Origin of the sequence: Jannaschia halovivens, from assembly GCF_046452375.1 — a bacterium.
Lineage (GTDB): Bacteria > Pseudomonadota > Alphaproteobacteria > Rhodobacterales > Rhodobacteraceae > Jannaschia > Jannaschia halovivens.
The window spans coordinates 1,720,750-1,773,799 of sequence record NZ_JBKFDJ010000001.1; the positions used below are offsets into that span (position 1 = coordinate 1,720,750).

The 53,050-nt window shown below is 69.7% G+C and carries 61 protein-coding genes (2 of these 61 running past the window's edge); 20 read left to right on the plus strand and 41 right to left on the minus strand.

The window, feature by feature from the left end; translation table 11 throughout:
• Both ACK8OR_RS08670 and thyX read right to left on the minus strand, forming a co-directional pair.
• Positions 1-384: the 5' portion of a DUF4145 domain-containing protein gene (locus ACK8OR_RS08670; RefSeq protein ID WP_410189007.1), read on the minus strand. The gene continues 99 nt to the left of window position 1, outside the view; the window shows 384 of its 483 coding nt (coding positions 1-384); the start codon lies at positions 382-384; its stop codon lies off the left edge, out of view.
• A gap of 233 nt (positions 385-617) precedes the next feature.
• Positions 618-1,523 (minus strand): FAD-dependent thymidylate synthase, encoded by a 906-nt coding sequence (thyX, locus tag ACK8OR_RS08675; RefSeq protein ID WP_410189008.1) that lies wholly within the window; start codon positions 1,521-1,523, stop codon positions 618-620.
• A 77-nt stretch (positions 1,524-1,600) separates the two neighbouring features.
• On the opposite strand from thyX, the gene ACK8OR_RS08680 reads away from it, so the two are divergent.
• The 4 genes from ACK8OR_RS08680 to ACK8OR_RS08695 all read left to right on the plus strand — a co-directional run bounded on the left by ACK8OR_RS08680 (position 1,601) and on the right by ACK8OR_RS08695 (position 4,134).
• Complete coding sequence (locus ACK8OR_RS08680; protein ID WP_410189009.1) at positions 1,601-2,500, plus strand: DUF817 domain-containing protein; 900 nt, start codon at positions 1,601-1,603, stop codon at positions 2,498-2,500.
• A gap of 13 nt (positions 2,501-2,513) precedes the next feature.
• On the plus strand, positions 2,514-2,948 hold the full coding sequence (locus ACK8OR_RS08685; protein WP_410189010.1) for a VOC family protein: 435 nt from the start codon (positions 2,514-2,516) through the stop codon (positions 2,946-2,948).
• A 94-nt stretch (positions 2,949-3,042) separates the two neighbouring features.
• Entirely contained in the window at positions 3,043-3,528 is a 486-nt protein-coding gene (locus ACK8OR_RS08690; protein ID WP_410189011.1) for a Flp family type IVb pilin, read from the plus strand.
• Between the two features lie 114 nt (positions 3,529-3,642).
• Entirely contained in the window at positions 3,643-4,134 is a 492-nt protein-coding gene (locus tag ACK8OR_RS08695; protein ID WP_410189012.1) for a hypothetical protein, read from the plus strand.
• A gap of 3 nt (positions 4,135-4,137) precedes the next feature.
• Here ACK8OR_RS08695 and ACK8OR_RS08700 read toward each other — a convergent pair whose 3' ends face one another.
• The 5 genes from ACK8OR_RS08700 to yajC form a co-directional block, all read right to left on the minus strand.
• On the minus strand, positions 4,138-4,494 hold the full coding sequence (locus ACK8OR_RS08700) for an Mth938-like domain-containing protein (protein ID WP_410189013.1): 357 nt from the start codon (positions 4,492-4,494) through the stop codon (positions 4,138-4,140).
• A 79-nt stretch (positions 4,495-4,573) separates the two neighbouring features.
• On the minus strand, positions 4,574-5,320 hold the full coding sequence (locus ACK8OR_RS08705) for a sulfite exporter TauE/SafE family protein (protein ID WP_410189014.1): 747 nt from the start codon (positions 5,318-5,320) through the stop codon (positions 4,574-4,576).
• A complete protein-coding gene (gene secF / locus ACK8OR_RS08710) occupies positions 5,313-6,278 on the minus strand; it encodes a protein translocase subunit SecF (protein WP_410189015.1) in 966 nt (321 codons plus the stop codon). Before secF ends, ACK8OR_RS08705 begins: the two co-directional genes overlap by 8 nt.
• 1 nt (position 6,279) lies before the next feature.
• Positions 6,280-7,944, minus strand: a complete 1,665-nt coding sequence (gene secD / locus ACK8OR_RS08715) for a protein translocase subunit SecD (RefSeq protein ID WP_410189016.1) — start codon at positions 7,942-7,944, stop codon at positions 6,280-6,282.
• Positions 7,945-7,947: 3 nt separating this feature from the next.
• Positions 7,948-8,265, minus strand: a complete 318-nt coding sequence (gene yajC / locus ACK8OR_RS08720) for a preprotein translocase subunit YajC (protein WP_410189017.1) — start codon at positions 8,263-8,265, stop codon at positions 7,948-7,950.
• A 162-nt stretch (positions 8,266-8,427) separates the two neighbouring features.
• On the opposite strand from yajC, the gene serS reads away from it, so the two are divergent.
• Positions 8,428-9,720 carry a serine--tRNA ligase gene (gene serS / locus ACK8OR_RS08725; protein WP_410189018.1) on the plus strand — a complete coding sequence of 431 codons (1,293 nt, stop codon included), beginning with the start codon at positions 8,428-8,430 and terminating at the stop codon, positions 9,718-9,720.
• Here serS and ACK8OR_RS08730 read toward each other — a convergent pair.
• The 8 genes from ACK8OR_RS08730 to clpS all read right to left on the minus strand — a co-directional run bounded on the left by ACK8OR_RS08730 (position 9,717) and on the right by clpS (position 15,905).
• The gene (locus ACK8OR_RS08730; protein ID WP_410189019.1) at positions 9,717-10,226 is read right to left on the minus strand and encodes a hypothetical protein; all 510 of its coding nucleotides are present in this window, start codon (positions 10,224-10,226) and stop codon (positions 9,717-9,719) included. The two genes, serS and ACK8OR_RS08730, sit on opposite strands and share 4 nt — an antisense overlap.
• A gap of 106 nt (positions 10,227-10,332) precedes the next feature.
• The gene (locus tag ACK8OR_RS08735; protein WP_410189020.1) at positions 10,333-10,779 is read right to left on the minus strand and encodes a hypothetical protein; all 447 of its coding nucleotides are present in this window, start codon (positions 10,777-10,779) and stop codon (positions 10,333-10,335) included.
• Between the two features lie 98 nt (positions 10,780-10,877).
• A complete protein-coding gene (locus ACK8OR_RS08740; protein WP_410189021.1) occupies positions 10,878-11,252 on the minus strand; it encodes a hypothetical protein in 375 nt (124 codons plus the stop codon).
• A 19-nt stretch (positions 11,253-11,271) separates the two neighbouring features.
• A complete protein-coding gene (locus ACK8OR_RS08745; protein WP_410189884.1) occupies positions 11,272-12,891 on the minus strand; it encodes a peptide chain release factor 3 in 1,620 nt (539 codons plus the stop codon).
• 201 nt (positions 12,892-13,092) lie between these two features.
• A complete protein-coding gene (locus tag ACK8OR_RS08750) occupies positions 13,093-13,695 on the minus strand; it encodes a pyridoxamine 5'-phosphate oxidase family protein (protein WP_410189022.1) in 603 nt (200 codons plus the stop codon).
• A gap of 54 nt (positions 13,696-13,749) precedes the next feature.
• Positions 13,750-14,562 (minus strand): SDR family NAD(P)-dependent oxidoreductase, encoded by an 813-nt coding sequence (locus tag ACK8OR_RS08755; RefSeq protein WP_410189023.1) that lies wholly within the window; start codon positions 14,560-14,562, stop codon positions 13,750-13,752.
• A complete protein-coding gene (locus ACK8OR_RS08760) occupies positions 14,559-15,545 on the minus strand; it encodes a class I SAM-dependent methyltransferase (protein ID WP_410189024.1) in 987 nt (328 codons plus the stop codon). Before ACK8OR_RS08760 ends, ACK8OR_RS08755 begins: the two co-directional genes overlap by 4 nt.
• An 18-nt stretch (positions 15,546-15,563) precedes the next feature.
• Positions 15,564-15,905 (minus strand): ATP-dependent Clp protease adapter ClpS, encoded by a 342-nt coding sequence (clpS, locus tag ACK8OR_RS08765; RefSeq protein WP_298435709.1) that lies wholly within the window; start codon positions 15,903-15,905, stop codon positions 15,564-15,566.
• A 75-nt stretch (positions 15,906-15,980) separates the two neighbouring features.
• On the opposite strand from clpS, the gene ACK8OR_RS08770 reads away from it, so the two are divergent.
• Complete coding sequence (locus tag ACK8OR_RS08770) at positions 15,981-16,673, plus strand: HAD family hydrolase (protein ID WP_410189025.1); 693 nt, start codon at positions 15,981-15,983, stop codon at positions 16,671-16,673.
• A gap of 27 nt (positions 16,674-16,700) precedes the next feature.
• On the opposite strand, the gene ACK8OR_RS08775 is transcribed toward ACK8OR_RS08770, so the two are convergent.
• Entirely contained in the window at positions 16,701-17,126 is a 426-nt protein-coding gene (locus tag ACK8OR_RS08775) for an OsmC family protein (protein ID WP_410189026.1), read from the minus strand.
• A 258-nt stretch (positions 17,127-17,384) separates the two neighbouring features.
• On the opposite strand from ACK8OR_RS08775, the gene ACK8OR_RS08780 reads away from it, so the two are divergent.
• Complete coding sequence (locus ACK8OR_RS08780; RefSeq protein WP_410189027.1) at positions 17,385-18,959, plus strand: DEAD/DEAH box helicase; 1,575 nt, start codon at positions 17,385-17,387, stop codon at positions 18,957-18,959.
• 351 nt (positions 18,960-19,310) lie between these two features.
• Here the strand turns inward: ACK8OR_RS08780 and ACK8OR_RS08785 are convergent, their stop codons facing one another.
• Positions 19,311-20,528 carry a mandelate racemase/muconate lactonizing enzyme family protein gene (locus tag ACK8OR_RS08785; protein ID WP_410189028.1) on the minus strand — a complete coding sequence of 406 codons (1,218 nt, stop codon included), beginning with the start codon at positions 20,526-20,528 and terminating at the stop codon, positions 19,311-19,313.
• Positions 20,525-21,595, minus strand: a complete 1,071-nt coding sequence (locus ACK8OR_RS08790; RefSeq protein ID WP_410189029.1) for an alcohol dehydrogenase catalytic domain-containing protein — start codon at positions 21,593-21,595, stop codon at positions 20,525-20,527. Before ACK8OR_RS08790 ends, ACK8OR_RS08785 begins: the two co-directional genes overlap by 4 nt.
• A gap of 97 nt (positions 21,596-21,692) precedes the next feature.
• On the opposite strand from ACK8OR_RS08790, the gene pobA reads away from it, so the two are divergent.
• From pobA to ACK8OR_RS08810, 4 genes are read left to right on the plus strand one after another with little or no spacing between them, the layout of a single operon-like run.
• Complete coding sequence (pobA, locus tag ACK8OR_RS08795; protein ID WP_410189030.1) at positions 21,693-22,856, plus strand: 4-hydroxybenzoate 3-monooxygenase; 1,164 nt, start codon at positions 21,693-21,695, stop codon at positions 22,854-22,856.
• Positions 22,853-23,626 carry a 3-oxoadipate enol-lactonase gene (gene pcaD / locus ACK8OR_RS08800; protein ID WP_410189031.1) on the plus strand — a complete coding sequence of 258 codons (774 nt, stop codon included), beginning with the start codon at positions 22,853-22,855 and terminating at the stop codon, positions 23,624-23,626. The genes pobA and pcaD overlap by 4 nt, the downstream gene beginning before the upstream one ends.
• Positions 23,623-24,909 carry a lyase family protein gene (locus ACK8OR_RS08805; protein ID WP_410189032.1) on the plus strand — a complete coding sequence of 429 codons (1,287 nt, stop codon included), beginning with the start codon at positions 23,623-23,625 and terminating at the stop codon, positions 24,907-24,909. The genes pcaD and ACK8OR_RS08805 overlap by 4 nt, the downstream gene beginning before the upstream one ends.
• Positions 24,910-24,956: 47 nt before the next feature.
• Positions 24,957-26,183, plus strand: coding sequence for a TCR/Tet family MFS transporter (locus ACK8OR_RS08810; protein WP_410189033.1), 1,227 nt, complete (start codon positions 24,957-24,959; stop codon positions 26,181-26,183).
• A 77-nt stretch (positions 26,184-26,260) separates the two neighbouring features.
• On the opposite strand, the gene ACK8OR_RS08815 is transcribed toward ACK8OR_RS08810, so the two are convergent.
• From ACK8OR_RS08815 to fabA, 7 genes are all read right to left on the minus strand, one after another.
• Complete coding sequence (locus tag ACK8OR_RS08815; RefSeq protein ID WP_410189034.1) at positions 26,261-27,208, minus strand: threonine ammonia-lyase; 948 nt, start codon at positions 27,206-27,208, stop codon at positions 26,261-26,263.
• Complete coding sequence (locus ACK8OR_RS08820; protein ID WP_410189035.1) at positions 27,190-28,020, minus strand: alpha/beta fold hydrolase; 831 nt, start codon at positions 28,018-28,020, stop codon at positions 27,190-27,192. The genes ACK8OR_RS08815 and ACK8OR_RS08820 overlap by 19 nt, the downstream gene beginning before the upstream one ends.
• A complete protein-coding gene (locus ACK8OR_RS08825) occupies positions 28,020-28,700 on the minus strand; it encodes a haloacid dehalogenase type II (protein WP_410189036.1) in 681 nt (226 codons plus the stop codon). The genes ACK8OR_RS08820 and ACK8OR_RS08825 overlap by 1 nt, the downstream gene beginning before the upstream one ends.
• Before the next feature lie 49 nt (positions 28,701-28,749).
• Positions 28,750-29,187, minus strand: coding sequence for a hypothetical protein (locus ACK8OR_RS08830; RefSeq protein ID WP_410189037.1), 438 nt, complete (start codon positions 29,185-29,187; stop codon positions 28,750-28,752).
• A gap of 170 nt (positions 29,188-29,357) precedes the next feature.
• Entirely contained in the window at positions 29,358-30,137 is a 780-nt protein-coding gene (locus ACK8OR_RS08835) for an enoyl-ACP reductase FabI (protein ID WP_410189038.1), read from the minus strand.
• Between the two features lie 4 nt (positions 30,138-30,141).
• On the minus strand, positions 30,142-31,371 hold the full coding sequence (fabB, locus tag ACK8OR_RS08840) for a beta-ketoacyl-ACP synthase I (RefSeq protein ID WP_410189885.1): 1,230 nt from the start codon (positions 31,369-31,371) through the stop codon (positions 30,142-30,144).
• A 28-nt stretch (positions 31,372-31,399) separates the two neighbouring features.
• Complete coding sequence (gene fabA / locus ACK8OR_RS08845; protein ID WP_410189039.1) at positions 31,400-31,909, minus strand: bifunctional 3-hydroxydecanoyl-ACP dehydratase/trans-2-decenoyl-ACP isomerase; 510 nt, start codon at positions 31,907-31,909, stop codon at positions 31,400-31,402.
• Positions 31,910-32,035: 126 nt separating this feature from the next.
• Here fabA and irrA point away from each other — a divergent pair, with 126 nt between their 5' ends.
• Both irrA and ACK8OR_RS08855 read left to right on the plus strand, forming a co-directional pair.
• Entirely contained in the window at positions 32,036-32,464 is a 429-nt protein-coding gene (gene irrA / locus ACK8OR_RS08850; RefSeq protein ID WP_410189040.1) for an iron response transcriptional regulator IrrA, read from the plus strand.
• Positions 32,465-32,531: 67 nt separating this feature from the next.
• Positions 32,532-33,413, plus strand: a complete 882-nt coding sequence (locus tag ACK8OR_RS08855) for an NAD(P)-dependent oxidoreductase (protein WP_410189041.1) — start codon at positions 32,532-32,534, stop codon at positions 33,411-33,413.
• On the opposite strand, the gene ACK8OR_RS08860 is transcribed toward ACK8OR_RS08855, so the two are convergent.
• The 4 genes from ACK8OR_RS08860 to ACK8OR_RS08875 are packed head-to-tail and all read right to left on the minus strand — an operon-like array spanning position 33,410 to position 37,351.
• Positions 33,410-35,461, minus strand: coding sequence for a molybdopterin-binding protein (locus ACK8OR_RS08860; RefSeq protein ID WP_410189042.1), 2,052 nt, complete (start codon positions 35,459-35,461; stop codon positions 33,410-33,412). The genes ACK8OR_RS08855 and ACK8OR_RS08860 overlap by 4 nt on opposite strands.
• Positions 35,458-35,934 carry a molybdopterin-guanine dinucleotide biosynthesis protein B gene (mobB, locus tag ACK8OR_RS08865; RefSeq protein WP_410189043.1) on the minus strand — a complete coding sequence of 159 codons (477 nt, stop codon included), beginning with the start codon at positions 35,932-35,934 and terminating at the stop codon, positions 35,458-35,460. The genes ACK8OR_RS08860 and mobB overlap by 4 nt, the downstream gene beginning before the upstream one ends.
• Complete coding sequence (gene mobA, locus ACK8OR_RS08870) at positions 35,925-36,539, minus strand: molybdenum cofactor guanylyltransferase MobA (RefSeq protein ID WP_410189044.1); 615 nt, start codon at positions 36,537-36,539, stop codon at positions 35,925-35,927. The genes mobB and mobA overlap by 10 nt, the downstream gene beginning before the upstream one ends.
• A complete protein-coding gene (locus ACK8OR_RS08875; RefSeq protein WP_410189045.1) occupies positions 36,527-37,351 on the minus strand; it encodes a formate dehydrogenase accessory sulfurtransferase FdhD in 825 nt (274 codons plus the stop codon). The genes mobA and ACK8OR_RS08875 overlap by 13 nt, the downstream gene beginning before the upstream one ends.
• A gap of 66 nt (positions 37,352-37,417) precedes the next feature.
• Here ACK8OR_RS08875 and ACK8OR_RS08880 point away from each other — a divergent pair, with 66 nt between their 5' ends.
• Both ACK8OR_RS08880 and ACK8OR_RS08885 read left to right on the plus strand, forming a co-directional pair.
• The gene (locus tag ACK8OR_RS08880) at positions 37,418-38,119 is read left to right on the plus strand and encodes an AzlC family ABC transporter permease (RefSeq protein ID WP_410189046.1); all 702 of its coding nucleotides are present in this window, start codon (positions 37,418-37,420) and stop codon (positions 38,117-38,119) included.
• On the plus strand, positions 38,116-38,439 hold the full coding sequence (locus ACK8OR_RS08885; protein ID WP_410189047.1) for an AzlD domain-containing protein: 324 nt from the start codon (positions 38,116-38,118) through the stop codon (positions 38,437-38,439). Before ACK8OR_RS08880 ends, ACK8OR_RS08885 begins: the two co-directional genes overlap by 4 nt.
• On the opposite strand, the gene ACK8OR_RS08890 is transcribed toward ACK8OR_RS08885, so the two are convergent.
• On the minus strand, positions 38,436-38,906 hold the full coding sequence (locus tag ACK8OR_RS08890) for an Lrp/AsnC family transcriptional regulator (RefSeq protein ID WP_410189048.1): 471 nt from the start codon (positions 38,904-38,906) through the stop codon (positions 38,436-38,438). The genes ACK8OR_RS08885 and ACK8OR_RS08890 overlap by 4 nt on opposite strands.
• Before the next feature lie 135 nt (positions 38,907-39,041).
• Between ACK8OR_RS08890 and ald the strand changes: the two genes are divergently transcribed.
• Complete coding sequence (gene ald, locus ACK8OR_RS08895) at positions 39,042-40,160, plus strand: alanine dehydrogenase (protein WP_410189049.1); 1,119 nt, start codon at positions 39,042-39,044, stop codon at positions 40,158-40,160.
• 68 nt (positions 40,161-40,228) lie between these two features.
• Here ald and mscL read toward each other — a convergent pair whose 3' ends face one another.
• Positions 40,229-40,669 (minus strand): large conductance mechanosensitive channel protein MscL, encoded by a 441-nt coding sequence (gene mscL, locus ACK8OR_RS08900; protein ID WP_410189050.1) that lies wholly within the window; start codon positions 40,667-40,669, stop codon positions 40,229-40,231.
• A gap of 220 nt (positions 40,670-40,889) precedes the next feature.
• On the opposite strand from mscL, the gene ACK8OR_RS08905 reads away from it, so the two are divergent.
• The gene (locus ACK8OR_RS08905) at positions 40,890-41,591 is read left to right on the plus strand and encodes a glutathione S-transferase family protein (protein ID WP_410189051.1); all 702 of its coding nucleotides are present in this window, start codon (positions 40,890-40,892) and stop codon (positions 41,589-41,591) included.
• A gap of 134 nt (positions 41,592-41,725) precedes the next feature.
• Here the strand turns inward: ACK8OR_RS08905 and ACK8OR_RS08910 are convergent, their stop codons facing one another.
• The 3 genes from ACK8OR_RS08910 to ACK8OR_RS08920 form a co-directional block, all read right to left on the minus strand.
• Positions 41,726-42,175, minus strand: coding sequence for a YtoQ family protein (locus tag ACK8OR_RS08910; RefSeq protein WP_410189052.1), 450 nt, complete (start codon positions 42,173-42,175; stop codon positions 41,726-41,728).
• 277 nt (positions 42,176-42,452) lie between these two features.
• Positions 42,453-44,585: a polyribonucleotide nucleotidyltransferase gene (gene pnp, locus ACK8OR_RS08915; protein WP_410189053.1), complete on the minus strand. Its 2,133-nt coding sequence runs from the start codon at positions 44,583-44,585 to the stop codon at positions 42,453-42,455.
• Between the two features lie 175 nt (positions 44,586-44,760).
• On the minus strand, positions 44,761-45,621 hold the full coding sequence (locus ACK8OR_RS08920) for a LysR family transcriptional regulator (RefSeq protein WP_410189054.1): 861 nt from the start codon (positions 45,619-45,621) through the stop codon (positions 44,761-44,763).
• A 90-nt stretch (positions 45,622-45,711) separates the two neighbouring features.
• Here ACK8OR_RS08920 and ACK8OR_RS08925 point away from each other — a divergent pair, with 90 nt between their 5' ends.
• On the plus strand, positions 45,712-46,764 hold the full coding sequence (locus ACK8OR_RS08925) for a sodium-dependent bicarbonate transport family permease (protein ID WP_410189055.1): 1,053 nt from the start codon (positions 45,712-45,714) through the stop codon (positions 46,762-46,764).
• A gap of 52 nt (positions 46,765-46,816) precedes the next feature.
• Here ACK8OR_RS08925 and rpsO read toward each other — a convergent pair whose 3' ends face one another.
• Positions 46,817-47,086 (minus strand): 30S ribosomal protein S15, encoded by a 270-nt coding sequence (rpsO, locus tag ACK8OR_RS08930; protein ID WP_410189056.1) that lies wholly within the window; start codon positions 47,084-47,086, stop codon positions 46,817-46,819.
• A gap of 196 nt (positions 47,087-47,282) precedes the next feature.
• Between rpsO and ACK8OR_RS08935 the strand changes: the two genes are divergently transcribed.
• Entirely contained in the window at positions 47,283-48,299 is a 1,017-nt protein-coding gene (locus tag ACK8OR_RS08935) for a calcium-binding protein (RefSeq protein ID WP_410189057.1), read from the plus strand.
• 3 nt (positions 48,300-48,302) lie between these two features.
• Here ACK8OR_RS08935 and ACK8OR_RS08940 read toward each other — a convergent pair whose 3' ends face one another.
• The 6 genes from ACK8OR_RS08940 to rbfA all read right to left on the minus strand — a co-directional run bounded on the left by ACK8OR_RS08940 (position 48,303) and on the right by rbfA (position 52,414).
• Complete coding sequence (locus ACK8OR_RS08940) at positions 48,303-49,175, minus strand: alpha/beta fold hydrolase (protein ID WP_410189058.1); 873 nt, start codon at positions 49,173-49,175, stop codon at positions 48,303-48,305.
• Positions 49,172-49,687, minus strand: coding sequence for a DUF1643 domain-containing protein (locus tag ACK8OR_RS08945; RefSeq protein ID WP_410189059.1), 516 nt, complete (start codon positions 49,685-49,687; stop codon positions 49,172-49,174). The genes ACK8OR_RS08940 and ACK8OR_RS08945 overlap by 4 nt, the downstream gene beginning before the upstream one ends.
• A 51-nt stretch (positions 49,688-49,738) precedes the next feature.
• Complete coding sequence (locus tag ACK8OR_RS08950; RefSeq protein WP_410189060.1) at positions 49,739-50,215, minus strand: hypothetical protein; 477 nt, start codon at positions 50,213-50,215, stop codon at positions 49,739-49,741.
• Positions 50,216-50,378: 163 nt separating this feature from the next.
• Entirely contained in the window at positions 50,379-51,281 is a 903-nt protein-coding gene (truB, locus tag ACK8OR_RS08955) for a tRNA pseudouridine(55) synthase TruB (protein WP_410189061.1), read from the minus strand.
• Positions 51,282-52,001, minus strand: coding sequence for a phosphodiester glycosidase family protein (locus ACK8OR_RS08960; protein ID WP_410189062.1), 720 nt, complete (start codon positions 51,999-52,001; stop codon positions 51,282-51,284). It abuts the gene before it with no gap.
• The gene (gene rbfA, locus ACK8OR_RS08965) at positions 51,998-52,414 is read right to left on the minus strand and encodes a 30S ribosome-binding factor RbfA (RefSeq protein ID WP_410189063.1); all 417 of its coding nucleotides are present in this window, start codon (positions 52,412-52,414) and stop codon (positions 51,998-52,000) included. The genes ACK8OR_RS08960 and rbfA overlap by 4 nt, the downstream gene beginning before the upstream one ends.
• Positions 52,415-52,562: 148 nt before the next feature.
• Here rbfA and dapB point away from each other — a divergent pair, with 148 nt between their 5' ends.
• Positions 52,563-53,050: the 5' portion of a 4-hydroxy-tetrahydrodipicolinate reductase gene (dapB, locus tag ACK8OR_RS08970; RefSeq protein ID WP_410189064.1), read on the plus strand. 319 nt of this gene lie beyond the right edge of the window; the window shows 488 of its 807 coding nt (coding positions 1-488); it begins with the start codon at positions 52,563-52,565; its stop codon lies beyond the right edge, outside the window.

Genomic DNA, 53,050 nt, shown 5'->3' on the forward strand with positions numbered 1-53,050 from the left:
CTCGGATAACCTTAGCGCAGAGCGGGCGCTCTCTTCATTTGGGTCAACAGCCTCATCAAAATGAGCGCCCAAATTACCCCCATCTTTAACGGCAACTGCAAGTTCTTTTAAGGGCTCCGACAAGTCAACCTTTTGTATTGCCAATTGAATTAACTGATGAAGTGTTCGTCTATCTCTACCAATTTCCGGATCATGTGGAACTAGAGTTTTAAAGATGCCTTCTACAGTCCGCCTCGCACCAGTTAATGCTCCCTCATAGTCTCCGCGAATGAGTGCCTCGCGAGAACGGGCCACGTTTGAAGCGAGGCGTTCAGGAAGAAGATGAGCTGAGGGATAATCCTCAATTCCATCCTGAGGAGCCGGATATACGTGAATAGCCAGCACGTGATCGCCGCGAAACTCGCTAGAAGTCTCCCCGAATATGACAATGGATGAAGCCTTTTCGCAGTTCGGGCATATTGATCGGGCCGTATAGCACTTTGCGCTTCCATTTATATGTCCATCCCGGAAGGAGTGGGCAGCCAGAACGCCGCAATGCCCGCAATGCAATCGTATTCCAGTCGGGGCTTGGCCACTCGAACCTTTGACGTTCCCTAGGAGACGGTCGGTCGGAATGCTCACCCCACCACCCCCATAAACTCCCGCCATTCCCCCTTGCTCATCCCGCTCGTCTCCTGCGTCACCTCCTCGCCGGCGAGCATGCGCCGCAAACACTCCACGCCCTTCCCCGAGAGTTGCGCGCCGCCCAGCCGGTAATCCTCGAACGCGCCGTAGGCGGCGGGGACCCAGTCGCGGACGATCCCACACAATGCCTCGGCATAGACGCGGATCTCCATCTGGGCGTGGGCGTCGGCGCGCAGGCGCAGGAAGTGGAAGAGGTTGTGGAGGTCCACCTTCCAGTACCATTGGGTGTAGATGTTCGCGGGCAGGTTCATGCGGGCGAGTTCGCGGGCGAGGCCCTGTTGGCCCTCCTGGGAGATCATCGCCTCGTAATGGTCGTAGGCGCGGGTCGAGTCGTCGCGGAGCCAGTCGAGGACGCGCTGCGCCTCTTCGCCCTGAAGTGCCTCGCCCCGGCCTTGGTTGTTGGTCTGCGACTGCGCGGCGAGGTCGTCCTCGGCGGGGATGTAGAACTCCCGGTCGAGGATGGAGTAGCGGGCGGAGTATTCGTTCACGTTGGCCGTCCGGTGGCGGATCCACTGGCGCGCGACGAAGACCGGCAGCTTCACGTGGAGCTTGATCTCGCACATCTCGAAGGGCGTCGAGTGCCAGTGCCGCATGAGGTAGCGGATCAGCCCCTCGTCGTTCGACACGGCCTTGGTGCCGCGCCCGTAGCTGACCCGCGCGGCCTGGGTGATGGCGCGGTCGTCGCCCATGTAGTCGATGACGCGGACGAAGCCGTGATCGAGCACGGGATGCGCGGTGTAGAGATGCTTCTCCATGCCGGGGGCGGTGGCGCGCAGGGTCTGATGGCTCTCGCCGCGCTGGGTGTCGATCTCGGCCTGTTGCTCGGGGGTCAGCGGCATGGGATGTCTCATCGGATTCGGGCGGTTGGCACAGGTTGGACCGCGGAGGCGCGGGGACGCAACATGTTGGGTGACGATTGAGCGCGGGCACGGATCGCGGGACACGGTTCCTCGAGCGGCGGCTGGGCGACTGGGCGCGCGCGCGGCTGCCCGGCGGCGTGGTCGAGGCGGTGATGTTCGTCCTCAAGCAAGGCTGGGCCGCGCTCTTCGGCGGGCTGTTCCTGATCGCCATCGTCGCGAGCCGCGCGGTCTGGTCCGAGGACTGGGCGCTGACGCGCTATGACGGGCTCTTCCTCTTCGCGGTGGCGACGCAGGCGGGGATGATCGCGCTCCGGCTGGAGAGCTGGGCCGAGGCGCGGGTGATCTTCCTCTTTCACCTGACGGGCACCGCGATGGAGGTGTTCAAGCTGGCACAGGGGTCGTGGGACTATCCCGACACCGGAATCTTCGAGATCGGGGGCGTGCCGCTCTTCTCGGGGTTCATGTACGCCGCCGTCGGCAGCTACATCGCGCGCGTCATCCGCGTCTTCGACATGCGGTTCGCCCCTGTCCCGCCCTGGTGGGTGCTGGGGGCGCTGGGGGCCGCGATCTACGGCAACTTCTTCTGGCACCATTGGGTCTGGGACGCGCGCTACCTGCTGATGGCCGCGACGGTGCTCCTCTTCGGCCGCACGCGCGTCTGGTTCCGGGTGTCCGAGCGGTTCTGGTGGATGCCGATGCCACTGGCGGCCCTTCTGGCGGCGGGCGCGATCTTCGTGGCCGAGAACGTCGGCACCTTCACCCAGACTTGGCTCTATGCGGGCCAGGGCGAGGGCCAGCCGGTGCCCTGGGGCAAGTTCGGGTCTTGGTACCTGCTGCTCTGGGTCAGCTTCGCGACTGTCACGCTGGTGATGCGCGACGCGCTGATGCGGGACCCGTGGCGGCCGGACGGGGTTGCCGCGGCGGACGCGGGGGCTAGGGTCGGGGCGTCCCCCTGACGGAGAGTCCGCGATGCCCATCACCTATCTGCACACCATGGTCCGGGTGAAGGACCTCGACGCCTCGATCGCCTTCTACAAACTCCTCGGCCTCGTCGAGCGTCGCCGCAGCGAGAGCGAGCAGGGCCGCTTCACGCTGGTCTTCATGTGCCCGCCCGATCAGGCCGACGGCCATGCGGATGTCGAGCTGACCTACAATTGGGACGGCGACGAGGGCCTGCCGTCCGACAGCCGCCATTTCGGGCATCTCGCCTATACGGTCGACGACATATACGCGACCTGCCGGCACCTGATGGAGAACGGCGTGACCATCAACCGCCCGCCCCGCGACGGGCACATGGCCTTCGTGCGCTCGCCCGACAACATCTCGGTCGAGCTTCTGCAGGCGGGCGACCGGAAGGCCCCCGAGGAGCCCTGGGCCAGCATGGACAACACCGGCCACTGGTAGGGGACGGGCGCCGCACCGGCGCCGCATTGCCTCCATCATCCGGGCAGGATCGACGTTTAACCCCAAGGGAACGTTAACCGGAGTCCGTCCTGCCATGCGCATTATCCAACGCTTCCTCACCGACGAGCGCGGTGCGCTCACCGTGGAATATGCCGTGCTCTGCGCGGTGACGGCGGGCCTCGGGGCTGCGACCGTCGCGGTCGTGCAGGCGGGGGCCGCCGATGCGGGCGCGGATCTCTCGGCCAATTCGGAATATTCGGCGCAGGTCGTCCAGCCGCGCGTGCGCGTGATCTACGACGAGGTGAAGATGTCCTCCATGTACAGCGCCATGGGCATCTACGAGGACAGCGAGCTGGGCACGCTGACGGCCTATGCCGACGAATGGGTCGATTTGGTCGAGACCTATTCCGACCAGGTGTCGCTCGACTTCAAGGAGCGGCTGACCGACTTCAACACCGCCATCGACCTCGTCTGGGCCGAGCGCGAACTGGCCCGCCCGATCGACGGGACCTGGGACGAGGCGGCGATCTCGGCCCTGCCGGGCGGCGCGGACGGCCTGGCGAACACATTCTATCAATAGAGACGCGCCAAGGCCGGGAATTGACCCCGGACCGAGCCCGCCCCCGCCCCACTTCCGCCACCCCGCCCCGCTACCCGTAGGTAAGTCACCAAGAACCCTTCGGAGTAGCCGAGTATGCGTATCAGTTTCATCGAGACCGAAGACGGGGCCGTCACCGTCGACTGGGTCGTCCTCACCGCCGCGCTCGTCGCGCTAGGGCTCGCCGTCATGATCTCGGTCAGCACCGGCGTCCAGTCGACCGTCGCCGCGATCGACGCCAACATGAACGCGCCCTCGGTCATCACCCGCATGAACCACGGCTTCGGCTATGCCGCCCATGACCAGGCGACCTTCAACCGCATGATCGTCGGCATGGCGGGAATGGACCCCGCCGATCTCGACCAGATCGCCGCCTTCTTCAACGAGGTGAACGAAAGCGATCTGAGCGGTCTCAGCGACGACGAACGGGGCCAGCTGGCCGATATCAACACCGCGATCGACATGGCCTATGTCGATGCGGGCGGCACGCGCATCACCGAGACCAGCTACGACGCGGTGACCGTGGCGGCGCTGGCCGAAGGGCTGGGCATCCCCAGCGCCGAGGCCGAGGTCGCGCCCGACGCCTGACGCTCAGCCGACGGGCAGGACCGCGGCGGCGACCCGCCGCCCCTCGCCGACCAGAACGTTGTAGGTCCGGCAGGCGGCGGGGGTGTTCATCACCTCGAGCCCCAGTCCCGCGCCCTCGACCGCCGCGCGCAGATCGCCCGGCACATGCGCGATCTCGGCCCCCGTCCCCACCAGGATCACGTCCACCTCACTCGTCAGCGCGGTCAGCGCGGCGGCGTCGTCGAAGCCGTCCCACGCCCGCCGCCCGCCGGCATGCAGAAGCGTCGCGCCCTCGACCACCTCGCCGCCGATGCGGAAGAAGCCGGGCCCATAGCCGTCGAAGGGCCGGGCATCGTCGAAGGTCACTTCGGTCAGGTTCATGGGGGCCTCCACGCGTCGAGCATCGGGGCGATCCCTATCGTCTTCCGACCCGGACCGGAAGGCGGCGCCCCCCCGCGCGTCAGACCGGTAGGCCCAGCACCACCGCACCCGCCACCACCGCATAGGCGATCCCGCGATAGAGACGTTCGGCGCCCGGCTGGAAGAGCCGCTGCCCGATCAGCGTCCCCGCCATATAGATCGGCAGAAGGATCAGCCCCGCCCAGAGCACGGGCGGCGGCAGCACGCCCTGCCACCAGAGCGCGGGCAGCAGCACCAATGTCACGGTCGTCAGGAAGGTGGCGAGGTTTGCGCGCATCCGCGCCGCCTGTCCCCCGCCCGCCAGCGTCACAAGGATCACAACCGGCCCCAGCAGACCGGTCGAGCCCCCCACCACGCCCGCCGCCGCCCCGATCCCGAGGCGCGGCCCCGCCGCATCCGACAGGCGCAGCTTCCAACCCGACACGACGGCCGCCAGCGTGATCGCCACGATGATGCAGATCGCCCAGCGGAGCGGAACCTCCGGCAGCCGCGTCAACAGCATCACGCCCAGCGGCATGGTGACCGCCGCGGCGGCGATCATCAGGCCGGTGGCGCGCTTGTCGCAGGCGGGCCAGGTCTTCGGCAGCATGGTGATCGCCGATCCCACGGCCGAGACCGAGAAGGCCGCGACCGCCACCTCGGGCGTCGCGACCCGCGCGGCCACCGGCATGAAGATCAGTGCCGCGCCGAAGCCCGCGAAGCCGTAGACGACGCCCGCCGCCAGCGCCGCCGCCACCAGCCAGCCGATCCCCGGCATGACCAGCGCGGCGACGAGGCCGTCAGGCATCCACGTCCGCGAATTGCGTCCCGGCGTCCGAGGGCTTCTTCGGATCCCGGTCGATGCCCAGCATCAGCACGACGTTCTTGGCCACGTAGACCGACGAATAGGTGCCGACGATGATGCCCCAGAAGATTGCGAAGACGAAGCCGCGGATCACGTCGCCGCCGAGGACCAGGAGCGCCAGCAGCGCCAAGAGCGTGGTCCCGGAGGTCATCAACGTCCGACTCAGCGTCTCGTTGGTCGAGAGGTTCATCACCTCCTGCAACGGGGTCTTCTTGTACTTGATGAGGTTCTCGCGCAGCCGGTCGAAGAGGACGACCGTGTCGTTGATCGAATAGCCGATGATCGTCAGGATCGCCGCGATCGTGGCGAGGTCGAAGCGGATCTGCAGCAGGCTGAAGATGCCGATGGTCAGCACCACATCGTGAACGAGGGCCGCGATGGCGCCCACCGAGAACTGCCATTCGAAGCGCAGCCAGATGTAGAACAGGATCGCCACCAGCGACGCGCCCACCGCCAGAAGGGCCGTCGTGATCAGCTCGCCCGAAACCTTCGGCCCGACGCTTTCGACGGACGGGAAGGTGATCGACGGATCGACGCCCTGCAACGCGGCCTCGACGGCGGCGATGGTGGCCGGGGTCACGGATTCCGCGCCGTCCTGCGCCTGGATGCGGACCTGCGCGACGTTGCGCCCGGCTTCGAATGTGGGGTCGAACACCTCGGTGATGGTGACGTCGCCCAGCCCCAGCGGCGTCAGCGCGTCCCGGTAGGCGCCGACATCGACCGATTGCGTGGACTCGGTGCGGATCGTCGTGCCGCCGAGGAAGTCGATCCCGAAGTTCAGACCGACGATCAGCCAGATCGCGATCGACGCGATCATGGCCACGATCGACGCGCCGAAGGTGACCTTCCGCCACTTGAAGAAATCGAAGCTGGTCTGCTGGGGGACGAGGCGAAGGCGCATGTCAGACCTCGATCTGCTTGGGACGGCGGCGTTCGAACCAGAGGATGATCAGAAGCCGTGTGACGAAGATCGCCGTGAAGACCGAGGTCAGGATGCCGATCCCCAGCGTCACCGCGAAGCCCCGCACCGGGCCGGAGCCGAGGGTGAAGAGGATCGTGGCGATGATGAAGGTCGTGATGTTGGCGTCGACGATGGCGGACAGCGCCCGCTCGTAGCCCAGCTCGATCGCCCGCGCCGGGCCTTTGGCGGTGCGCAATTCCTCGCGGATACGCTCGAAGACCAGCACATTGGCGTCGACCGCCATGCCGATGGTCAACACGATCCCCGCGATGCCCGGCAGGGTCAGCGTGCCGCCGATCAGGCTGAGGATGCCGAAGATCAGTGCCACATTGATGCCCAGCGCCACCGTCGCGAACACCCCGAAGAGGCCATAGGCCGCGACCATAAACACGACGACCGCGGCCATCGCCACCAGCGAGGCGACCTGCCCCGCGTCGATGCTGTCCTGGCCCAGCTCGGGTCCGATGGTCCGCTCCTCGAGGAAGGTCATCTCGGCCGGCAGCGCGCCCGCGCGCAGCAGGATCGACAGGCGGTTCGCCTCGGCCACGTCGAAATTGCCGGTGATCTGGCCCGACCCGCCCGTGATCGCCTGGCGGATAACGGGGGCGGTCACGACCTCCTCGTCCAGCACGATGGCGAAGGGCGCGCCGACATTGTTGGCGGTGAACTCCCCGAAGGCGCGCGCGCCCGACGGGTTGAAACGGAAGGTGACCGCGGGCAGGCCGTTCTGGTCGAAGGCCGGCTGGCTGTCCACGAGATCGTCGCCGGTCACGACGGGCGTGCGTTCGAGGATGTAATACGCCCCCGCCTCGTCCATCGACGGATGCAGAAGCTGGTCGGCGTCGACCGTGGTCTCAGCGCTGCCCGACCGGCTGACGACCGGGTGGAAGGTCAGCCGCGCGGTCGTCCCGATCAGCTCCTTCAATTCCTGCGCTGAGCCGATGCCCGGCACCTGGATCAGGATGCGGTCCGCGCCCTGACGCTGGATCGTCGGCTCGCGGGTGCCAGCCTCGTCGACGCGGCGACGGATGATCTCGAGCGATTGCTGCATCGTGCGGTCGTCGGTCGCGGTCCGCTCCGCATCCGATAGCGTGACCGTCAGGATATCGCCCGCGACCTCGACGTCGATATCGGACTGCCCGACCCCCGTCAGCGAGACGATCGGCTGCGCCAGCGCACGCACGGCATCGGCCGCGGCCTGCGCGCCCCCGGGCTCCGAGAAGCGGACACGAAGTTCGTCGGCCGGGCTGTCCTGACGGCGGATGGTGCCGATCTGGTCGCGCACCTCGCGGAGCGCGTCGCGCACCTCGGGCCAGTAGCCGTCGAGCCGCGCGGCGTAGACGTCGCCCAGCTGCACCTCAGCCAGGAGATGCGCCCCGCCCCGCAGGTCCAGTCCCAGATTGACGAGGCTCGACGGCAGGATCTCGGGCCATTGGGCCAGATCGGCCTCGATCTCCGGGGTCGCGATCGCGCCGCGCTCGATGGCCGTGACGGCGTCGTTATGCCGCTCGGCGCGGGTGTAGAAGACGTTGGGCAGCGCCAGCGCCAGCCCGGCGAGGCAGACGAGGATGATGCCCAGACGCTTCCAGAGCGCGATCTGAAGCATGGATCAGCCCGCCGGTTCGGTCTTCGACAGAACCTGCGCGATGGTGGCGCGGACGACGCGGACCTTTACGCCCTCGGCGATCTCGACCTCCAGCTCGCCGTCTTCCTTGACCTTGGACACCTTGCCGATCAGCCCGCCCTGCGTGACGACCTGGTCGCCCCGGCGCAGCGCCTCGACCATGGCCTTGTGTTCCTTCACCTTCTTCTGCTGCGGACGGATCAGCAGGAAGTACATGATCGCGAAGATCAGGATCAGGGGGATGAAGCTGCCGAAACCGGCGGCGACGTCGGCGCCCTGGGCGTAGGCGGGAGTGGCGAACATGAACGGGGTCCTATCGGTATCGGTCGGGTGCGCGGGCGCGCCCTGATGCGGTCGGGCGCGAACCTATTCGGGGCACATGGGGGGCGCAAGCCGTGCTGGCAACCGCTGGCGCGGCGCGCAGCCCTGTGGCATGTCGCGCCGGACACAGCGCCGGAGGCCCAGATGCACGATATCCGCACCATCCGCGACGATCCCGCCGCCTTCGACGCCGGGCTCGCGCGTCGGGGCCTCGCCCCGATGTCATCGGAGCTTCTGGCGCTCGACACCGCGCGGCGCGCGACGATCACCGCGTCCGAGGCCGCGCTGGCCGAGCGGAACGCGGCCTCGAAGCAGGTGGGCGCGGCCAAGGCGTCGGGCGACGAGGCGGAATTCGAGCGGCTGCGCGGCCTCGTGGCCGACAAGAAGGCCGAGATCGCGCGGCTCGAGGAAGAGGCGCGCACGACCGACGCGGCCTTGCGCACGGCGCTTCTCGAGATCCCGAACCTCCCCGATGCGGACGTGCCCGACGGCGCGGACGAGGACGACAACGTGGAGGTGAACCGCTGGGGCACGCCAGCCACGTTCGACATCACCCCCAAGGAGCATTTCGAGATCGCGGGCGTCGTGCCCGGCATGGATTTCGAGACCGCCGCCAAGCTCTCGGGCGCGCGCTTCGTCCTCCTACGGGGCGCCGTCGCGCGCATCCACCGCGCCCTCGCGCAATTCATGCTCGACACCCATACCGAGGAGAACGGCCTCGTCGAGCACATGACCCCGGTCCTCGTTCGCGACGACGCGATGCTCGGCACCGACAAGTTGCCCAAGTTCGGCGATGAGAGCTTCCTGACGCGCGAGGGCTACTGGCTCATCCCGACCTCCGAGGTGACGCTGACCTATTCGGTGGCGGGCGACGTGCTGGACGAGGCCGCCCTGCCGCGCCGGATGACGGCCCACACGCTCTGCTTCCGCTCCGAGGCGGGCAGCGCGGGTCGTGATACCGCCGGAATGCTGCGCCAGCACCAGTTCGAGAAGGTCGAGATGGTCTCGGTCACTCATCCGGACCGGAGCCGCGACGAGCTCGACCGCATGACGCGCTGCGCCGAGGGGCTGCTGGAAAAGCTCGGACTGCCCTACCGGACGGTCGTGCTCTGCACTGGCGACATGGGCTTCGGCGCGCGGCGGACCCATGACATCGAGGTCTGGCTTCCGGGTCAGAACACCTATCGGGAGATTTCCTCCTGTTCGACCACGGGCGATTTCCAGGCCCGCCGCATGAACGCGCGCTTCAAGCCCGCAAGCGGCGGCAAGCCGGAATTCGTGCATACACTCAACGGGTCGGGTCTCGCGGTCGGGCGCTGCCTCATCGCGGTGCTGGAGAACGGGCAGCGGGCCGACGGCTCGGTCATCCTGCCCGAGGTGCTGGGCCCGTGGCTCGGCGGCAAGCTGACGCTAACGCCCGAGGGCGATCTGGTCTAGCGACTGAGCGTGGGGTGCAGCGCGGGCGCATAACCCGCGGCCAGCACGGCGCGCGTCACCGGGTTCGTCAGGACGGTGACCGGCCCCTGCGGCCGGGTGCGTGCGGCCCCGTAGCCCTCCGGCGTGACGGCGTGACGCGCGTCCCCGAGGACCAGCCAGTCGCCGTCCCCGTCGCGAAAGATCGCGTGGTCCGGCAGGGTCCGCGCCTCCGCCCGGTCGTGGCGCATCCGTCGCGCCCCCCGCTCCGCCCGCGCCTCGTGCAGCGCGGCATCCACGGCCATGACCCCCGGCCAGTCACCGAAGGCCCGCGCCCACGCCGCCTTCCACCGCGCGAAGGCGACGCGCCGACAATAGCCGCAGGGCCGGTGCCCGGCCGCCAGCGCCACCGCCTCGTCCAGAAAGAAGAGTTCGGTCCACCGCCGCCCGGTCATCACCGCGCGCCGCCGCCCCTGCCAGTCGAGCGTGCAGCAGATCCACGCCCGATGCCGCCAGAGCGCATCGCCCATCACTCCATCGGCAACATGGAGGATGCCGCGGTTGCCTGTCAGCGTGCCGCGCGCGGGGTCGGGATGGATTGTGCCGTCGGGGCGGACCCGGTTGCGGCGTGGCAGGTCAACCGTCCAGCAGGGTCGCGCCCGTCATCACCACGGCCTGCATCGTGTCCGCGTCCTCGACGAGATGCAGCGCACCGCTCAGCTTGGCGTGGCGCGCGTCCTCGGTCACCGGGAGCGGATCGGCCAGTTGCACCTCGATCGCGGTACCGTGGTCGCCCGAGCCGCAGAACGGGCATTGGCCCAGATCGGACACCAGCATCCAGTCGCGCGTCTCGGCCTCCCAGCCGACGGGCACGAGGTAGCCGCTGATCTCGAAGCGGTCGACTCCGCCCGCGATCTCCGAAGGGTAGCGCTTGGTGACCGACCAGCTGTCGGCGGTCTCGTGCTCGGTGACCTCGATCTGGCCCAGCAGGTGCCACGCGGGATCGGCGGCATCGGCGAAGGCGACCGCGGGCAGAGCGGCGGCGATGGGGAAGGTGGTCGTCAGAAGGGTGGCGCGGCGCATGTCGTCTCCGAAATCTGGCTTCGGCCGTCATCCCCGACCGCTGCCCCGACGGCAACGCCCGATTCGCGACACGGACGTCATCGGCAAGGTGCCGCCGATCAGGCCGTCTGCGCCCGCGCCAGGAGGGCCGCGAAGCCGGGCGCGCCCTCGGCCGCCGCCTCGAGATCCAGGTCGGGTGCCGCCTCGCCCAGGTCGAGCAGCGGATCGACCAGCACGCCGTCCGGGTCGCGATCTGCCCCCGCGACCAGCACCGCGAGCGCATCGGCGGGAAAGAACGCCACGAGGTGGTCGAACACCGCCCCGGTCCACGCATCCGGCGTCTCGGTCGCGGCCTCGTCGGAGGCGAGATAGGCAATGTAGCGCAGCGCCAGCCGGTCCACCGGCAGATCGCCGGGCGGCAGCGTGTCGGTCGTCTCGGGCAGGCCCAGCGCCTCGGCCACGACGGCGCGGGGGATGGCATCGGTCAGGGTCATCGCGCGCCTTCGAATTCGGTCACGACATCATCTCCTTCGTCGCACTCAGCGTCACCTGCGGGTGGTCGCGCTCGATGCGGTCGATGTCCCATTGCAGGCGCGTCAGGAAGACGGGGTCGCCGTCGTTGTCATGGGCGATGTGCTGGGGATTCTTAGCAATCACGGCGTCGACCGCGTCCTTCGGGCCGGAGAGCCAGCGCGCGGACTGGAACTGCGATTGGTCGAAGCGGACCGGCAGGCCGTATTCGAGCTCGATCCGGCTGGCGAGCACCTCGAATTGCAGGGCACCGACCACGCCCACGATGAAGCCCGAGCCGATGGCGGGCTTGAAGACCTTGGCGGCGCCCTCCTCGGCGAATTGCATCAGCGCCTTCTCCAGGTGCTTGGCCTTCATCGGATCGCCCGCGCGCACGCCTTGCAGCAGTTCGGGCGCAAACGACGGGATGCCGGTGAAGCGCAGCGTTTCGCCCTCGGTCAGCGCGTCGCCGATCCGCAACTGCCCGTGGTTCGGGATGCCGATGATGTCGCCGGCCCAAGCCTCCTCGGCCAGCTCGCGGTCGGCGGCGAGGAACAGGACCGGGTTCGAGATCGCCATCGGCTTCTTCGACCGCACATGGGTCAGCTTCATGCCCCGCTCGAAATGCCCCGAGGCGAGGCGCACGAAGGCCACCCGGTCGCGGTGCTTGGGGTCCATGTTCGCCTGCACCTTGAAGACGAAGCCCGTCACGTTCGTCTCGTCGGCGGCGACCTGTCGCGGCTCGGCGCGCTGCGGCTGCGGCGCGGGTCCGTATTCGGCGATCCCGGTCATCAGCTCCTGCACCCCGAAGCTGTTGATCGCGCTGCCGAACCAGATGGGCGTCAGCGACCCTTCGAGAAACGCGTCCCGGTCGAAGGCGGGCAACAGCTCGCGCGCCATCTCGACCTCCTCGCGCAAGGTCGCGAGTTGGTCCGCGGGGATATGCTGAGCGAGCTTGGGATCGTCCAGCCCGCTGATCGACACGCTCTCGGCGACCTTGTTGCGGTCGGCGCGGTCCATCAGTTCCAGCCGGTCGTGCAACAGGTCGTAGCACCCGAGGAAGTCGCGCCCGACCCCGATGGGCCAGGAGGCCGGGGTAACATCGATGGCGAGGTTCTCCTGGATCTCGTCGATGATCTCGAACGTGTCCCGGCTTTCGCGGTCCATCTTGTTGCAGAAGGTCAGGATCGGCAGGTCCCGCAGGCGGCAGACCTCGAAGAGCTTCTGCGTCTGGCTCTCCACGCCCTTGGCCCCGTCGATCACCATCACGGCGGCGTCCACGGCGGTGATCGTGCGGTAGGTATCTTCGCTGAAATCGCTGTGGCCCGGCGTATCCACGAGGTTGAAGCGATATTCGTCCGACCCCTTGTGAAAGTCGAAGGACATGGCCGATGCGGAGACGGAGATACCGCGATCCTGCTCCATCTTCATGAAATCCGAACGGGTGCGTCGCGCCTCGCCCTTGGCACGGACCTGGCCGGCCATCTGGATCGCGCCGCCATAGAGCAGGAACTTCTCGGTCAGCGTCGTCTTGCCCGCATCCGGGTGACTGATGATCGCGAAGGTCCGGCGGCGGCCGATCTCGGGCGGGAGCGTGGGGGCGTTGTCGAGCATGTCGCGCATATAGGCAGGGCCGGGGGCGGCGTCCATCGCGCGGCCGTTCACCGGTTGGAAAGGACCCTCGTGCAAGCCTCGTCGGCGATTCGAGACAGGAGGGGCCAATGCATGCCTTTCGAAACCAGGCCGAACTGATCGAGGGTACGATCCGACTGACCGCCACCGCGCTGGTCAGGCTCCGACGCGCGATCCGCTAGGCTGCGGGCGTCACCACATCGTCCGCGCGGCGCGCAGGGGCCAGTCGGCATCGTAGGCCGAGCCATCGAAGCCCGCATCCTGCTCGGCCAGAAGGTCGCCGACGCTGGGCAGGTCGGGTGCGGGCATGTCGCCCCAGAGATCGGCGCGCATGATCGCGCGGGCGCATTGGCTGTAGACCTCGGCCACCGCGATCACCGCGACGCAGGCGGGCATGCGCCCGCGATCCTCGAAGCGCGCGAGGATCGCCGGATCGATCGTCAGACGCGCGGTGCCGTTCACCCGGACGACGTTGTCGGACCCCGGCACCATGAACATCAGCGATACGCGCCCGTCGCGGACGATGTTGCGCAGGGAATCGAGCCGCTGGTTGCCCCGCCAGTCCGGCAACAGCAGCGTGCGCGGATCGGCCAGGGTCACCACCGGGCCGTCATCGCCGCGCGGGCTGGCATCCGTGCCCTCGGGCCCGACGGTCGACAGGATGCAGAACCGCGCCGCCGCAATCCACCGCCCGTAGAGCGGCGTCACGTAATCCGCCACCTTGTCGAGCGAGGCGCGGCCGGGCGTGCCATAGAGCGCGTGAAGCGTGTCGAGATCGTCGATATCGTGGGTCATGGGCCTGCATGTAGCAGGAATTCCGCGGCGCCGAAGCCCCGACCCGCCGCGGCCTCAATAGGCGGGCTGGACGACCGGGTCGATCAGGGTACGGCCGCCATCGACCGTCAGGATCTGACCGGTCATGAACCCCGCCGCGTCCGAGGCCAGGAACTGCACCGCCTCGGCCAGCTCCGCCGGGGCGGCGATGCGACCCATGGGTGTCGCGTCGATGATATCCTGCCGCAGGCCCTCGACCTCTTTCAGGCGCGACTTGAGATTGGCCGACATGACCGAACCCACGGCCAACCCGTTGACCCGGATCCGCCGCGACGCGAGCGACACCGCCAGCGACCGTGTCGCCTGGTCGAGCGCCGCGGCGCTGACCGAATAGGCCAGCAGCTCGGGCTGGGTCCGGCGCCCCGCGATCGAGCCCACGTTGACGATCGCGCCGATCATGCCCTCGTCTTCGCTGTCGGCCTCGGCCTGCGCGATCATCCGCTTGGCAACCGCCTGGCTCAGCCGCAGCGGCGTCATCAGGTTCTGCTCCAGCAGCGCCGAGACCGAGCCGTCCTCGGGGTCGAGCGGGTCGGTCACCATGATCTGGCGCGACGCGTTCACGAGGACGTCCACCCGGTCGAACGCGTCGAGTGTCGCCGACAGCAGGTTCGCCACCGTCAGCCGTTCGCGCAGGTCGCCCGCGAAGTAGCGCGCCGTGGCGCCGTCCTCGGTCTGGGCCGCGCCGACTTCGGTCGCCAGGCCCTCCTCGTCGCGGTCGGCGAACATGACATTCGCCCCCTGCTCTAGGAAGTGGCGCGCGATGGCGAGGCCGACGCCGTTGGCCGCGCCGGTGACGATCGCGGTCTTGCCCGTGATGCTCAGGCTCATCTCGTCCTCCCGGCGCGCCGCGGCTTGCGACCCTGAACGACCTTGTAGCCGTCCCGCTCCTCGATGACCAAGCGTTCCGCGAAGGCATCCTCCAACGCGGCCTCGTAGGGCAGGTGGCGGTTGGCCACCATCAGGAAGCGACCGGACGGAACCAGCAGGCGTGCGGCGGCGGCCACGAAGGCGCGCCCGAGATCCGGGTCGGCGCGCCGGGACGCGTGAAACGGCGGGTTCGAGACGACGGTGTCGTATGGGCCGCCGGTCCAGACCGTCGCGTCGGCCCAGTGGAACGCGGCCCGCGGATCGGCGACGTTGATCCGCGCGCAGTCGAGCGCGGCACGCTCGGCCTCGACCAGATCGAGCACGGTGACCGCCTCCGAGGCCAGCACCGACCGCCCGAGATACCCCCAGCCCGCCCCGAGATCGCAGACCCGGCCCTTCAGCCCCGCCAGATGCGCCGCCAGCAGCGCCGATCCGGGATCGATCCCGTCGGCCGAGAAGACGCCGGGCGCGGTGACGAACCCCTCCACCTGCCGCGGCCGGGCGGCCCAGCCCTCGGGCACGGTATCGGGGGCGGCGAATGCGAAGACCTTGCCATGCGCCTTCGACACCACCTCGCCCACCGGGGCGGCGGCGCGCACGGCCTTGAGGATCGCCTCGATCCCGTCGGCCTTGGCGCCGTCGACGACGACCAGCCCCCCGGCCCCGACCGCCCCGATCGCCTGCGCCAGCAGGTCGAGCGCCAGTGCACGGGCGCGGGGCACGAAGACCACCGCCGCCGCGAACGAACCCTCGGGCGCATCGGCCATCGCCAGCCCGCGCGCGGCGAGCGCGTCATGGGCGGGGCGGAAGCCGTGGGTGCCCGAGCAGGCCTCCAGCGGCAACTCGTCGAACGAGAGATTGGCCGGCGGCCGCAGCAGCAGGACCGGCCCCTCGGGCAGGGTCACGGCCCCGCGGGCGAGGGCGAGGGACAGGCGTTCATCCATGCGGGGGGCGGCGGAGGACTAGTCCTCCTTCTCCATCGTGCATTGCAGCGGGTGCTGGTGGCGGCGCGCGAAATCCATGACCTGCGCGACCTTGGTCTCGGCGATCTCGTGGCTGAAGACGCCGACCACGGCGAGGCCCTTCTTGTGGACCGTCAACATGATCTCGACCGCGTGGCTGTGCCCGATGGAGAAGAACTTCTCGAGTACCATCACCACGAATTCCATCGGCGTGTAGTCGTCGTTCAGCAGCAGCACCTTGTAGAGCGGCGGCTTGGCGGTCTTCGGCTTGGTCTTGATCGCGACCGATACATCGCCGTCGTCGTCCGGCGTATCGGCCATGGCAATGACTTCGGTTCGCATGGGCTTGCGTCCTGTGGCAGAGGATTGATGGGGTCATATAGGAACGGACCCCCGAAGGGAAAGGGCGCGACCGAGATGACGGTTACGACGATCGGCTTCGATGCCGACGACACGCTGTGGCACAACGAGACGGTGTTCCGCCTGACCGAAGACCGTTTCGCGGACCTTCTGCGCGACCATGCCGAACCGAGTCACCTCGCCGAGCGGCTTCTGGCGGCGGAGCGCCGGAACCTCGGCCATTACGGGTTCGGCGTGAAGGGGTTCGTGCTCTCGATGATCGAGACGGCCATCGAGGTGACCGACGGCCGCGTGCCCGGTGCCGTCATCGCCGATCTTCTGGCGGCGGGGCGCGAGATGCTGACCCACCCCGTCGAACTGCTGCCCCATGCCGAGGACGCGGTGCGCGCGCTGGCCCCCGACCACACCCTCGTGCTCATCACCAAGGGCGATCTGCTGGATCAGGAGCGCAAGCTGGCGGAATCGGGGCTGGGCGAGCTCTTCGACGGGATCGAGATCGTCAGCGACAAGACCGCCGCGACCTACACCCGCGTCTTCGCGGCCCATGGCGACGGGGCGGGTCGGGCGCTGATGGTGGGCAATTCGCTGAAGTCCGACGTCAACCCGGCCATCGCGGCGGGGGCATGGGGCGTCTTCTGTCCGTCCGAGATCGAATGGGCGCTGGAGCGGGCCGCGCCACCGGACGGCGCCGCGCGCTATCGGCAAATCGCGCATCTGGGTGAATTGCCGGGGCTGGTCGCGGGCCTCTGACGGCCCGCGACGCGGGTCCGCGCCCGTTCAGGCGACAGTGGCGTCCATCGTGATCTCGCAGTCGAGCAGCTTCGAGATCGGGCAATTCGCCTTAGCCGTCTCGCAGGCCGCGCGCACGGCGTCGGCATCGGCGCCGGGCACCGAGACCGTCGTGTCGAGATGCGACTTCGTGACCGCGAAGCCGCCATCGACCTCGGACAGCGTCACGCGCGCCTTGGTGTCGATGACGCTGGCGGTCATCCCGTCCTCGCCGAGGATCATCGAGAGCGCCATCGAGAAGCAGGACGCATGCGCGCCGGCGATAAGTTCTTCGGGATTGGTGCCCACCTTGCCCTCGAAGCGGGTGTTGAAGCCGTAGGGTTGCGCGTCGAGCGCACCGCTCTCCAGCGACACGGTTCCGCGGCCGTCCTTCAGGCCACCTTCCCAATGGGCGGATGCATTCTTGTCGGGCATGGTCTGTCCTTTCCATAGGTCTGCACTGATGCAACCCGCCGGCGGGCCATGGCGTTCCCCTTGCATGGGACCATCGACCCGCCGATATGGGCGACGTTGACCCAGCACCGGTGCTTTGCTACCGGTGCCGCGCCCAAGACGGGCAGACGACAGGACATGCCGCCGGGCGGCATGACGATCCGAGGGACGCAGAGGGCGCGTCCCACCCCACCCCTCGAGGTGCCGGCAATGCGGCCCGCGCCTCCAACCAGGACGCACATGACGAGCTTTTCCGACCTGAACCTCGATCCGAAGGTTCTCAAGGCCATCGAGGCCACCGGCTACACCACCCCTACCCCGATCCAGGCCGGCGCCATCGCGCCCGCGCTGCAAGGCCGCGACGTCCTGGGCATCGCCCAGACGGGCACCGGCAAGACGGCCGCCTTCACGCTGCCGATGATCACGATGCTGGCCAAGGGCCGGGCACGCGCCCGGATGCCGCGCAGCCTCGTGCTCGCGCCGACCCGCGAACTGGCCGCGCAGGTGGCTGAGAATTTCGACACCTATGCCAAGGGCAACCGCCTGAAGAAGGCGCTCCTGATCGGCGGGGTCAGCTTCAAGGAGCAGGACCAGCTGATCGACCGGGGCGTCGACGTGCTGATCGCCACGCCCGGCCGTCTGATCGACCATTTCGAGCGCGGGAAGCTGCTGCTCACCGGCGTCGAGATCATGGTCGTCGACGAGGCGGACCGGATGCTCGACATGGGGTTCATCCCCGATATCGAGCGCATCTTCGAGATGACGCCCTTCACGCGCCAGACCCTGTTCTTCTCGGCCACCATGGCCCCCGAGATCGAGCGGATCACCAACAAGTTCCTCTCGAACCCCGAGAAGATCGAGGTGGCGCGCCAGAATTCGACCTCGGACACGATCACCCAGGTCCTCGTCGAGCACACGCCGAAGAACCGCCACTACGCCGCCAAGGACAAGCGCGAGATCCTGCGCGCGATCATCGACCGCGACGGCGAGGCCTGCCGCAACGCGATCATCTTCTGCAACCGCAAGACCGAGGTCGACGTGGTGGCGAAGTTCCTCAAGAAGGCCGGCTACAACGCCGAACCGATCCATGGCGATCTCGACCAGTCGCACCGCACGCGCACGCTCGACGGCTTCCGCGACGGGTCGGTCCGGTTCCTCGTGGCGTCCGACGTGGCCGCGCGCGGCCTCGACATCCCGAACGTGAGCCATGTCTTCAACTTCGACGTGCCCAGCCATGCCGAGGATTACGTCCACCGCATCGGCCGGACGGGTCGCGCCGGCAAGACCGGGACGGCCTACACGCTGTCGGTGCCGTCCGACGAGAAGTATCTCGACGCGATCGAGCGGCTGGTGGATGCCAAGATCCCGCGCGGCGAGAACCCCTGGGCCGCGCCCGGCGGCAACGCCGACGCCCCTCGCGCCGAGCCGAGCGAGGAGGAGGAGCCTGAGCGCAAGAGCCGGTCCCGGTCGCGCACCCGGAGTCGGGCGAAGCCCGCCGAGGACCGGGGCGAAGCCGTGGCCGATACATCGGTCGAGGCCGCCGAGGCCGCACCCGCCGAAGCCTCGGCCGAGGAGCGCCGCGAGCGTGAACCGACCCGCGAGACCGGTGGCCGTGACAGCGGTCGCGACGGCGGCGGACGGGATCGCGAGAGCAGTGCACGCGACGGTGGTGGCCGCGACGGCGGCGGACGCCGTTCGCGCGGCGGTCGCGGACGCGATCGCGAGGATCGCGGCCCGAAGGTCGTGGGCCTGGGCGACCACGTCCCGTCCTTCATCGAGATGAGCTTCGAGGAGCGTCGCGGCGACGAGGCCTGACCTCCGCCGCGGGGCGGGCAGAAGATGACGGAATTTTCTGCCGCCGCTTCACCTGCCGTTAACCGCTCGACCGGACAACACTCCCCGTCGCTACACGACTGAGACGACGGGCCTCCCGCCCGTGCGCATAGGCCCCTCCGGGGGTCAGGGACCGGCGATCACACCGCCGGAATCGCCCGTTCGCCCCGACAAGGTGCGGCGCCGGTTTCATCCCCACCAGATCAGGTCGAGAGCCTCGGGACGCCAGACCGCTCCCATGCCGAACCCGGCCCATCGCCGGGCGCGCGTGTTGCCGTCGTGCCGCCGTGCCGTCATGCCGGGCGATCAATGCCGACCGCCGTCCGCCCGGCCCTAGTCGCTCGCCCCGCCGGTGAACGCGTTACCCCGCGCGTAGTCGCAGGGTGCCTCCGATATCTCCAGATGCAGCCGGTCGCCTGAATAGGGATGCGCGCGGGCCAGGTCTTCGTCGAACGTGATCCCGAGGCCCGGCGCGTCCGAGGGCGCCACGAAGCCCGCCTCGACAACCGGACCCGACGCCAGCGCGTGGTGGAACGGGGTCTCGATCGCCTCGACCATCAGGAGGTTCGGGATCGTTGCGCCCAGCGCCACCGAGGCCGCGAACTCCACAGGTCCGCAATAGAGATGCGGGGCCAGCTGCGCGCCGAAGCCCTGCGCCAGCGCCGCCAGCTTCTTCCCCTCGGCGATCCCGCCCAGCCGCCCCAGCGCCGGCTGGCAGATAGCTGCCCCCCCGAGCCGCAGGAGCGTCGCGAATTCCGACAGGCCGCAGAGCCGTTCACCCCCGGCCACGGGGATGCGCACGGCGCGCGCCACCTCGGCCATGGCATGGGGATCGTCCGGCGGCACCGGTTCCTCGAACCACAGGGGATCATAGGGCTCGAGCGCGCGGCCCAGCCGGATCGCGCCCGCGGCCGTGAACTGGCCATGCGTCCCGAAGAGGAGATCCGCCCGGTCGCCCACCGCGCCCCGGATCGCCGCGCACATCGCCACCGACAGCGCGATGTCGCCCCGCCCCGGCTGGTGCCCGCCGAAGATCGTGTAGGGCCCGGCGGGATCGAACTTGAGCGCGGTCCAGCCCTCGGCGACGCGCGCCGCCGCGACCTCGGCCTGCATCTCGGGCGCGGTCCAGAAGGCGTCGCCCATGCCGTCCTCGGGATAGAGATAGGTATAGGCGCGCAGCCGGTCGTTCAGCCTGCCGCCCAGCAGCGCCCAGACCGGCCGGTCGCGGGCCTTGCCGAGGATGTCCCAGCACGCGATCTCCAGCCCGGCGAAGGCGCCCCAGACGGTCGGATCGGGACGCCCTGTGAAACCCGAGCCCCAGACCCGGCGGGACATCAGCTCGATATTCTCGGGATCCTCGCCTTGCATGTGGCGCGCGAAGACGTCTGCGATCACGGCGCGCATCGCCTCCGGCCCGACGGCGGAGGCATAGACCTCGCCATAGCCCGTGATCCCGCAGGCCGTCGTCAGCTTGGGGATGATCCAGTAACGCCCGCCCCAGCCCGGCGCGGGCGGCGCGACGACGAAGATGTCGAGATCGGCAAGCTTCACAGCACCACCACGTTGCGCCGTCCCCGCCCCGCCCGGGTGGCCGCGATGGCGTCGTTGATCCGGTCGAGGGGGAAGGTCTCGGACACCAGCTCCTCGAGCATCAGCCGCCCCTGCGCATGCAGGTCCAGAAGCCACGGGATGTCGCGCCGCAGCACGACGTCGCCCATGTTGCTGCCGCGAAGGCTCTGGCCGTAATAGGCGGCGTTCACCGGCGCGAAGGTCGAGATCGTGTCCGCCTTCGGCAGCCCGACCAGATAGGCCGCCCCGTGCGGCGCACAGAGGTCGAGCACGCCATCGATCACGGGCCCCGAGCCGACGGTGACGAAGACATGGTCGGCCAGCCGCCCCATCCCGAGCAGCGCGCCGCGCACGTCGTCGGTCGCCAGTACCGTATCCGTCGCGCCGAACGCCCGGGCGGAGGCCAGCTTCTCCTCGGTCAGGTCCACGGCGAGGATGCGCCCGGCCCCCGAAAGGCGCGCGCCCTGGATCGCGTTCAGGCCGACGCCGCCCGCGCCGATCACGACGCACCAGTCGCCGGGCCGCACCCGCGCCGTGTTCACCGCCGCCCCGAGCCCCGTGATGACACCGCAGGAGAGGATGCAGGCGGCCTCGACCGGGATCCTCTCGGGCACCGGGGCCAACTGGCTGGCCCTGACCGTGACGGCCTCGGCGAAGGCGCCGCAATTCATCGCGGCGAGGACCGGTGTCCCGCTCGCATCGCGCAGCGGGCTCATGCCCATCGGGGTGGCGCATTGCACCTCGCGCCCGCCGGCACAGGCCGGGCACGCCCCGCAGGAGCGCACCAGCGTCACCAGAACGCGCGCGCCCACCGCCAGATCGTGCACCTCGGGGCCGACCGCGCAGATGCGCCCGACCGCCTCATGCCCATAGACGGCCGGAAGGTCGCCGCCCCAGCCGCCATCGGCATAGGTGATGTCCGAATGGCAGATCGCGACGGCCTCGATCTCGACCTGCACCTCGCCCGGCCCCGGATCGGCCAGCCGCAGGGTCTCGATCTCCAGCGGTGCACCGAATGTCCGGCAGACCGCCGCCCGTATCTCTCGCATGATGGCTCCTCCCGTTCGCACGGCCACGGAACCCCGCCCGCGCCTTGCGCGCAAGCCCCCGAACGGACATCAATGCGGGCGCAACGAAGGGGACCCCATGCGAACGCAGGTCTGCATCATCGGCGGCGGGCCCTCGGGGCTGATGCTCGGCCATCTCCTGCGCCGCGCGGGCGTCGATTGCGTCATCCTCGAACGCCGCAGCCGCGACTACGTGCTGGGCCGCATCCGCGCGGGCGTGCTCGAGGCGGGAACGGTCGACATGCTGCGGTCCGCCGGTATCGGCGCGCGGATGGACGCCGAGGGCTTCCCCCATGGCGGCACCTGGGTCGCGGCCCGCAATCACGGCTTCCGCGTCGATTTCGAGGCGCTGACCGGGCGGCAGGTGATGGTCTACGGCCAGACCGAGGTGACGGCCGATCTCTATGCCGCGCACGACGCGGCGGGTACGGTGATCGTGCACCAGGCCGAAGGGGTGACGATCCACGACGCGGGCGGCACGCCGCACGTGACCTACGCAACGAAGGGCGAGACCCATCGGATCGATTGCGACTGGATCGCGGGCTGTGACGGGTTCCACGGCGTCTCGCGGGCCACCATCCCCGCGGATGTCCTCCGCACGGTCGAGCGGGTCTATCCCTTCGGCTGGCTGGGCATCCTGTCGCGCACCCGCCCCGCCGCCGCGGAGCTGATCTACGCCAACCACGAGACCGGCTTCGCGCTGGCGTCCATGCGCAACGAGGGGCTCAGCCGCTACTACATCCAGGCGCCGGTCGACGACCCGCTGGACAAGTGGACCGACGACGCCTTTTGGGACGAGCTGCGCCGCCGCCTGCCCGCCGACGTGGCCGAGACGATCGAGACCGGCCCCTCGATCGAGAAATCCATCGCGCCGCTCCGGTCCTTCGTGGCCGAGCCGATGCGCTGGAACCGTCTCTTCCTCGTGGGCGACGCGGCGCATATCGTGCCGCCGACCGGCGCCAAGGGCCTCAACCTCGCGATGTCGGACGTGGCCTATCTCTCGGACGCGCTGATCCGGCATTACGGCGGCGAGGATGACGGGCTGGAGACCTATTCCGACCGCGCGCTGGCCCGCGTCTGGAAGGCGACGCGCTTCTCGTGGTGGTTCACCACGCTGATGCACCGCTTCCCCGAGGACGGCGCGTTCGAACGGCGCATGAAGGAGGCCGAGATCGACTACCTGGAACACTCCGAAGCCGCGCGGACCGTGATGGCCGAGAACTACGTGGGCCTGCCGCTGTGAGGGTCGCGGCACGGGACGGCACCGGCCTCCACGCCGAGGTGACGGGCCCCGAAGATGGCCGTCCGGTCGTCTTCGCGAACGGGCTGGGGACCGACCTTCGGATGTGGGGCGACATGCTGCCGCATCTGCCGGACGATCTTCGGATTCTGCGCTGGGACAAGCGGGGCCACGGGCGCTCGGACGTGCCCGTGGGGCCCTATTCGATGGGAATGCTGATTTCGGACGCCGAGGCGGTGATGGAGGCGGCGGGGATCGCGGGCGCCACCTTCGTCGGCCTCTCCATCGGCGGGATGATCGCGCAGGGCCTCGCCGTGAAGCGGCCCGACCTGATCGACCGGCTGGTGCTGTCGAATACCGCCGTCAAGATCGGGACGCCCGACCTCTGGGACGCGCGGGCCGAGGCCGTCCGCACCGGCGGGATGGAGGCCGTCGCCGACGGCGCCATGGAGCGGTGGTTCGGGCGCGACTTCCGCGCGACGCCGGGCTTCGCGGAATGGCGCGCTCGGCTCGTGGCGAACGATCCCGTGGGCTACGCCGCCGGCTGCGCCGCCATCGCGGGCACGGATTTCATCACCGTGACCAGCGGGCTTCGGCTGCCGGTGCTGGCCATCGCGGGGACCGAGGACGGCTCAACCCCGCCCGACCTCGTGCGCGAGACGGCAGACCTAATCCCCGGCGCCCGGTTCGAGATCATCCCCCGCGCCGGCCATCTGCCCCCGGTCGAGACACCCGAGGTCTTCGCGCGGCTGCTCGCGGGGTTCCTGCCTTGACCGTCTCGCCCTTCGACAGCGCGCTCTACGGCCCGAAATACGCCGACCGCGACGTGGCCCGCCTGTTCTCGGACAGCGCCGAGATCCGCGCCATGCTGATCGTCCAGGGCGCACTGGCCCGCGCGCAGGGGGCCGCGGGCCTTATCCCGGAAATCTCCGCGCAGGCGATCCACCGCGCTGCGCTGGAGGTGCAGATCGACCCCTCCGGGCTGGCCGAGGGCACGGCGGCGAACGGCATCCCGGTCCCCGACCTCGTGGCCGCTTTCCGCGCCGCGATGCAGGCGCCCGAGCACGCCGACTGGATCCATCACGGGGCCACCAGCCAAGACGTGATCGACACGGCGCTCGCGCTGCGGCTGCGCCAGGCGCTCGGGTTGATCGAGGCGCGACTCGACGCGGTGCTGACCGCCCTCGCGGACCTCGCAGACGCCCATGCCGCAACGTCCATCGCAGCGCGGACCTACGGGCAGGTCGCGACACCCACGAGCTTCGGTGCGATGGTCGCGATCTGGGGGCATGGCCTTCTGGCCTGCCGCGATGCGCTCGACGAGGTCCGCAGGCGCGTGCAGGTCGTGACGCTCGGCGGGGCGGCGGGCACTCTCTCGGTCATGGGCGATCATGGCCCAGAGGTGCGCGCCCACATGGCCGAGGCGCTGGGCCTCGGCCTGACCGAGGCGCCGCCCCAGGCCGAGCGGAGCGCGATCCGCGGCATCGCCGCATGGCTGAAGGCGACGCTTCTGGCCTGCGACAAGATCGCGGTCGACCTCCTGCTCCTGACGCGGGACGGGACCGTGCGGCTGGGTGGCGGCGGTTCCTCCTCGACCATGCCGCAAAAGGCGAACCCCGTCGGCCCCGCCACGATCCACGGGCTCGTGATCCACGGCGCGGCGCTGGCGACGGCCTTCGACGCGCCCCATTGGGACCAGCGCGACGGCGGCGCCTGGTTCGCCGAGGGGCTGGCCCTGCCACAGATGGTCGTCGGCACCGCCCGCGCGTTGACCCTGCTGGCCGAGGCCGAGATCGGGGTGGACCCGGCCGCGATGCGGGCGGGCGTCGACGACCCGACCGGCCTGATCCATGCCGAGGCGATCAGCTTCGCGCTGGGCCCGCCACGCGCGGAGGCGCAGGCGCGCGTGAAGACCTGGGCCGCCGAGATCCGCGCGGATGGCGGCTCGCTGATCGAGAAGGCCGGGCTTGACCCCGCCGATTACGCGCCCGAGCGGCAATGGGGCGAGGCGCCGGCGCAGGCCCGCGCCTTCGCGGCTGCCGTAAGGTCACGGTAGGGTTTTCCCGCCTCGCCCAACCCGCACCCGCGCGCTAGGGTCGCGCGATGACCGACGCGACCCGGCCCGGTGCGGGCCCCACCCTCCCCGTGATCTTCATCGTGGCGACCATCGTGATCGAGGCCATGGGGATCGGTCTGATCCTGCCGGTCATGCCGTCGCTCCTGCGCGAGATCCAGGGCGCCGACCTGGCGCAGGCGGCGATCTGGGGCGGGGTCCTGTCCTCGTCCTACGCGCTGATGCAGTTCCTCTTCTCGCCAACCATCGGCAACCTGTCGGACCGCTTCGGCCGGCGGCCCGTCCTGCTCCTGTCGATGGCGGTGATCTTCGTCGACTACATCGTGATGGCGCTGGCAGGCTCGCTCTGGCTGCTCCTCGTGGGGCGCATCGTCGCCGGGATCGCGGCAGCCACCATGTCGACAGCGAACGCCTTCATGGCCGACATCTCGGACCCGGCGAAGAAGGCGCAGAATTTCGGGCTGATCTCGGCAGCCTTCGGGGCGGGCTTCGTGCTGGGACCGGCGATGGGCGGTCTTCTGGCCGAATGGGGCCCGCGCGCGCCTTTCTGGGCGGCGGCGATCCTGTCGGGCGCGAACCTCGCCCTCGGCCTCGTCGTACTGCCCGAGACGCTGCGCCGTCCCCGCGCATTCGAATGGCGCCGCGCCAATCCGCTGGGCGGGCTGCGCGCCATCGGCAAGCTGCCGGGCCTCGGCATCCTGATGGTCGTGTGGTTCTTCTACCAGGTCGCGAACTGGGTCTATCCGGCGGTCTGGGCCTATTTCACCCAATCGGCCTTCGGCTGGGACGAAGCGATGGTCGGTCTGTCGCTCGCCGCCTACGGCATCTCGATGGTGGTCGTGCAGGGCGTGCTGATCCGCTGGATCGTGCCGCGCCTGGGCGAGCGCCGGACGCTGGCGTGGTTCCTGCCCTACAACGCCGTGATCCTCGTGATGGTGGCGTTCGTGCCCCATGGCTGGCTGATGCTGCTGCTCACGCCCCTGTCGGCGCTGGGCGCGATCGTCGCGCCTGCGCTGCAAGGCCTCGCCAGCCGTATCGCCGACGACGACCAGCAGGGCGAATTGCAGGGCGTGCTGGCCTCCATCACGGCGGTCGCGGCGATCATCTCGCCGCTCCTGATGACACGGCTCTTCAGTGTGGCGACCGAGGGCGAGCGCCATTTCCCCGGCGCGCCCTTCCTCGCGGCCTGCGCGCTGATGGCGGTGAGCTGGGCGCTCTACCGGAGGGCGCGACCGGCGGACGCGGCCATAGGATAGGAAGAGGCAGGCTGCGCCGCTTTGGGGCGCAGCGGCCGGGCGCGGAACGGCGGGCCGACCCGATCGGTGTCCGCGCGTCAGACCAAGGTCAATGCCCGCGCGAACACGTCCCGGTCCACGTTTCCGCCCGAGGCCACGACCGCCACGTCCCCATCGTGATGGAACAGCCCCGCCGCCAGCGCGACCGCGCCGCCGGGCTCCAGCACGATCCGGAGATGCGTCCAGGCGAGCGCCATGGCGCGGAGCGCCTCGTCGTCGCTGACCGCGAGGCCGGTGCCGCAGAGGCGCGACAGGATCGGGAAGGTGATACGCCCCGGCTCGGGCGTCAGGATCGCGTCGCAGATCGATCCCGTGGCCGCCGCGTTCCGCTCGATCCGCCCCGAGGCGAGCGACCGGGCCACGTCGTCGAAACCCTGGGGCTCGACCGTGCGGACCGTCGCGCGCCCCTCCAGTGCCAGCGCGGTGCCCGAGGACAGACCGCCGCCGCCGCAACAGACCAGCACCTCCTCCACGCCGTCCGGCAGATCCTCGGCGATCTCGAGGCCGCAGGTGCCCTGCCCCGCGATCACCAGCGGCTCGTCATAGGGCCGGATCAGCGTCAGGCCCCGCGCCTCGACCAACGCTGCGCCGATCGCGTCGCGGTCCTCGGTTGCGCGATCGTAGAGCACGACCTCGGCGCCATAGCTCCGGGTGTTGGCGATCTTCACCTCGGGCGCATCCGACGGCATGACGATCACCGCCCGCTTGCCGAGGAGACGCGCTGCCAGCGCCACGCCCTGCGCGTGGTTGCCCGACGAAAAGGCCACGACGTCGCCCTCGGTCTGCGACAGCGCGTTGAAGGCGCCGCGGAACTTGAAGCTTCCCGTCTTCTGCAGGCACTCGGCCTTGACGAAGATGCGCCGCCCGAAGGCCGCATCGAGCGATGGCGCGTTCAGGAGCGGCGTGCGGACGGCATGGCCCGCGATCCGCGCGGCGGCCCGTTCGATGTCGCGCCGGGTGACGGGGGTCAGAGCAGCATCGTCCATTCGTTCAGCGCCTCCAGCGCCTCGGGCTCGTCGAGGAAGGGGACATGGCCGCGGCCGGCGACTTCGCCCACGATCATGTCGGGGCGGCGCCGGGCCATCTCGGCCAGGGTCTCGGGCGACAGAAGATCCGAGTTCGCGCCCCGGATGCAGGCCAGCGGCACGCCCTCCAGCGCATCGAAGAGCGGCCAGAGATCGGGCATCGGCTGCGCCCCCGCCTCCAGCACGGCATCGCGCAGCTTGGGGTCGTAATTGATGACGAGACCGTCCTCGGTCTCGCGGTAGTGTTTTTCGACCTCCTCGCGCCACCGGTCCTCGGGCACGTCCTCGAACCCGGCCATGAGCGACGCGCGGATCGCGGTCGCGGCCTCGTAGGTCGCGGCATCGGGGTTCTTGCCGATATAATCCTGGATCACCTCCAGCCCGGCGGGGTCCAGCACGGGCCCGATATCCACGAGGCACACGCCCGCCAGCCGGTCCTTGGCCAGAAGCGCCAGCGACATCGCGATCAGCCCGCCCCGCGACGTACCGAGGATGGCGACCCGGTCGAGCCCGAGATGCGCCATCAGTTCGAGCACGTCGCGCGCCTCGGTCGGGATGGTGTAGGTCTTCCAGTCGGGCGCGCGCTGGGACTTGCCCCGGCCCCGGTAGTCCAGCCGGATCACCCGGTTCTCGCCCACCAGATAGGGCAGCACGTAGTCGAAATCGGTCGAATTGCGCGTCAGGCCCGAAAGGCACAGGATCGGCGGGCCGTCGCCCTCGCCCGTATCGTCGTACCAGAGACGCAGATTGTCGGAGGTGCGGAACTCCGGCATCAGAGCGAGGCCACCAGCGCGGGCAGGCCCTCGAGGTCGTCAAGCACGTGATCGGGGCGGCCCGGCAGGCGGTCCATCGGCAGGCCCGCGCGGTTCACCCAGACGGTGCGGAAGCCGTAGGCCTGCGCCGCCGCCGCGTCCCAGCCGTTGGACGACACGAAGAGGACATCGCCCGCCTCGCATCCGAAGGCGCGGCCGACCATGTCGTAAACCTTGGGCGACGGCTTGAAGATGCCGACGCTCTCGACCGAGAGGACGTGGTCCAGCAGGCGCCCGATCCCCGCCGATGCGGTCGCGGCCTGCAGCATCTCGGGCGTCCCGTTCGACAGGATGCCGGTGGCGCGGCCCGCATCTTTCAACGCGCCCAGCATGTCGGGCACCTCCGGGTAGGCCGCCAGTTCCCAGTAGAGGTTCATCAGCCGGTCGCGCAGGGCCGCGTCCGACAGGCCCGCCTTCTCCATCGCCCAGTCGAGCCCGTCGCCGGTGACCTGCCAGAAATCGCAATGATCGCCGCTGACGGCGCGCAGCCACGTATATTGCAGCTGCTTGTCGCGCCAATCGGCGGCCAGCGTGGCCCAGATATCGGTCAGCGCGGGGGTGTCGTCGGCGGCGTGGCGCGCGGCGGCGGACACGTCGAACAGGGTGCCGTAGGCGTCGAAGATGCAGGTGTCGATGGCCATGGATGCCCCCCGGAATGCGGTCGGGCGCACGGTCGCATGGGGGCCGGGTCTAGTCGAGGCCGCGCAGCACCAATTCGCATTCCAGCGCCGACAGGACCGTGCGCTCGCGCGTCCAGTCGTCGCCCGAGCCCAGCGCCTGCGACAGGCGGCTGTGTTCGGCCAGCAGCGCGGTGTCGGTCTGGTCGGTGTGGTAAGTGCTCATCCAGTGGCCGACATCGATGCGCGTGCCACCGGCGGCGGCGACGCGGGCATCCTCGCGGGCCTGCAGCCCGGCCAGACCACCCTGACAGTAGTCGGATCCGAAGGACGCCTCGATGACCTGTCCGCGGAGCTGGGCGGCCGTGTCGACCGACACGGTCTGCACGCCCTGGCTGACGGTGTTCATCACCGCGAGCCCGGTCCCGACGAGCGCTGCCGTCAGCACGACCCAGTCCAGCGTCACGGCGCCGGTCTCGTCGCTCAGGAAGTGGTTCAGTCGGGTCAGCATCGGGCCAGGGTCTCGGGTTTTCGAACGTCTCGAAACCGGTTATCCCACGACACCTTGCCGATTTTGGGGCAGGTTTTGAGAAAAATACCCCGAAAAACGTCAAGGATGGGGCAGCCACGACGACGGTCCCGCGAAACCCCTCCGACCGTCGCTCCGGCGGAAACCGAGACCTAGAGATTGTCGGGGTTCGGCATGCCCATGACGTGGAAGCCGCCATCGACATGGATGACCTCGCCGGTCGTGCATGCGCCCGCGTCCGAACACAGGTAAAGTGCCGTGCCGCCAATGGCTTCCAGCGTCGCGTTGGCGCGCATCGGGGCGTTCGCCTCGGTGTGCCGGAAGGTCTTGCGCGCGCCCCCGATGGCGGCCCCGGCGAGGGTCTTCATCGGGCCCGGAGAGACGGCGTTGACGCGGATGCCCTCGGGCCCGAGATCGGCCGCGAGATAGCGGACGGCGGATTCCAGCGCCGCCTTGGCCACGCCCATGACGTTGTAGAACGGCATGACGCGCTGCGAGCCGTCGAAGGTCAACGTCAGAATCGTGCCGCCCTCGGTCATCAGAGGCCGCGCGCGCCGCGCCACCTCGACGAGGCTGTAGCAGGAAATATCGAGCGAATGCTTGAAGTTGGCCCGGCTCGTATCGACGAAACGGCCGGTCAGCTCGGTCTTGTCGGAAAACGCGATGGCGTGGATCACGAAGTCGAGCTTGCCGCCCGTCTCGAGCTCGGCGAAGGCCGCGTCGAGCGAGGCGTCATCGGTGACGTCCACGTCCAGAAGGGTGGTCGAGCCCACGCTCTCGGCCAGGGGCGCGACGCGCTTGCCGAAGGCCTCGCCCTGGTAGGTGAAGGCCAGCTCCGCGCCCGCATCGGCCAGCGCCTTCGCGATGCCCCACGCGATCGAGCGTTCGTTGGCGACGCCCATGACCAGTCCGCGTTTGCCCTGCATGTCCATGGCGTCAGTCCCGATGCCTGGAGATGATGACGGTGCCGTTGGTGCCGCCGAACCCGAAGGAGTTCGACAGAACGCTGTCGATCTCGACGCCGTCGGTCAGCTCGGTGTTGATCTCGGACGGCTTCAGCTCGGGGTCGAGCTCGGTGACGTTGATCGAGGGCGCGATGAAGCCCTTGTTCATCATGATCATCGAGTAGATCGCTTCCTGCACGCCGGTGGCGCCGAGGCTGTGGCCCGTCATCGACTTGGTCGAGCCGACGGGCGGCGTGTTGCCCTCGCCGAAGATGTTGCGCAGCGCCACGATCTCCTTGATGTCGCCGACCGGGGTCGAGGTCCCGTGGGCGTTGACGTAGCCGACCGTGCGATCCTCGGGCATCTGGCTGAGCGCGAGGCGCATCGCCCGCTCGCCGCCCTCGCCCGAGGGGGCCACCATGTCGGCCCCGTCCGAGGTGGCGCCGTAGCCCGTGACCTCGCCGTAGATCGTGGCCCCCCGCGCGATGGCACGCTCGCGCTCCTCGAGGACCACGACGCCCGCGCCGCCCGCGATGACGAAGCCGTCGCGCGTCGCGTCATAGGGGCGCGAGGCGGTCTCGGGGGCGTCGTTGTACTTGGACGACATCGCGCCCATCGCGTCGAAGAGGCAGGACAGCGTCCAGTCGACCTCCTCGCCGCCGCCCGCGAAGACGATGTCCTGCTTGCCGAACTGGATCTGTTCGACCCCGTTGCCCATGCAATGCAGCGATGTCGTGCAGGCCGAGGTGATCGAATAGTTCACGCCCTTGATCCCGAACGGCGTGGCCAGGCAGGCGCTGTTGGTGGACGACATGCAGCGGGTCACCATGAAGGGACCCATCCGCTTGGGGCTGCCCTTGGAGATCACGGTGTCGAAGGCCGTGAAGAAGTTCGAGGTGGACGGCCCGCCCGATCCCATCACGAGGCCCGTGCGCTCGTTCGAGACCTCGTCCGGCTCGAGCCCCGCATCCGCGATGGCCCGTTCCATGGCGATGAAGTTGTAGGCCGCGCCCGGCCCCATGAAGCGCAGGTTGCGCTTGTCGATATGATCCTCGACCACGATGTCGGGCATGCCGTGGACCTGGCTGCGAAAGCCGTGCTCGGCGTATTTTTCGGCGAAGGTGATGCCGGACTTGCCCGCACGGAGCGACGCCTCGACCTCGTCCGGTGTGTTTCCGATGGGCGAGACGATCCCGATCCCGGTGACGACGACGCGACGCAGCATGGGCGTTCTCCTGAGTTCGACCGCCTCAGCTCTCGCTGAGCGCGACCTTCATGTCCTTGACGACGTAGATCTCCTCGCCATCCGCTTCGACGCGGCCATCGGCCACGCCCATCGTCAGGCGGCGCGTCTGGAGCGCCTTGGTGAAATCCACGAAATAGGTCAGCTTCTTGCGGTCGGGCCGGACCATGCCGGTCAGCTTCACCTCGCCCACGCCGAGCGCATAGCCCCGCCCCTGCCAACCGCGCCAGCCAAGGTTGAAGCCGGTCAGCTGCCAGAGCCCGTCGAGCCCCAGGCAGCCGGGCATGATCGGGTTGCCGGGGAAGTGGCAATCGAAGAACCACAGGTCTGGCGTGATGTCGAATTCGGCGACGACATGACCCTTGCCGTGCAGGCCGCCATCCTCCGAGATGTCGGTGATCCGGTCCATCATCAGCATGGGCGGTTCGGGAAGCTGGGCGTTGCCCTCTCCGAAGAGTTCGCCACGGGCGCATTTCAGCAGCTCGTCGCGGTCGAAGAACGTCGGATACTGGCCCATGGAACCCCCTGTTGCCGGTTCCGAGCGGTCTATCACCGCGTGTTTCAGACCCGCAACCCTGCGAGAGGTCCGGCGACAGGGCGAAACGGATTGAAAAACGTCCGCGGCGGCCCTTATATTGTGCACATGACGACGACCGGAGAGACCGCCCGCGACCGGGGCGAAGCCTGGCTGTCCCGCGCGGCCCTGCGGCCGACGCGGCAACGGGTGCTGCTCGCGTCGCTTCTGGTCGGCGACGGGCGCGACCGCCACGTCACCGCCGAGACGCTGCACGACGCCGCGCGTCGCTCGGGCGAGAAGGTCTCGCTGGCGACGGTCTACAACACACTCCGCGCCTTCACCGAGGCCGGGCTCGTGCAGGAGATCACGGTCGACGGCACCGGCTCCTATTTCGACACACGGCTCGACGACCACCCACATTTCTACTGGGAGGACGAGGGCCGCCTGTCGGATGCGGGGCACGAGGCGTTGCAGATCGTCGACCTGCCCGCCGCCCCCGAGGGCATGGAAGTGGCCAAGGTCGACGTCGTCATCCGGCTTCGCCCCAAGGGCTGACGCGCCGGGACGGTCTGTCCAACGCCCCCCTGCCACGCTACGTCTCGCCCCAACGGGAGGAGACGATATGGAACGCATCGGATTCGTGGGCGTGGGCCTCATGGGGCACGGGATCGCCGCCAATCTTCTGAAGGCCGGACATCCGCTGACGGTGATCGCGCATCGCAACCGCGCGCCGATCGACGACCTCGTGGGGCGCGGCGCGACCGAGGCAGCGACGCTGGCCGAACTCGCCGCCGCGTCGGACGTCGTCCATGTCTGCGCGCCCGGCTCGCCGCAGGTCGAGGCCATCGTGGACGCCCTGATCGACCATCTGCCCGACGGCGCGGTGGTGGTGGATTGCTCGACCTCGAACCCGGTCTCGACCCGGATGCTGGCCGAACGTCTGGACGCGCGCGGCTTCGGGATGGCCGACGCCCCGCTGGGCGGTACGCCCGCGCAGGCCGAAACGGGCGAGCTCGCCGCGATGGTCGGTGCGGACGACAGGATCTACGCGCGGGTGAAGCCCATCATCGCGACATGGGCGGGCCGGATCGACCATGTGGGCGGCGTCGGCGCGGGACACACGATGAAGCTCCTGAACAACTTCCTCGCCATGGGCTACGGTGCGATCTATTCCGAGGCGCTGGCGCTGGCCGATGCCTCGGGGATCGCGGTCGAGACCTTCGACGAGGTCATCCGCGGCAGCCGCATGGGCTGCGGGTTCTACGAGACGTACCGGTCCTACGCCGTCGAGGGCGACCGCGACGCGCACCAGTTCACGCTGACCAACGCGCTGAAGGACATGACCTATCTCGCCGCGCTGGCTGGCGGATCGGGCGTCGCGAACCCGGTGGGGGCCGCGATCCGCAACAGCTACGCGCTGGCGGTGAATACCGGAGGCGACGGCCCCGAGGATTACGTGCCGCACCTGCGGGACTTCGTCGCGAAGGCGAACGGGCGCGGCTAACCGATCCCGAGCTCGGTAAAGGCGATGTAGCGCACGGGGTCGCCCGGCGCGATCGTCGCGGCGCCGTGGGGCAGCTCGACGAAGCCCTCGGCCCAGCTCAGCCCCGAGACGCGGCCCGACCCTTCCGAGTGGAAGACCTCCGCCGCGCCGTCCCGCAGGCGCGCGCGCAGGAACTCGACGCGGCCGGGCTTCTTCGACTTCGCGAAGGCGGCGGGCACGATGCGGCCCACGGGCTCTGACCAGGGCGCGCCCGCCATCCGCAGGAGTGCCGGGCGCGCGAAGATCGCGGCACAGGTGAAGGCCGCGACCGGGTTGCCCGGCAAGCCGAAGACCGGTGTGCCGTCCCAGTGGCCCAGCACCAGCGGGCGACCGGGCTTCACGGCGATGCGCCAGTGATGGACGCCGCCCCGCTCGGACAGAAGCCGCGAGAGATGGTCCTCGGCCCCGGCACTCGCGCCGCCCGAGGTCAGGATCGCGTCGCACCCCGCGCCGTCCAGCCGGTCGGCCAGCGCCTGTGCGTCGTCACCCACATGTCCGAGGTCGACCGGCGCCAAGCCCCAGCCCGCCAGCATCGCCAGCAGCATGGGGCGGTTCACGTCCGGGATGCCGTCGCCGCCGGGGGCTACGATCTCGTCCCCGGTCGAGGGCACGCCCACCCGCAGCGGCGCGCGCACCGGCAGGGTGGCGTGGCCTGCCGCGATGGCGAGCGCCAGGTCCGGCGGGCGCAGCCGCAGCCCATCGGATAGGATCGGGTCACCGGGGCCGACATCCTCGCCCGCGCGGCGGGTGTTGGCGCCGGGCTTCGGGATCGCGCGCAGGACGACCGTGCCGTCCGCTTCGGTCGCGTCCTCCTGCAGGGCGACGGTGTCGACGCCTGCGGGCAGCGCCGCGCCGGTCAGGATGCGGATCGCGTGGCCCGGCGGAACCGGGTGCGGATGGGGGTGGCCGGCGGCGGCACGGCCCGGCGCGACCGGGATCGGGCCGGGCGCGAGCGTCGCATGGGCGAAGCCCCAGCCATCCACCGCCGCATTGGCCGCGGGCGGGTTGGCGCGCAGCGCCGCGACGGGCGCTGCGAGGATGCGCCCGGCGGCCTGTTCGACGGGCACCTCCTGCACGTCGGTGACCAGGGACAGGCTGTCGCGCAGCGTGGCGAGCGCGGTTTCCACCGGCGTCCACGCCACGCCGGGCGGCAGTGCGAAGCAATCCGAGGCGGCAGGCCGCATCGCGCCGCCTTCGGGCGAGACGCCGAGGATCCAGCCTTCCTCCGTGGCGATGCGGGCCGCGTCGGGCAGGTCGGCGGGGGCGGTGAACCAGTCTTCGGCTGCGGTTCGCAGCGCATGGGCGGTCGCGATCACCTGCCCCGCGTCCTTGATCTGGTGCGGCGCGGGCGGCCAGAGCGAGGGGTAGATCTCCACCAGAAGGTTACCTTCGGGCGGCAGGGCAAACCCCGTCTCCTGCGGCCAGACTGCGAGGGCGTGGCGGCGGCGGAGCGCGGGCAGCGCGGCGCAGCCCATCAGCGCCTGCGAGCCGACGGACCCGGTCGTGTAGAGCTTGAGCGCCGATTGCGCCGAGCGGACGGCGCTTTCGACCCGGCGATGCTCGGGGATGCCGTGGTCCCGCCGGGTGGTGCCCCGTTCCGGCAGGTCGGGATGGTCGCGCCCGCCGGGTCGCCCCCAGAGCGGGCCGATGCCCGGAAAGGCCCGGTTGATCGCCTCGGCCACGTCGAAGCGGTTGTTGGCGTTCTCCGGTCCGTCGGTAATGCGCGCGGCAAGCCAGTCCCAGACGGCGAGGGCGCGCGGCTCACCCGTCAGCCCTGCAGCGAAGCCCGGCGGCCAGCCCATGGCGAAGTCGAAGCCCAGAAGCGTGCGGCGGCCCTCGGCCAGAACCTCGTCGATCCAGTCGAGCGCGGCCGCGCGGGTGGGGAAATAGCGCAGATCCTGCACGCCCTCACGGTCGGCACAGACCCAGATCGCGTCCTTGTTCGGACGTGAGCCGGTGGGGCTGGCGGCGGCGGACCAGTCGGCGATCAGGATCGTCTCGAACATCATGTCCGGCCCCAGGCGAACCGGGCGATGGCGGCGATGTCGTCCAGCGGCAGGACCGGCTGGGCGACCTCGCAAGGGCCGGGGGCGGCTACGGCGGCGATGGTCGGGTCGGTCGCGGCGAGCGGCGGCTGACCCGTCTCGGGCTGCCAGACCTCGATCCGGAAATGGTCGCCCCGCTTCCAGCCTTCGGCCACCGCGATGTCGCAAGGTGCGAGGCGTGTCAGCAGGGTCGCGAGGTCGCGCGGCCCCCCCTCCTCGAAGGTGGTAACCCGCGCGTCCGAGGCGAGCACGACCTGCCGCGCACCCGCGATCCGGTGCCGATGGCTGTCGGTGCCGGGCGCGTCGAGGTCAAGCGCGTGATGGGTCCGCTTCAGCGTCGAGACGGTCAGGCCTTCCGTTGTCCAATGCGCCACCAGCCGTTCGGCCAGCGTCGTCTTGCCCGCGTTCTTGTGCCCGACGATCCCGATCAGCCGCATGCCATCGCCTCGGCCCGCGCCAGATCGTCCGGCGTGTTGACGTTGAAGAACGGGTCCCAGGGTTGGGTCGGGAAGATCGCGGTCCCTGCGGCGTGGCGATCGGTCCAGGCCAGCACCTTGCGCGTGCCGCCCGCCAATGCGGCGCGCAGGTCGTCGCGGAGCGCCACGGGCCAGAGGCCGAAGGTCGGCTGGTACCAGATGCGGTCCCCCTCCCGCGTGGCGGCGAGGGCGAGGCCCGAGGGGCCGGCAGCGTCGAGCAGGCGCGGCACGAGGTCGGGCGGCAGGAAGGGTGTGTCGGCGGCGGCGGTCACGATATGCGGCGCACCGGTCCCGGCAGCCCAGTCCAGCCCGGCCAACACACCCGCCAGCGGGCCGGGACGGTCGGGTGCGGTATCGGCCAGCACCGGCAGGCCCAGATCGGCCCAGCGCGCGGCGTCGCCATTGGCGTTGAGCGCCAGCCGGTCGACCTGCGGCCCGAGCCGCGCGATCACATGGGCCACCAGCGAGCGGCCTGCGATCGCCAGCCGCCCCTTGTCGCCGCCGCCCATCCGGGTCGCGCGCCCGCCTGCGAGGATGACGCCGTGGGGCTGGATCAGGCGTCCCATTCGACCCGATCCTCGCCCGAAAGGCAGACGAAGCGCTCGCCCTTCATGCGCCCGATCACCGTCAGGCCGACCTGCCGCGCGATCTCGACGCCCCAGGCCGTGAAGCCCGAGCGGGACACCAGCGACGGGATGCCCATCAGCGCGCATTTGATGACCATCTCGGAGGTCAGGCGGCCCGTGGTGTAGAGCGTCTTGTCGGCCGGATCGGTCCCCGTCGCGCGCATCCAACCGGCCAGCTTGTCGACCGCGTTGTGGCGGCCCACATCTTCGAAATAGGCGATGGGATCGGGCCCGAGGCAGAGGCAGGTGCCGTGGATCGCCCCCGCCTCGAGATAGAGGCTGGGCGTGCGCGCGATGGCGGCGGACAGCGCGCGCAGGTCCGAGACGCAGAGCGGCGTTGGCGGCAGCGTCAGGCCATCGAGCCCTTCCATCATGTCGCCGAAGACGGTGCCGACCGCGCAGCCCGAGGTGCGGGTGGCGCGGGCGAGCTTGGCCTCGTGATCGGTCTCGGTCGCGGTGCGGATGACGACGGCCTCGGTCTCCGCATCGAACGCGATGCCCGTCACCTCGTCGGACGCACGGACCATCCCCTGGTTGACGAGGAACCCGAGGCCCAGCCAGCGCGGGTGGTCGCCGATGGTCATCGCGGTCACGATCTCGCGGCTGTTGAGGTAAATCGTCAGCGGCCGCTCCTCGACCACGCGCAGCTCGACGGGCGCGCCGGTGCCGTCGAGACCGGTGACCGCGCGGGTCAGGGCCGCGTCGCCGGGATCGGGCGCGACGATCAGGGTGGGGGGCGTTCGCGTGGACACTTGCGGGACCTGCCGGGCTGGGGCTAGGGCGGACCTTGCCCGCGCCACCGGAGGGGATGCAACCAGATGACCGCGCCCCCCCGATCCCGGCGGACGCCTTTCGCCCTCGGCGTCGCGCGCGGCCTGCCCTTCATCGTCATCATGGTGCCCTTCGGGATGCTCTTCGGGGTGCTCGCCGCCGAGGTCGGGCTTCCGCTGGCGCAGGTCGTGGCCTTCTCGGTCGTCGTGATCGCGGGCGCGGCGCAGTTCACCGCCGTACAGCTCATCTCCGACGGGGCGCCGGTGGCGATCGTAATCCTCTCGGCGCTGGCGGTGAACCTCAGGATGGTGATGTATTCGGCGGCGATGGTGCCGCATGTCGGGGCGGCCCCGCTCTGGCAGCGGGCGGCGCTGTCCTACCTCTTGGTGGACCAGACCTACGCGCTTTCGGTTTCGGCCTACGAGGAGTGGCCGGACTGGTCGGTCGCGGACCGCGTCGCGTTCTTTGCGGGCACCGCCCTGCCCGTCTTCCCGGCCTGGGTCGGCGCGAGCTATGCGGGGGCCGCGCTCGGGGCGCGCATCCCCGAGGCGTGGGCGCTCGACTTCGCGCTGCCGCTGGCGTTCCTCGCGCTTGTCGGACCGCTCCTGCGGACCCGCGCCCATGTCGCGGCGGCCTTCGTGTCCGTGGTCGCGGCGCTGGTCTTCGCGTGGCTGCCCTGGAACCTCGGGCTGATCGTCGCGGCGCTCATGGCCATGGCGACCGGGGCCGAGATGGAGCGGCGGGCATGAGCACCGCGACCGTGTGGATCGTCATCGCGGCGCTGGCCGTCGGCACCTACCTGACGCGCTTCGCCTTTCTCGGGCTGGTCGGTGACCGCCCGATGCCACCCTGGCTGCTGCGGCATCTGCGCTATGCGGGGGTTGCGGTTCTGCCCGGCCTCGTGGCGCCCGCCGTGGTCTGGCCCGAGGCGACGGACGGCACGCTCGACGCCGCCCACCTCGTCGCGGCGGGGGTGGCTCTTGGCGTCGGCGCATGGCGGCGGGACGTGTTGCAGGCGGTGATCGCGGGCGCGCTGGTCTTCGCGGGCCTCGGCTGGGCTCTGGGCTAGGGGTCGTCGACCGGCAGCGCGGTCGTCGAGGACACGGTCTTGAGCGCGAAGGAGGATTGCAGCTTCGACACTCCCGGCAGGCCTGCGAGATGGGCGCGGTGTATGCGGGCGAAATCCTCGCTGTCGCGGGCGACGACCTTCAGGAGATAGTCGTAGGCGCCGGTCATCAGGTGGCATTCGAGCACGTCGGGGATGCGGGCGACCGCCGCCTCGAACGCGTCGAGGACCTCGTCGGCCTGGGTCGCGAGGCTGATCTCCACGAAGACGATGGTCCGCCGCCCGATGGTCCGCCCGTCGAGCAGGGCGACGCGGCCTCGGATGACGCCCGCCCGCTCCAGCCGCTGCACCCGGCGGTGGCAGGCCGAGGGCGAGAGGTTGAGCTGGTCCGAGAGCTGCTGCGCGGTCAGCGTGCCGTCGCGCTGGATGAGTCGCAGGAGCCGGGCGTCGGTCGCGTCGATCTGGGTCATCTCGCGCGTTCTCCGCGTTCACTTGAGGCCTAGCGCAAAATCTATGCGCTAAGCGCCCCTATCCCGCCGATGATAGCGATCCCTTCGCGCAGCGTCAGCCCTATAAGCGCCGCAACGCAGATCAGGGAGAGTGACATGCGCATCGGATGCCCCACTGAAATCAAGCCGCAGGAATTCCGCGTGGGCGTGACGCCCGCCGCCGCGATGGAGGCCGTGCTGCATGGCCACGAGGTCGTCGTGCAGGCGGGCGCGGGCCTCGGTTCGGGCTTCGAGGATGCCGAGTACGTCGCCGTCGGGGCCAAGATCCTGCCCGACGCGGCGGCGGTGTTCGAGCAGGCCGACATGATCGTGAAGGTCAAGGAGCCGCAGGCCGGGGAGCGCAAGATGCTGCGCGAGGGCCAGGTGCTCTTCACCTACCTGCATCTCGCCCCCGATCCGGAGCAGACGCATGACCTGATCGCGTCGGGCGCGACCTGCATCGCCTATGAGACGGTGACGGACCGCGCCGGCGGCCTGCCGCTCCTGGCGCCGATGTCGGAGGTCGCGGGCAAGCTCGCGCCGCAGGTCGGGGCGTGGACGCTGCAGAAGGCCAATGGCGGCCGCGGCGTCCTGATGGGCGGCGTGCCGGGCGTCGGACCCGCGCGGATCGCGGTGATCGGCGGCGGCGTCGTCGGCACGCACGCGGCGCGGGTCGCGGCGGGCATGGGCGCCGAGGTGACGGTGCTCGACCGCTCGCTGACGCGGCTGCGCTATCTCGACGACGCGTTCGGGTCGGTGTTTCGCACCCGCTATGCCAGCGCGGGCAACACCGCCGAGCTGGTGGCCGAGGCCGACATGGTGATCGGCGCGGTCCTCGTGCCGGGCGCCGCGGCTCCGAAGCTCGTGCGGCGCGACCAGCTGGCGGGCATGAAGACCGGCGCGGCCATCGTCGACGTCGCCATCGACCAGGGCGGCTGCTTCGAGACCTCGAAGGCCACCACCCATGACGACCCGATCTACGAGGTGGACGGCGTGATGCATTACTGCGTGGCGAACATGCCGGGCGCGGTGGCGCGGACCTCGACCATCGCGCTAGGGAACGCGACGCTGCCCTTCCTGCTGGCGCTGGCCGACAAGGGCTGGCGGGCGGCCTGCCTCGCCGATCCGCACCTGCGGGCGGGGCTGAATGTGCATGCCGGGCAACTGACCTATGCCGCCGTGGGCGAGGCGCTGAGCCTGCCGACCATCGCGGCCGAGGACGTGCTGGCCGCCTGAGCCGTCTGCACCGCAACGCAAAGGGGCCCGCGCATCGCTGCGCGGGCCCCTTTTTCATCGGGCGGGGATCACTCGGCGGCGGTGCGGCCCGCGCGCATCTCGTCGCGGATCTCCAGGAGGACATCCAGTTCGGACGGGCCGGTCTTGACCTCGGGGGCGGCATCGTCGGGCTTCTCGGCAGCGGCCTTCACCCGGTTGACCATCTTCACCAGCATGAAGACCACAAACGCGATGATCAGGAAGTTGATGATCGCCATGATGAAATTGCCGACTGCGAAGACCGGCACCCCGGCCTCGGTCGCGGCCTCGATCGAGGCGAATTCGCCGTCGCCCATGACGTAGAACCAGCCCGAGAAATCGATGCCCCCGGTGAAGAGCGCGATGATCGGGTTGATGAGATCGCCCACCAGCGACGTCACGATCGCGGTGAAGGCCGCGCCGATGATGATACCGACGGCCATGTCCATGACATTGCCCTTGGCGATGAAGTCCTTGAATTCGTTGATCATGTTTTTGTCTGCCTATTCCCTGGTCGCGTGCGCCGCCAGTTTCGACGGTCGCGTGCTTTTGGCCTAGCAGTTGACGTTCCGTCATCCACCGGGGCGGATTTTTGCCGCGACCCGTGGCCGGCGCACCACGCGGCGCGGATCGGATGTGCGCTGGTGCAGGTGTTTGCCCTGCCCCGGCCGGGCCTATGTCATGCGCGACGCAATCCCTCAGGAGGCCCCCATGGCCGATCTCTCCGCCTTCCCGATCACCGAGCGCTGGACGCCGCAGGATCCCACCAAGCTGCAACTCTTCAGCTTTCCGACGCCCAACGGGGTGAAGGCATCCATCGCGCTCGAGGAGCTGGGCCTTCCTTACGAGGCGCATCGCGTGACGCTCTCGGATGCGGACGTGAAGTCGGACGCGTTCCTGTCGCTGAACCCCAACAACAAGATCCCCGCGATCATCGACCCCGACGGGCCGAACGGCCAGCCCATCGGCCTGTTCGAGAGCGGGGCGATCCTGCTCTATCTCGGCGAGAAGACGGGGCGCCTGTTGGGGTCGGATGCGGCCGCGAAGGCACATGTCACGCAGTGGATCATGTGGCAGATGGGCGGGCTGGGGCCGATGCTGGGCCAGCTCGGGTTCTTCGTGAAATTCGCGGGCAAGGAGATCGACGACGCCCGGCCGCGTCAGCGCTACGTCGACGAGGCCAAGCGCCTCCTGGGCGTCTTCGCGGGCGAGATCGAGGGGCGCGACTGGATCGCGGGCGAGTTCTCGATGGCCGATATCGCCATCGCGCCCTGGCTGAACGCGCTGAACTTCTACGAGGCCAAGGACATCGTCGAGTGGGACGCGCATCCCGTGCTGCAGGACTATGTCGATCGGTTCAAGGCGCGGCCCGCGGTCGAGGTTGGGATGCGGACGCCGCCGCGCGAGGGCTGAGCCGCCCTACCACGGCAACGCCAAGAGTGCGCCAAGAAGCGCGGTGCCAAGGAACACCAGGGCACCGCCCATGGCCACGATCTCGATCCGGTCCATCATGGAACGGACCATGAACGGCGGAGCTTGAGAAAGCGTTAAGCCGGAAGGCCGCCGGTCAACACGTAATCGAGCACCTGCACGACCTGCTCGGGCGTCTCGCAGACCGCGAGGGCTGCTGCGTCCACCTCTTTCAGGGGATGGGCGTGTTCGGGCGCGTGCTGCACGATCAGGGCCTTGCCCAGCGCGGCGGCCTGGCCCGCGTCGAAGGCTGCGTTCCACTGCTTGTACTTGTCGCCGAAGCGCACGACGACGATGTCCGCGTCAGCGATGGCCTTGCGCGTGCGGATCGCGTTGAGCTGGGCGCCCTTTCGGTCGTGCCAGGTCTTGTCGGACTCGGCCCCGAGGATCGCGACACCGCAATCGTCGGACGCGTCGTGGTCGGTGACGGGGGCGGAGAAGGTCACGGGCAGATGCGCCGCGCCTTCGGTGATCGTGCGGCGCCAGTCGGTGTGGATTTCACCGGCGAGATAGACGTTGAGCTTCATGGCGGTTCCCCCTTGGGCCCGATGGTAGCGCGCGGCGCGGGTCGGGAAAGCGGCCCCCGATCGTGGGAGGATCGGGGGCCCAGGTCTCTCGCGTCCGGCGCCGGTCGCGATGGGACGGACCGCGACGGGGTATCGGGTCCGTGGGTGCAGGATGGAGGGGCCGCGTTGCACCGGGATGACGGCGAGGTGACGGTTCGGTGACGCCGAGGCCGCGAGACGAAAAACGGGCCCCGGCATCACTGCCGGGGCCCGCGTGGATCGTCGGGGAGGGGACGCGTCAGTCGGCGTCTTCGCCCGCCAGTTCCTTGCCGGTCTCCTGATCGACCATCTTCATGGCGAGGCGCACCTTGCCGCGATCGTCGAAGCCGAGAAGCTTGACCCAGACCTCCTGGCCCTCCGACAGCACGTCGGAGGGGTGGTTCAGGCGCTTGTTCTCGATCTGGGAGACGTGCACGAGGCCGTCGCGCTTGCCGAAGAAGTTCACGAAGGCGCCGAAATCGACGATCTTCACGACCTTGCCCTTGTAGACCTTGCCCTCCTCGGGCTCGGCCACGATCGAGTGGATCATGTCATAGGCCTTCTGGATGGCCTCGCCGTTGGGCGACGCGATCTTGATGGTGCCGTCGTCCTGGATGTCGACCTTGGCGCCGGACACTTCCACGATCTCGCGGATGACCTTGCCACCCGAGCCGATCACTTCACGGATCTTGTCGGTGGGCACCTGCATCGTCTCGATGCGGGGGGCGTGGGCCGAGAACTCGGAGCGCCCTTCGGTCAGCGCGTTCGCCATCTCGTCGAGGATGTGCAGACGGCCGGCCTTGGCCTGCTCCAGCGCGGTCTCCATGATCTCGGGCGTGATGCCGGCGATCTTGATGTCCATCTGGAGCGAGGTGATGCCGTCGGCGGTGCCGGCAACCTTGAAGTCCATGTCGCCCAGGTGATCCTCGTCGCCGAGGATATCGGTCAGGACCGCGTAGTCGCCATCGTCTTCCAGCACGAGGCCCATCGCCACGCCGGCCACGGGGGCCTTGAGCGGGACGGCGGCGTCCATCATCGCCAGCGACGATCCGCAGACCGTGGCCATCGAGGACGAGCCGTTGGATTCCGTGATCTCGGAGACGAGACGGATCGTGTAGGGGAAGTCCGTCGCCGACGGCAGAACCGCTTGCAGCGCGCGCCACGCCAGCTTGCCGTGACCGATCTCGCGGCGGCCCGGAGGACCGAAGCGACCCACTTCGCCGACCGAGTAGGGCGGGAAGTTGTAGTGCAGCAGGAAGTTGGATTTGAAGTTGCCGTGCAGCGCGTCGATGAACTGCTCGTCGTCACCGGTGCCGAGCGTCGTGACCACGAGGGCCTGCGTCTCGCCGCGGGTGAACAGCGCCGAGCCATGGGTGCGCGGCAGGAGGCCGACCTGGCTCTCGATGGCACGGACCTTGTCGAGCGCGCGGCCGTCGATGCGCTTCTTGTTCTTCACGACGTCGCCGCGAAGCACCTTGGATTCGAGCTTCTTCAGGGCGGTGCCGAGATTGGCGTCGTCCAGCTCCTCTTCCGACAGCTCGGACTTGATGGCGTCCTTGGCGACCGAGACGGCGCCGGTGCGCTCCTGCTTGTCGGTGATGGCGTAGGCGTCGCGCATCTTCTGCTCGCCGATCTCGCTGACGCGGGTCAGGAGAGCGGAATAATCGGGAGCCTGGAAGTCCATCGGCTCCTTGGCGGCGTCCTCGGCGAGGTCGACGATTAGGTCGATCACGGGCTGCATCTGCTCGTGGCCGAACTTCACCGCGCCCAGCATCTCGGCTTCGGACAGCTCGTAGGCTTCCGATTCGACCATCATCACGGCGTCCTTGGTGCCGGCGACGACCAGGTCGAGACGCTGCTCGGGGTTGTTCTTGAGCTGGTGCATGTCGTCCACGGACGGGTTCAGCACGTACTCGCCGTCGACGAAGCCCACGCGGGCACCGGCGATCGGGCCCATGAAGGGCGCGCCCGAGATCGTCAGCGCGGCCGACGCGGCGATCATCGCGACCATGTCGGGATCGTTCTCGAGGTCGTGGCTGAGCACCGTGCAGATCACGAGCACTTCGTTCTTGAAGCCATCGACGAAGAGCGGGCGGATCGGACGGTCGATCAGGCGGCTCGTCAGGGTCTCCTTCTCGGTGGGGCGGGCCTCACGCTTGAAGAAGCCGCCGGGGACCTTGCCCGCGGCGTAGTATTTTTCGTTGTAGTGCACCGTGAGCGGGAAGAAGTCCTGTCCCGGCTTCGGCTGCTTGGCATAGGTCACGGCGGCCATGACGCTGGTCTCGCCATAGGTGGCGATGACGCAGCCATCGGCCTGGCGGGCGATCTGACCGGTTTCCAGGGAGAGGGTGTCGTGACCCCACTCCATCTCTTTCTTGACGATGTTGAACATTCTCATCCTGTCTGGGGACGCGTCCGGCGTTCCGGGGTCCCCGAGTGTATGGCGGCCCCATTGCCGCCGACCCCCTTTGTCCTTCGCGCGGGCGCCGGGGTCGGGACGCCACGTCTCAGATGGGGTGCCCTACACCGGTTCGGAAGGCTTGGAAAGTGCCGCAAGGTCGCGTGCGTCAGGCAGGCAGAAGCTCGGCCAGGGCTGGGTGCGGAAAGCGGCGGCGGAGCGTGACGGCGTGGAAGCGCGCGGCGAGGTCGAGCGCGAAGGGCGCGGTCGCGAGGCGCCCGGATGCCAGCTCGTCGGCGACGACGACGGCGGGAACGACGGCGAGGCCCGCGCCCTCGCGCACGAGAAGGCGGATCATCGCCATGTCGTCGACCTCGGCGGCGATCCGGGGGGCCACGCCCATCCGCTCGCCCAGGGCGAGGAAGCCCGACCGGATGCCGGGATCCGACGGCAGGATGAACGCGCCCTCGGCCATCAGCGTGGCGAGATCGGGATGGCCCAGCCGGTCGGGCGGACCGTGGATCATGACCGGCTCGGTGGCGAGCGGATGGATCAGGAGGTCGCGGCCCGCATCGCGCGGCGGCTCGGAGGTCAGGACGACGTCGAGCGCCAGCGTCCGGAGATCCGCGACCAGCGCGCCGGCATTGTCGGAGCGCAGCTCAATTCCCGTCTCGCGCCCGAGGACGGGTGCGAGGAAGCGCGTCTGGAAATTGCGCGAGAGCGTGGCGACGGCGCCGACCCGCAGCGGCTCGGACCCGCCGCCCGCGCGGCCCAACGTCGCAATCAGGTCGTCACCGATGCGGAAAATGCGCTCGGCATGGTCGAGCGCCATCCGCCCGACCTCGGTCAGCTCCAGCCCACGCCCGACCCGGTCGAAGAGCGGATGCCCCAGCCGCGCCTCGAGCGTGCGGATCTGGGTCGAGAGCGCGGATTGCGACACGTTCAGCGTCTCGGCGGCGCGGGTCAGGTTCCCGGCACGCGCGACGGCATGGAAGTAGCGGAGGTGATGATAGTTCAGCGTCGCCATCATTCGTATTTATAGAACATTATCCCCCAAAAGCAGTATTTTTCTAGAACGTGTATGACCGCTACCTGATCGCCGACCCGACAGGAGAGCGTCATGGACATCGCATTCGACATCCTCGCCACCATGGTGGAGCAGATTCAGAAGCCCACCCTCGCCTTCCTCTTGGGCGGGATGGTTCTGGCCGCGCTCGGCTCGAAGCTCGAGGTGCCGGGGCCGGTCTACAAGTTCGTCGTCCTCCTCCTGCTGCTGAAGGTCGGGCTGGGCGCTGGCATCTCGGTGCGCGAGGCGAACCTCCTGGAACTCGTGGTACCGGCATTGGCCGCGGCAGGTGTCGGCGTCGCCATCGTCCTGATCGGCATGGTGACGCTGGCCTGCTGGCGGGGCGTGTCGCGCACCGACGGCATGGCGACGGCGGGACTGTTCGGGGCGGTCTCGGCCTCGACGCTCGCCGCCGGGATGGCGATGCTCGACAGCGAGGGCGTCACCTACGAAGGCTTCATCGGCGCGCTCTACCCGTTCATGGACATCGCGGCACTGGTCACGGCGATCGTGCTGGCCAAGCTCGCCGAACAGCGGCGCGCGGCCCCCGCGGTGCAGGGCGGCACGATGGCGCTGGGCGGCGGGTCGGGCGGCCCGGCCTTCGACGGCAAGCTGGTGCGCGAGATCCTCGTCGACACGTTCCGCAGTGCCGCGATCTCGGCCCTCGTCCTCGGGCTGGCGCTGGGCATCTTCGCCAAGCCGGATTCGGTCTACGAGAGCTTCTACGAGCCGCTCTTCCGGGGGCTCCTGTCGATCCTGATGCTCATCATGGGGATGGAGGCATGGTCGCGGCTGTCGGAGCTGCGCAAGGTCGCGGGCGCCTACATCCTCTACGGGCTGACCGCACCGCTGGTGCACGGCCTTCTGGGTTTCGGCGCGGGGCTCGTCGCCCACCACCTGACCGGCTTCTCGGGCGGCGGCGTGGTCCTCTTGGCGGTGATGGCGGCGTCCAGCTCGGACATCTCGGGCCCGCCGACGATGCGCGGCGCCCTCCCCGAGGCGAACCCCTCGGCCTATGTGGGGACCTCGACCGGGCTCGGGACGCCGGTGGCGATCCTGTCGATCCCGCTCTGGATGGCGCTGGCCGACGCGTTCATCGGCCTCTGAAGATGCAAAAAGGGGCCCGCGGGCCCCTTTTTCTCGACGGTGATCGAGCGGTTCAGCGGCGGATGCCGAGGCGCTTGATCAGGTCCTGATACCGCTCTTCGGACTTGCCGCGCGTGTAATCCAGAAGCTTCCGGCGCTGCGCGACCATCATCAGGAGACCACGACGCGAGTGGTTGTCCTTCTTGTGGGTCTTGAAGTGCTCGGTCAGCGTGGTGATGCGCGACGTCAAGATTGCGACCTGGACTTCGGGCGAACCGGTGTCGCCCTCCTTGGTCGCGAATTCCTTCATCAGGCGGTTCTTCTCTTCGACGGTAATCGACATCGGGGTCTCCTGTAGGTTCGGGGTCATGGCGCAGGCCGGGATGTCGTCCAGCAAGGCCCTTGGAGTGAGCGCGCCGCCTACACCCTCCTCCCGCGCAAGGAAAGCCCCATTCGGCGGCGTTAACCCTGTTTCCCTTATGTTCTAGGTGCGGGTGCGCCCCGCGTGGTAGCCGATCCCACCCAAGGGAAGTCCGCCCATGTTCCTGATCGCCGGCCTGTTGGGCGTATTCGTCTCCGGGGCGCTGATGTTCGCGCCGGTCGGTGACGACGGGCCCGAAGATGCGCCCGACCCCGACGGCGACGCATCGATCGGGGGCGACTCGCCCCTGACCGTTGCCACGGAGGGTGGCGGGGACGATGACGCGGCGCGGGTTCCGGCCGGCGCGCTGCCGCCGGGCACCCCGGAGCACCTGGCCCAGCGGCTCGATACGATGCGGCCCGATCCCATCGCCTTCGACACCGATGCGGTCACCGGCGGCACGTCCGGCGGAACGTATCAGGGCGGCGACGGCGACGACCTGATCATCGGCAATGACGGCGCGGACGCGATCTCGGGCGAGGATGGACGGGACGAGTTGCAGGGCGGCCGGGGCAACGACGATCTCGACGGCGGCGCAGGCGACGACATCCTGCTGGGCGAAGACGGCGACGACCGCATCGCCGGGGGCGCCGGGGCCGATTGGGCGCAAGGTGGCGCCGGGGACGACACGCTCGACGGGGGCGCAGGGGACGACGCGCTGATCGGGGGCTACGGGCGCGACCTGTTGTCGGGCGGTGATGGCGACGACATCCTCGACGGCACGATCACCGACACGCGCGGCGAGGCGGCGCAGGGCGACCGGCTGGAGGGTGGCGCGGGCGACGACACGCTGGCCGGCGGCACCGGCGATCGGCTGACGGGCGGGGACGGGGCGGACCTGTTCCTGTTCCGCGCGCCGCCTGTCGCCTTCACCGACGCCGGCCCGGCGGCACTGCCCTCGGCCGCGGCGGATGACGGGTTGGCGATGGATGACGGCCCGCCCCTGATCGAGGATTTCGATCCCGGCGCGGACCTGATCGAGATCGCGTATGGCGCCGACGACCCGGTGCCCGACCTTACGATCACCCGAGGCCCGGCCGGACAGGAGGTGCGGCTCGACGGCGAGATCGTCGCCCGTGTCACGGGCAGCGCACCGATCGAGGCGGCACATATCCGCCTCGTCGCCTGGGCCTGAAGGTCAGTCGAAGAAGGAGAGGAGGGCGGCGGCCACGGCCTCCGGGTCCTCTTCCATGGCGAAATGGCCGGTATCGACGGAGGTGTCGGTGACGGTCTCGGCCCAGCCGCGCCAGACCGCCGCCGGATCGCCCGTCGAGGCCGGAAAGCCATGCCGTCCCCAGACGAAATGCAGGGGCGCGGCGATCCGGCGGCCCGCCGCGCGGTCGGCCGCGTCGATGGCGCGGTCGGTGTGATACCCGGCGCGGTAATCGGCGCACATCGCGGTCCGCAGCACCGGGTCCTCGGCTTGCGCGCGGTAGCTGGCCAGCGCGTCGTCGGCAAAGGGCGCGAGCGTGCCGGTCCGGTTCCAGACCGACAGCGTCCAGTCGATATACCATGCCGGATCGGCCCCGATCAGCCGCTCGGGCAGCGGCGCCTTCTGGGCGAGGAAGTTCCAGTGATACGCCGCCTGCGCGAGGTCGGCGGACCACGCATCCCAGAAGGCGACCGTGGGGATGACTTCAAGGATGGCAAGCCGCGCGATGCGCTCGGGATGATCCAGCGCGAACCGGTAGGCGACCCGCGCGCCACGGTCGTGGCCCGCGATGTCGGCGCGTGCGATCCCCTCGGCATCCAGCACGGCGACCACGTCCACGGCCATCCGGCGCTTCGAATAGACCGTGTGACCGTCATCGTCGGGCGGCGCGTCGCTGTCGCCATAGCCGCGCAGGTCGATCAGCAGGCAGGTGAACCGCTCGGCCAGGCGTGGCAGCACCGGCAGCCAGCAGCGATGGTTCTGCGGATAGCCATGGAGCAGGACCAGCGGCGGGCCGGACCCGGCGCGGCGATATGCGATGCGGGTGCCGTCGGGGGCGGTGGCATATTGGGGCGTCATGGAATGTCCCAGGGCTTTGGCTGGACGTCGTACCCGATATAGAGCGGATGCTTCGGATGCCCCGCCTTCGAGAGGCCCAGCGTCAGGAGCGGCCGGTCGGTGCCGCGCAGCAGGTCGGCCACCCGCGCGCCCCGGTCGAGATGGGCGCCATGGGTGCCCCAGGCGCAGACGACCGCGTCCGCCCAGAGCGCCGCGTCGCGGATGGCCGCGTCGTTCGCCGCCCCGCCCACCGGGTCGAGGCAGGCGCGCATGTCGCGGGGGTCGGTCGCGCGATAGGCGAAGATATTGGTCACCCGGAACGCCCCGTAGCCCAGCGCGCGGGCGCGGCGCTCGCAGCGCTCGACCGTGGGGTCGTTCGAGAGCTCGGTCGCGGTCGACGGGTTCAGCATGACGAAATTGACCCGCCCCCGGTCGGAATCCCAGGTGCGGGTCAGGTCGTAGCGGTAGCGCTCGTCATCGGAATAGGTCGCGGTCGAGGGCGCGTCGCCCTTGGTGTGCGTGCGGGTGATCATGCCCGCAGGGATGCCAGCCGCCCCTGGCCGGGGGCAAGGGGCGGCGGCGGATCAGGCGCGGCGTTCGATCACCGCGGCGGCGACGAGCCCGTAGAGCACGTGCCCCCAGAGCGCAACCCAGGTGATGCCGGTGAAGCCGAGGAAGGCCGGATTGCCCGCGACCAGATGCGCCATGACGTAGAGCGCGAAGATCCAGAGTCCGACGCCGTAGGCCGTGGCGACGACGCTCCAGTGCAGGCGCGGCAGCAGGCGCGCGGCCAGTGGGCGGGCGATCAGCAGGTAGCCCAGCGGATAGGCGATCAGGCCCGTCAGGATGTGAAGGATGTCGGCCATTCCCTTGGGGACGCTGCCGAACACGGTGTTGAGCGTCTGCTGGGCGAGGCCGACGGGCGCGAGCCTGGCATATCCGGCGAGTGGGGAGAGGCCCTGGCCGAAGAGGTCGAAGGCGAGGGTCGCGAGCGCCCCTGCGACGAGGACGGTGGTTGCGGTGCGGGTGAGGTCGGGCGTGGCGGGGTTGAGCGTGGTCATGGCGTTGCGTCCTTGCGGGTCATGGGTTGGGTTGCCCGGACCCTAGACCGCCGGACCGGCCCCGCGGCAGCCCCGCTCACGGCAAGGTGGCGGCGCGCGACCGGGACCGCGGGAGTTCCGTGATCGGATGTAACAAAACGCCCCGGATCGGGGTGCGCATGTTTCAGCGCACGAAGACCTTGGTCGGATGGAGCAGGCCCGCGCGATAGGTGCCGATGGCGACCGCCGCGCCGTCCAGCGCAGCCCAGCAGGTGTCGCCGAACCGCGCGCCGGTCACGACCTCGGCCGGGTTGCCATGGCGCAGGCGGGCGGCGGCCTCGGCCCTGACCGGCAGCATTGGCAGACCGGCGAGGCCCAGTTCCAGCGGCTGGACATGGACGTCGAGGTCGGATGTGCGGGCCAGCGCCTCGATCCGGTCCCAGGCGAGGCCGTCCTCGGCGCGGAACGGACCCGACCACGTGCGGCGGAGCCACGCGACGTGTCCGAGGCAGCCCAGCGCGCGGCCCAGATCGCGGGCGATGGCGCGGACATAGCCGCCCTTTCCGCAGACCATCTCGAGTTCGGCGCCGGTGGCGTCGGCGGCGATCACCTCGAGCCGCTCGACATGGAGGGGCCGCGCGGCGAGGTCCATCGCGACGCCTTCGCGCGCGAGGTCATAGGCGCGTTCGCCATCCACCTTCACCGCCGAGACCTGCGGCGGGACCTGTTCGATATCACCCCGGAAGGCGGCCAGTGTCGCGTCGATGGCGGCGGCGTCGGGCACGGTGCCGTCGCCATGGCGGACGGAGTCGCCAGAGGCATCGTCGGTCGTGGTCTCGGCACCCCAGGTGACGCGAAACCGGTAGCATTTCACGGCGTCGGTCACGTAGGGCACGGTCTTCGTCGCCTCGCCCAGCGCCACAGCCAGAACGCCGGTGGCGTCTGGATCGAGCGTGCCCGCATGGCCGGCCTTCTTGGCGTCCAGCGCCCAGCGGACACGGCCGACCACGGCGGTCGATGTCACGCCGGCGGGCTTGTCGACCACGATCCAGCCGTGGATGTCGCGTCCGCGCTTGCGCCGGGGCATCTAGCGGACCGTCACCGACAGGATCGGCCCCATCTGGCGGCCCGGATCGGCCCGGTCCTGTCCCGGCACGTAGAGCCGCGAGACGCTGCCATCGAGATAGAGCGCGTCGCGCAGGCCCAGCGCGTCGCGAAAGAGCGTCGCCATCTCGTGGAAGGTGACCGGCTCGTCGGAGATGACGAAATGGACGGTCCCGCCATCGGGCGTCACACCGACGCCGTTGCGCAGGTTGCGATACTCGCTATCGGCGATGAAGCGGGGGTGGAGCGCGCCGTCGATGACCAGCATCGGCCCCGATTGGGTGGCGTGGTCGCAGGCGGGCGGGTCGGCGGCGAAACGGTGCGATTCGATGACGCGCGCCGTCGCGCCTGCGACGCAGAAGACGCCGTTCGGCAGCATCCCGAAATTGCCGGGACCGGCGGAGGTGACGATGCCGCGCCGCTCGGTCCCGTCCTCGATATAGAGGCCGACTGGCGCGCGGTCGGGATGGTACATGCCGCCGTTCATCGCGAAAGCGATCTCCGCCTCGGTCTCGCGGGCGAGCGCGGCGAAGCTGCCCAGCCGGGTGCCGTCGGCCGCGTCGAGGCGGAGTGCGACGGCAAAGGCGTCGAGCGGCGCCGTGCAGACCGTGAAGGCGCGGTCGCGATGGTCCACGGCGCGGCAGTCCTGCGCCGCGGCGCCGCCAGAAAGCGCCAGCAGGATCACGACCGCGAGGCGGATCATGCCTCGCCGTCCCCGCCCTCGGCGTCGATATCGCGGCGGACCGTGTCGTCGGAGAACATCCGGCGCGTGTCGTCCATCCGGTCGAAGGTCTCGTCGATGCGGAAGCGCAGGTCGGGCGCGAACTTGAGCGTCATCTCCTTCGAGATCGCGCGGCGCAGCTCGCCCCTGTTGCGCTTGAGGGCGGCGATGGCCTTCTCGCGGTCCTTGCCGCCGAGCGGCAGCACCCATGCGGTCGCGACCTTGAGATCGGGGGAGGTCGTGACCTCGCCCACGGTGATCGACATGGATTGCAGCTCGGGATCGTGGATGTCGCCGCGCGCGAGCACGTCGGACAGGGTGCGCCGGATCAGCTCGCCCACCCGCAGCTGGCGCTGGGACGGACCGCCGCCGGTGTCGAAACGGGAACGTGCCATGGGGCCTCCGGGGTCAGGGGCTTGCAGATAGGCGGGGCGGCGCGGCGGTGCAACAGGCGCGGTTTCGCGCAAGCGACCCCGTGCGCGCCGCGGCGCGGGACTGTAGAGACGCCCGGAGACCACGCGTTCGGGCGGAGGAGAGAGCACCATGACCCCAGGCATCGTCGTGATGGGCGGATCCGGCCGGATGGGCCGGATGTTGATCGAGGGCATCGACGCGCGGGACGATTGCCGCCTGGTCGGCGTGACCGAGGCGCCGGGCCACCCCTGGGCGGGCCGCGACCTGGGCGAAGCGCTGGGCGGCGCGGCGCGGGACGTGCCGGTGACCGACGATCCGATCGAGGTGGTGGCCCGCGCGCAGGCGGTGATCGACTTCACCACGCCCGCGGCAACCGTGGCGATGTCCGAGCTCTGCGCGCAGGCCCGCGCGGTCCACGTGGTGGGCACGACCGGGCTCGGGGTGGACGACATCGCGGCGCTGGACCGCGCGGCGCGGCACGCGACGGTGATCCGCGCGGGCAACATGTCGCTGGGCGTGAACCTTTTGACGCAGCTCGTCCGGCAGGTCGCGGCGGCGCTGGACGACGAGTACGACATCGAGATCGTCGAGGCGCATCACCGCCACAAGGTCGACGC

Excerpts from the sequence above, each read along its gene's own strand:
- thyX (WP_410189008.1), bottom strand. The coding sequence starts at position 1,523 with ATGCCGCTGACCCCCGAGCAACAGGCCGAGATCGACACCCAGCGCGGC.
- ACK8OR_RS08685 (WP_410189010.1), top strand. The coding sequence starts at position 2,514 with ATGCCCATCACCTATCTGCACACCATGGTCCGGGTGAAGGACCTCGAC.
- ACK8OR_RS08690 (WP_410189011.1), top strand. The coding sequence starts at position 3,043 with ATGCGCATTATCCAACGCTTCCTCACCGACGAGCGCGGTGCGCTCACC.
- ACK8OR_RS08695 (WP_410189012.1), top strand. The coding sequence starts at position 3,643 with ATGCGTATCAGTTTCATCGAGACCGAAGACGGGGCCGTCACCGTCGAC.
- ACK8OR_RS08700 (WP_410189013.1), bottom strand. The coding sequence starts at position 4,494 with ATGAACCTGACCGAAGTGACCTTCGACGATGCCCGGCCCTTCGACGGC.
- ACK8OR_RS08705 (WP_410189014.1), bottom strand. The coding sequence starts at position 5,320 with ATGCCTGACGGCCTCGTCGCCGCGCTGGTCATGCCGGGGATCGGCTGG.
- secF (WP_410189015.1), bottom strand. The coding sequence starts at position 6,278 with ATGCGCCTTCGCCTCGTCCCCCAGCAGACCAGCTTCGATTTCTTCAAG.
- secD (WP_410189016.1), bottom strand. The coding sequence starts at position 7,944 with ATGCTTCAGATCGCGCTCTGGAAGCGTCTGGGCATCATCCTCGTCTGC.
- yajC (WP_410189017.1), bottom strand. The coding sequence starts at position 8,265 with ATGTTCGCCACTCCCGCCTACGCCCAGGGCGCCGACGTCGCCGCCGGT.
- serS (WP_410189018.1), top strand. The coding sequence starts at position 8,428 with ATGCACGATATCCGCACCATCCGCGACGATCCCGCCGCCTTCGACGCC.
- ACK8OR_RS08730 (WP_410189019.1), bottom strand. The coding sequence starts at position 10,226 with ATGGGCGATGCGCTCTGGCGGCATCGGGCGTGGATCTGCTGCACGCTC.
- ACK8OR_RS08735 (WP_410189020.1), bottom strand. The coding sequence starts at position 10,779 with ATGCGCCGCGCCACCCTTCTGACGACCACCTTCCCCATCGCCGCCGCT.
- ACK8OR_RS08740 (WP_410189021.1), bottom strand. The coding sequence starts at position 11,252 with ATGACCCTGACCGATGCCATCCCCCGCGCCGTCGTGGCCGAGGCGCTG.
- ACK8OR_RS08745 (WP_410189884.1), bottom strand. The coding sequence starts at position 12,891 with ATGCGCGACATGCTCGACAACGCCCCCACGCTCCCGCCCGAGATCGGC.
- ACK8OR_RS08750 (WP_410189022.1), bottom strand. The coding sequence starts at position 13,695 with ATGACCCACGATATCGACGATCTCGACACGCTTCACGCGCTCTATGGC.
- ACK8OR_RS08755 (WP_410189023.1), bottom strand. The coding sequence starts at position 14,562 with ATGAGCCTGAGCATCACGGGCAAGACCGCGATCGTCACCGGCGCGGCC.
- ACK8OR_RS08760 (WP_410189024.1), bottom strand. The coding sequence starts at position 15,545 with ATGGATGAACGCCTGTCCCTCGCCCTCGCCCGCGGGGCCGTGACCCTG.
- clpS (WP_298435709.1), bottom strand. The coding sequence starts at position 15,905 with ATGCGAACCGAAGTCATTGCCATGGCCGATACGCCGGACGACGACGGC.
- ACK8OR_RS08770 (WP_410189025.1), top strand. The coding sequence starts at position 15,981 with ATGACGGTTACGACGATCGGCTTCGATGCCGACGACACGCTGTGGCAC.
- ACK8OR_RS08775 (WP_410189026.1), bottom strand. The coding sequence starts at position 17,126 with ATGCCCGACAAGAATGCATCCGCCCATTGGGAAGGTGGCCTGAAGGAC.
- ACK8OR_RS08780 (WP_410189027.1), top strand. The coding sequence starts at position 17,385 with ATGACGAGCTTTTCCGACCTGAACCTCGATCCGAAGGTTCTCAAGGCC.
- ACK8OR_RS08790 (WP_410189029.1), bottom strand. The coding sequence starts at position 21,595 with ATGCGAGAGATACGGGCGGCGGTCTGCCGGACATTCGGTGCACCGCTG.
- pobA (WP_410189030.1), top strand. The coding sequence starts at position 21,693 with ATGCGAACGCAGGTCTGCATCATCGGCGGCGGGCCCTCGGGGCTGATG.
- ACK8OR_RS08810 (WP_410189033.1), top strand. The coding sequence starts at position 24,957 with ATGACCGACGCGACCCGGCCCGGTGCGGGCCCCACCCTCCCCGTGATC.
- ACK8OR_RS08815 (WP_410189034.1), bottom strand. The coding sequence starts at position 27,208 with ATGGACGATGCTGCTCTGACCCCCGTCACCCGGCGCGACATCGAACGG.
- ACK8OR_RS08820 (WP_410189035.1), bottom strand. The coding sequence starts at position 28,020 with ATGCCGGAGTTCCGCACCTCCGACAATCTGCGTCTCTGGTACGACGAT.
- ACK8OR_RS08825 (WP_410189036.1), bottom strand. The coding sequence starts at position 28,700 with ATGGCCATCGACACCTGCATCTTCGACGCCTACGGCACCCTGTTCGAC.
- ACK8OR_RS08830 (WP_410189037.1), bottom strand. The coding sequence starts at position 29,187 with ATGCTGACCCGACTGAACCACTTCCTGAGCGACGAGACCGGCGCCGTG.
- ACK8OR_RS08835 (WP_410189038.1), bottom strand. The coding sequence starts at position 30,137 with ATGGACATGCAGGGCAAACGCGGACTGGTCATGGGCGTCGCCAACGAA.
- fabA (WP_410189039.1), bottom strand. The coding sequence starts at position 31,909 with ATGGGCCAGTATCCGACGTTCTTCGACCGCGACGAGCTGCTGAAATGC.
- irrA (WP_410189040.1), top strand. The coding sequence starts at position 32,036 with ATGACGACGACCGGAGAGACCGCCCGCGACCGGGGCGAAGCCTGGCTG.
- ACK8OR_RS08855 (WP_410189041.1), top strand. The coding sequence starts at position 32,532 with ATGGAACGCATCGGATTCGTGGGCGTGGGCCTCATGGGGCACGGGATC.
- ACK8OR_RS08860 (WP_410189042.1), bottom strand. The coding sequence starts at position 35,461 with ATGATGTTCGAGACGATCCTGATCGCCGACTGGTCCGCCGCCGCCAGC.
- mobB (WP_410189043.1), bottom strand. The coding sequence starts at position 35,934 with ATGCGGCTGATCGGGATCGTCGGGCACAAGAACGCGGGCAAGACGACG.
- mobA (WP_410189044.1), bottom strand. The coding sequence starts at position 36,539 with ATGGGACGCCTGATCCAGCCCCACGGCGTCATCCTCGCAGGCGGGCGC.
- ACK8OR_RS08880 (WP_410189046.1), top strand. The coding sequence starts at position 37,418 with ATGACCGCGCCCCCCCGATCCCGGCGGACGCCTTTCGCCCTCGGCGTC.
- ACK8OR_RS08885 (WP_410189047.1), top strand. The coding sequence starts at position 38,116 with ATGAGCACCGCGACCGTGTGGATCGTCATCGCGGCGCTGGCCGTCGGC.
- ACK8OR_RS08890 (WP_410189048.1), bottom strand. The coding sequence starts at position 38,906 with ATGACCCAGATCGACGCGACCGACGCCCGGCTCCTGCGACTCATCCAG.
- ald (WP_410189049.1), top strand. The coding sequence starts at position 39,042 with ATGCGCATCGGATGCCCCACTGAAATCAAGCCGCAGGAATTCCGCGTG.
- mscL (WP_410189050.1), bottom strand. The coding sequence starts at position 40,669 with ATGATCAACGAATTCAAGGACTTCATCGCCAAGGGCAATGTCATGGAC.
- ACK8OR_RS08905 (WP_410189051.1), top strand. The coding sequence starts at position 40,890 with ATGGCCGATCTCTCCGCCTTCCCGATCACCGAGCGCTGGACGCCGCAG.
- ACK8OR_RS08910 (WP_410189052.1), bottom strand. The coding sequence starts at position 42,175 with ATGAAGCTCAACGTCTATCTCGCCGGTGAAATCCACACCGACTGGCGC.
- pnp (WP_410189053.1), bottom strand. The coding sequence starts at position 44,585 with ATGTTCAACATCGTCAAGAAAGAGATGGAGTGGGGTCACGACACCCTC.
- ACK8OR_RS08920 (WP_410189054.1), bottom strand. The coding sequence starts at position 45,621 with ATGATGGCGACGCTGAACTATCATCACCTCCGCTACTTCCATGCCGTC.
- ACK8OR_RS08925 (WP_410189055.1), top strand. The coding sequence starts at position 45,712 with ATGGACATCGCATTCGACATCCTCGCCACCATGGTGGAGCAGATTCAG.
- rpsO (WP_410189056.1), bottom strand. The coding sequence starts at position 47,086 with ATGTCGATTACCGTCGAAGAGAAGAACCGCCTGATGAAGGAATTCGCG.
- ACK8OR_RS08935 (WP_410189057.1), top strand. The coding sequence starts at position 47,283 with ATGTTCCTGATCGCCGGCCTGTTGGGCGTATTCGTCTCCGGGGCGCTG.
- ACK8OR_RS08940 (WP_410189058.1), bottom strand. The coding sequence starts at position 49,175 with ATGACGCCCCAATATGCCACCGCCCCCGACGGCACCCGCATCGCATAT.
- ACK8OR_RS08945 (WP_410189059.1), bottom strand. The coding sequence starts at position 49,687 with ATGATCACCCGCACGCACACCAAGGGCGACGCGCCCTCGACCGCGACC.
- ACK8OR_RS08950 (WP_410189060.1), bottom strand. The coding sequence starts at position 50,215 with ATGACCACGCTCAACCCCGCCACGCCCGACCTCACCCGCACCGCAACC.
- truB (WP_410189061.1), bottom strand. The coding sequence starts at position 51,281 with ATGCCCCGGCGCAAGCGCGGACGCGACATCCACGGCTGGATCGTGGTC.
- ACK8OR_RS08960 (WP_410189062.1), bottom strand. The coding sequence starts at position 52,001 with ATGATCCGCCTCGCGGTCGTGATCCTGCTGGCGCTTTCTGGCGGCGCC.
- rbfA (WP_410189063.1), bottom strand. The coding sequence starts at position 52,414 with ATGGCACGTTCCCGTTTCGACACCGGCGGCGGTCCGTCCCAGCGCCAG.